This window comes from Kytococcus schroeteri (genome assembly GCF_042433515.1).
Lineage (GTDB): Bacteria > Actinomycetota > Actinomycetes > Actinomycetales > Dermatophilaceae > Kytococcus > Kytococcus schroeteri.
Map to the genome: position 1 here is coordinate 76,657 of NZ_JBHLVH010000027.1, position 57,077 is coordinate 133,733.

The 57,077-nt window shown below is 73.5% G+C and carries 47 protein-coding genes (2 of these 47 only partly in view); 26 read left to right on the plus strand and 21 right to left on the minus strand.

Features of this window, described 5'->3' with window-relative positions:
* Nucleotides 1–225, plus strand: partial view of a methylenetetrahydrofolate reductase gene (locus ACFFHC_RS10620; protein ID WP_379805278.1) — the end only. Its footprint begins 555 nt before the window's first position; the window shows 225 of its 780 coding nt (coding positions 556–780); the start codon falls outside the window, past its left edge; the stop codon is at nt 223–225.
* A 53-nt stretch (nt 226–278) separates the two neighbouring features.
* On the opposite strand, the gene pepN is transcribed toward ACFFHC_RS10620, so the two are convergent.
* Both pepN and htpX read right to left on the minus strand, forming a co-directional pair.
* Nucleotides 279–2,822 carry an aminopeptidase N gene (gene pepN, locus ACFFHC_RS10625; protein WP_379805280.1) on the minus strand — a complete coding sequence of 848 codons (2,544 nt, stop codon included), beginning with the start codon at nt 2,820–2,822 and terminating at the stop codon, nt 279–281.
* A gap of 57 nt (nt 2,823–2,879) precedes the next feature.
* Entirely contained in the window at nt 2,880–3,740 is an 861-nt protein-coding gene (htpX, locus tag ACFFHC_RS10630; protein ID WP_379805283.1) for a zinc metalloprotease HtpX, read from the minus strand.
* A gap of 54 nt (nt 3,741–3,794) precedes the next feature.
* Here htpX and ACFFHC_RS10635 point away from each other — a divergent pair, with 54 nt between their 5' ends.
* From ACFFHC_RS10635 to ACFFHC_RS10645, 3 genes are all read left to right on the plus strand, one after another.
* A complete protein-coding gene (locus ACFFHC_RS10635) occupies nt 3,795–5,216 on the plus strand; it encodes an MFS transporter (protein ID WP_379805285.1) in 1,422 nt (473 codons plus the stop codon).
* A complete protein-coding gene (rarD, locus tag ACFFHC_RS10640; RefSeq protein WP_379805287.1) occupies nt 5,213–6,241 on the plus strand; it encodes an EamA family transporter RarD in 1,029 nt (342 codons plus the stop codon). Before ACFFHC_RS10635 ends, rarD begins: the two co-directional genes overlap by 4 nt.
* Before the next feature lie 172 nt (nt 6,242–6,413).
* Nucleotides 6,414–8,498 (plus strand): PhoX family protein, encoded by a 2,085-nt coding sequence (locus ACFFHC_RS10645; RefSeq protein ID WP_070705328.1) that lies wholly within the window; start codon nt 6,414–6,416, stop codon nt 8,496–8,498.
* A 91-nt stretch (nt 8,499–8,589) separates the two neighbouring features.
* Here ACFFHC_RS10645 and ACFFHC_RS10650 read toward each other — a convergent pair whose 3' ends face one another.
* Both ACFFHC_RS10650 and ACFFHC_RS10655 read right to left on the minus strand, forming a co-directional pair.
* Nucleotides 8,590–9,561 carry a polyprenyl synthetase family protein gene (locus tag ACFFHC_RS10650; protein WP_070705329.1) on the minus strand — a complete coding sequence of 324 codons (972 nt, stop codon included), beginning with the start codon at nt 9,559–9,561 and terminating at the stop codon, nt 8,590–8,592.
* 116 nt (nt 9,562–9,677) lie between these two features.
* Nucleotides 9,678–10,394 carry a demethylmenaquinone methyltransferase gene (locus ACFFHC_RS10655; protein WP_101849217.1) on the minus strand — a complete coding sequence of 239 codons (717 nt, stop codon included), beginning with the start codon at nt 10,392–10,394 and terminating at the stop codon, nt 9,678–9,680.
* An 87-nt stretch (nt 10,395–10,481) separates the two neighbouring features.
* On the opposite strand from ACFFHC_RS10655, the gene ACFFHC_RS10660 reads away from it, so the two are divergent.
* Nucleotides 10,482–11,969: an isochorismate synthase gene (locus ACFFHC_RS10660; RefSeq protein WP_379805291.1), complete on the plus strand. Its 1,488-nt coding sequence runs from the start codon at nt 10,482–10,484 to the stop codon at nt 11,967–11,969.
* Nucleotides 11,970–12,039: 70 nt separating this feature from the next.
* Here the strand turns inward: ACFFHC_RS10660 and menD are convergent, their stop codons facing one another.
* From menD to ACFFHC_RS10675, 3 genes are all read right to left on the minus strand, one after another.
* Nucleotides 12,040–13,848 (minus strand): 2-succinyl-5-enolpyruvyl-6-hydroxy-3-cyclohexene-1-carboxylic-acid synthase, encoded by a 1,809-nt coding sequence (gene menD / locus ACFFHC_RS10665; protein ID WP_379805293.1) that lies wholly within the window; start codon nt 13,846–13,848, stop codon nt 12,040–12,042.
* On the minus strand, nt 13,845–15,326 hold the full coding sequence (locus tag ACFFHC_RS10670) for an HNH endonuclease signature motif containing protein (protein WP_070705924.1): 1,482 nt from the start codon (nt 15,324–15,326) through the stop codon (nt 13,845–13,847). Before ACFFHC_RS10670 ends, menD begins: the two co-directional genes overlap by 4 nt.
* Before the next feature lie 204 nt (nt 15,327–15,530).
* Complete coding sequence (locus ACFFHC_RS10675; RefSeq protein ID WP_379805295.1) at nt 15,531–17,174, minus strand: AMP-binding protein; 1,644 nt, start codon at nt 17,172–17,174, stop codon at nt 15,531–15,533.
* 400 nt (nt 17,175–17,574) lie between these two features.
* On the opposite strand from ACFFHC_RS10675, the gene ACFFHC_RS10680 reads away from it, so the two are divergent.
* The 5 genes from ACFFHC_RS10680 to ACFFHC_RS10700 are packed head-to-tail and all read left to right on the plus strand — an operon-like array spanning nt 17,575 to nt 22,893.
* Nucleotides 17,575–18,627 (plus strand): DUF1611 domain-containing protein, encoded by a 1,053-nt coding sequence (locus ACFFHC_RS10680; protein WP_379805297.1) that lies wholly within the window; start codon nt 17,575–17,577, stop codon nt 18,625–18,627.
* On the plus strand, nt 18,627–20,324 hold the full coding sequence (locus tag ACFFHC_RS10685; protein ID WP_101849212.1) for an ABC transporter transmembrane domain-containing protein: 1,698 nt from the start codon (nt 18,627–18,629) through the stop codon (nt 20,322–20,324). Before ACFFHC_RS10680 ends, ACFFHC_RS10685 begins: the two co-directional genes overlap by 1 nt.
* On the plus strand, nt 20,321–20,773 hold the full coding sequence (locus ACFFHC_RS10690) for a hypothetical protein (protein WP_379805300.1): 453 nt from the start codon (nt 20,321–20,323) through the stop codon (nt 20,771–20,773). Before ACFFHC_RS10685 ends, ACFFHC_RS10690 begins: the two co-directional genes overlap by 4 nt.
* Entirely contained in the window at nt 20,754–22,223 is a 1,470-nt protein-coding gene (locus ACFFHC_RS10695; protein WP_181443199.1) for a sensor histidine kinase, read from the plus strand. The genes ACFFHC_RS10690 and ACFFHC_RS10695 overlap by 20 nt, the downstream gene beginning before the upstream one ends.
* 1 nt (nt 22,224) lies before the next feature.
* On the plus strand, nt 22,225–22,893 hold the full coding sequence (locus ACFFHC_RS10700; RefSeq protein WP_070705934.1) for a response regulator transcription factor: 669 nt from the start codon (nt 22,225–22,227) through the stop codon (nt 22,891–22,893).
* Between the two features lie 48 nt (nt 22,894–22,941).
* On the opposite strand, the gene ACFFHC_RS10705 is transcribed toward ACFFHC_RS10700, so the two are convergent.
* On the minus strand, nt 22,942–23,094 hold the full coding sequence (locus ACFFHC_RS10705; RefSeq protein WP_238329953.1) for a hypothetical protein: 153 nt from the start codon (nt 23,092–23,094) through the stop codon (nt 22,942–22,944).
* A 227-nt stretch (nt 23,095–23,321) separates the two neighbouring features.
* On the opposite strand from ACFFHC_RS10705, the gene ACFFHC_RS10710 reads away from it, so the two are divergent.
* From ACFFHC_RS10710 to rpmF, 3 genes are all read left to right on the plus strand, one after another.
* Nucleotides 23,322–24,245, plus strand: coding sequence for an isoaspartyl peptidase/L-asparaginase family protein (locus ACFFHC_RS10710; protein WP_141495012.1), 924 nt, complete (start codon nt 23,322–23,324; stop codon nt 24,243–24,245).
* 265 nt (nt 24,246–24,510) lie between these two features.
* The gene (locus tag ACFFHC_RS10715; protein WP_379805304.1) at nt 24,511–26,799 is read left to right on the plus strand and encodes a helicase-associated domain-containing protein; all 2,289 of its coding nucleotides are present in this window, start codon (nt 24,511–24,513) and stop codon (nt 26,797–26,799) included.
* A 33-nt stretch (nt 26,800–26,832) separates the two neighbouring features.
* Nucleotides 26,833–26,997, plus strand: coding sequence for a 50S ribosomal protein L32 (rpmF, locus tag ACFFHC_RS10720; RefSeq protein ID WP_070705630.1), 165 nt, complete (start codon nt 26,833–26,835; stop codon nt 26,995–26,997).
* Nucleotides 26,998–27,159: 162 nt separating this feature from the next.
* On the opposite strand, the gene ACFFHC_RS10725 is transcribed toward rpmF, so the two are convergent.
* Both ACFFHC_RS10725 and ACFFHC_RS10730 read right to left on the minus strand, forming a co-directional pair.
* A complete protein-coding gene (locus ACFFHC_RS10725; RefSeq protein ID WP_379805307.1) occupies nt 27,160–29,145 on the minus strand; it encodes a M13 family metallopeptidase in 1,986 nt (661 codons plus the stop codon).
* Nucleotides 29,146–29,263: 118 nt separating this feature from the next.
* Entirely contained in the window at nt 29,264–30,664 is a 1,401-nt protein-coding gene (locus ACFFHC_RS10730) for a D-alanyl-D-alanine carboxypeptidase family protein (protein WP_070705632.1), read from the minus strand.
* A 262-nt stretch (nt 30,665–30,926) separates the two neighbouring features.
* On the opposite strand from ACFFHC_RS10730, the gene ACFFHC_RS10735 reads away from it, so the two are divergent.
* Nucleotides 30,927–32,423, plus strand: a complete 1,497-nt coding sequence (locus ACFFHC_RS10735; protein WP_070705633.1) for an APC family permease — start codon at nt 30,927–30,929, stop codon at nt 32,421–32,423.
* A gap of 122 nt (nt 32,424–32,545) precedes the next feature.
* Here ACFFHC_RS10735 and ACFFHC_RS10740 read toward each other — a convergent pair whose 3' ends face one another.
* Nucleotides 32,546–33,442, minus strand: coding sequence for a hydroxymethylglutaryl-CoA lyase (locus tag ACFFHC_RS10740; protein ID WP_070705639.1), 897 nt, complete (start codon nt 33,440–33,442; stop codon nt 32,546–32,548).
* A gap of 311 nt (nt 33,443–33,753) precedes the next feature.
* Nucleotides 33,754–35,565, minus strand: coding sequence for a DUF262 domain-containing protein (locus ACFFHC_RS10745; RefSeq protein ID WP_379805312.1), 1,812 nt, complete (start codon nt 35,563–35,565; stop codon nt 33,754–33,756).
* A gap of 317 nt (nt 35,566–35,882) precedes the next feature.
* On the opposite strand from ACFFHC_RS10745, the gene ACFFHC_RS10750 reads away from it, so the two are divergent.
* A complete protein-coding gene (locus ACFFHC_RS10750; RefSeq protein ID WP_070705634.1) occupies nt 35,883–37,538 on the plus strand; it encodes a DNA repair helicase XPB in 1,656 nt (551 codons plus the stop codon).
* Here ACFFHC_RS10750 and ACFFHC_RS10755 read toward each other — a convergent pair.
* Nucleotides 37,481–38,818, minus strand: a complete 1,338-nt coding sequence (locus tag ACFFHC_RS10755) for a glycosyltransferase 87 family protein (protein ID WP_181443179.1) — start codon at nt 38,816–38,818, stop codon at nt 37,481–37,483. The genes ACFFHC_RS10750 and ACFFHC_RS10755 overlap by 58 nt on opposite strands.
* Nucleotides 38,815–40,071 (minus strand): glycosyltransferase 87 family protein, encoded by a 1,257-nt coding sequence (locus ACFFHC_RS10760; RefSeq protein WP_181443180.1) that lies wholly within the window; start codon nt 40,069–40,071, stop codon nt 38,815–38,817. Before ACFFHC_RS10760 ends, ACFFHC_RS10755 begins: the two co-directional genes overlap by 4 nt.
* 88 nt (nt 40,072–40,159) lie before the next feature.
* Here ACFFHC_RS10760 and ACFFHC_RS10765 point away from each other — a divergent pair, with 88 nt between their 5' ends.
* From ACFFHC_RS10765 to ACFFHC_RS10785, 5 genes are all read left to right on the plus strand, one after another.
* Nucleotides 40,160–40,876: a response regulator transcription factor gene (locus tag ACFFHC_RS10765; RefSeq protein WP_070705638.1), complete on the plus strand. Its 717-nt coding sequence runs from the start codon at nt 40,160–40,162 to the stop codon at nt 40,874–40,876.
* Nucleotides 40,873–42,372 carry a sensor histidine kinase gene (locus ACFFHC_RS10770; protein WP_237769811.1) on the plus strand — a complete coding sequence of 500 codons (1,500 nt, stop codon included), beginning with the start codon at nt 40,873–40,875 and terminating at the stop codon, nt 42,370–42,372. Before ACFFHC_RS10765 ends, ACFFHC_RS10770 begins: the two co-directional genes overlap by 4 nt.
* A 111-nt stretch (nt 42,373–42,483) precedes the next feature.
* Nucleotides 42,484–43,692, plus strand: a complete 1,209-nt coding sequence (locus tag ACFFHC_RS10775) for a S1C family serine protease (RefSeq protein ID WP_181443181.1) — start codon at nt 42,484–42,486, stop codon at nt 43,690–43,692.
* Between the two features lie 579 nt (nt 43,693–44,271).
* On the plus strand, nt 44,272–44,709 hold the full coding sequence (locus ACFFHC_RS10780) for a DUF6318 family protein (RefSeq protein WP_238138134.1): 438 nt from the start codon (nt 44,272–44,274) through the stop codon (nt 44,707–44,709).
* Entirely contained in the window at nt 44,706–45,590 is an 885-nt protein-coding gene (locus tag ACFFHC_RS10785) for a hypothetical protein (protein WP_379805320.1), read from the plus strand. The genes ACFFHC_RS10780 and ACFFHC_RS10785 overlap by 4 nt, the downstream gene beginning before the upstream one ends.
* A gap of 208 nt (nt 45,591–45,798) precedes the next feature.
* Here the strand turns inward: ACFFHC_RS10785 and ACFFHC_RS10790 are convergent, their stop codons facing one another.
* From ACFFHC_RS10790 to rpmG, 4 genes are all read right to left on the minus strand, one after another.
* The gene (locus tag ACFFHC_RS10790) at nt 45,799–46,854 is read right to left on the minus strand and encodes a GTP-binding protein (protein WP_070703178.1); all 1,056 of its coding nucleotides are present in this window, start codon (nt 46,852–46,854) and stop codon (nt 45,799–45,801) included.
* Nucleotides 46,851–47,099: a type B 50S ribosomal protein L31 gene (locus ACFFHC_RS10795; protein ID WP_070703177.1), complete on the minus strand. Its 249-nt coding sequence runs from the start codon at nt 47,097–47,099 to the stop codon at nt 46,851–46,853. The genes ACFFHC_RS10790 and ACFFHC_RS10795 overlap by 4 nt, the downstream gene beginning before the upstream one ends.
* A gap of 70 nt (nt 47,100–47,169) precedes the next feature.
* Entirely contained in the window at nt 47,170–47,475 is a 306-nt protein-coding gene (rpsN, locus tag ACFFHC_RS10800) for a 30S ribosomal protein S14 (RefSeq protein ID WP_070703176.1), read from the minus strand.
* Entirely contained in the window at nt 47,475–47,636 is a 162-nt protein-coding gene (gene rpmG / locus ACFFHC_RS10805) for a 50S ribosomal protein L33 (RefSeq protein ID WP_070703175.1), read from the minus strand. Before rpmG ends, rpsN begins: the two co-directional genes overlap by 1 nt.
* A gap of 175 nt (nt 47,637–47,811) precedes the next feature.
* On the opposite strand from rpmG, the gene ACFFHC_RS10810 reads away from it, so the two are divergent.
* The 4 genes from ACFFHC_RS10810 (at nt 47,812) to ACFFHC_RS10825 (ending at nt 52,734) form a co-directional block, all read left to right on the plus strand.
* On the plus strand, nt 47,812–49,905 hold the full coding sequence (locus ACFFHC_RS10810) for a HelD family protein (RefSeq protein ID WP_070703174.1): 2,094 nt from the start codon (nt 47,812–47,814) through the stop codon (nt 49,903–49,905).
* A gap of 180 nt (nt 49,906–50,085) precedes the next feature.
* Nucleotides 50,086–51,129, plus strand: coding sequence for a chymotrypsin family serine protease (locus ACFFHC_RS10815; RefSeq protein WP_101850123.1), 1,044 nt, complete (start codon nt 50,086–50,088; stop codon nt 51,127–51,129).
* Nucleotides 51,130–51,321: 192 nt separating this feature from the next.
* Nucleotides 51,322–51,732, plus strand: a complete 411-nt coding sequence (locus ACFFHC_RS10820) for a hypothetical protein (RefSeq protein ID WP_101850124.1) — start codon at nt 51,322–51,324, stop codon at nt 51,730–51,732.
* Nucleotides 51,733–52,050: 318 nt separating this feature from the next.
* On the plus strand, nt 52,051–52,734 hold the full coding sequence (locus ACFFHC_RS10825) for an HD domain-containing protein (RefSeq protein ID WP_141494470.1): 684 nt from the start codon (nt 52,051–52,053) through the stop codon (nt 52,732–52,734).
* A gap of 68 nt (nt 52,735–52,802) precedes the next feature.
* On the opposite strand, the gene ACFFHC_RS10830 is transcribed toward ACFFHC_RS10825, so the two are convergent.
* Nucleotides 52,803–53,615, minus strand: a complete 813-nt coding sequence (locus tag ACFFHC_RS10830) for a DUF4031 domain-containing protein (protein ID WP_379805330.1) — start codon at nt 53,613–53,615, stop codon at nt 52,803–52,805.
* A gap of 37 nt (nt 53,616–53,652) precedes the next feature.
* On the opposite strand from ACFFHC_RS10830, the gene yczE reads away from it, so the two are divergent.
* Nucleotides 53,653–54,312, plus strand: a complete 660-nt coding sequence (yczE, locus tag ACFFHC_RS10835) for a membrane protein YczE (RefSeq protein WP_379805333.1) — start codon at nt 53,653–53,655, stop codon at nt 54,310–54,312.
* 106 nt (nt 54,313–54,418) lie between these two features.
* Here the strand turns inward: yczE and ACFFHC_RS10840 are convergent, their stop codons facing one another.
* Entirely contained in the window at nt 54,419–55,096 is a 678-nt protein-coding gene (locus ACFFHC_RS10840; protein WP_070706099.1) for a hypothetical protein, read from the minus strand.
* Between the two features lie 196 nt (nt 55,097–55,292).
* Here ACFFHC_RS10840 and ACFFHC_RS10845 point away from each other — a divergent pair, with 196 nt between their 5' ends.
* On the plus strand, nt 55,293–56,654 hold the full coding sequence (locus ACFFHC_RS10845) for an HNH endonuclease (protein WP_379805337.1): 1,362 nt from the start codon (nt 55,293–55,295) through the stop codon (nt 56,652–56,654).
* Here the strand turns inward: ACFFHC_RS10845 and ACFFHC_RS10850 are convergent.
* Nucleotides 56,629–57,077 carry the end of a tetratricopeptide repeat protein gene (locus ACFFHC_RS10850; RefSeq protein ID WP_379805340.1) on the minus strand. Its footprint extends 619 nt past the window's final position, so the window shows 449 of its 1,068 coding nt (coding positions 620–1,068); its start codon lies beyond the right edge, outside the window; its stop codon occupies nt 56,629–56,631. The two genes, ACFFHC_RS10845 and ACFFHC_RS10850, sit on opposite strands and share 26 nt — an antisense overlap.

The window sequence follows — 57,077 nt, forward strand, 5'->3', positions numbered from 1 at the left end:
TGGGGTGCCACGACGGTGACCACGCTGGCCGCGCTGGGCTACTGGCGGCGCCGCAACCTCGTGGCCTTCCCCCGCGACTTCCGGATGGAGCTCCAGGCCCAGCGGGAGTTCGCCCAGCGGACCATCGACCTGGCCACCGAGTGGGGCGACAACGCCTACCTGATGCCGGTGCGCACCGCCCCGGCGGAGTACCTCGCCGGGCTGCGGGTGCCCGCCGCCGCCTGACCACGGGCACCCGGGGCCGGGGGGATCGGTCCCCGGCCCCGGCGGCCCCTGCCTCAGCCGCCGAAGCGCTCCCGGCTGGCCAGCACCTCGCCGAGCACGGAGCGCTGGTCGACCATGCTGCGACGCACCGCGGCCGAGAGCAGCCCGCTGGCCACCGCGCGGTCCACCGCGTCGGCGGTGCGCTGCGTGGCCACCGGCAGCGGGAAGGCCAGCTGCGCCACCCGGGCCAGCGCGTCCTCGCCGAGGACGCCGGACAGCGCCGGCACGTCCGTGAGGTAGCGCTCCACGTAGGGCTCGAGCAGGGCGTCGTCGCCGGAGGACCAGAAGCCCTGCGCCAGGTGGTTGCGCTCGTAGTTGCTGCGGCCGGAGTCCCGACCGGCCAGCTGCTCCCAGGCCCACTGCTTGGCCTCGGGCGTCGGCTCGGCGGCGCGGGCGGTGAGCGCCGAGAGACGCCCCGTCAGCGAACCGTCGTGGCCCTCCATGAGCTCCACCTCACCGTCCAGCGCCCCCAGCTGGGCCAGGCGCTTGACGGCGAACCAGCGGAACTCGTGGTCGGCCTCCAGGCCCTCGGGCAGGGCCTGGCCCCGGGCCCAGCGGCGCACCTCCTCGGCGTCGGTGGAGCAGACCGCCACCACGCGCGCGCCGAGCCAGGCGGCGGAGGTGGCCGGCTCGGCGGTGCGCAGGCGCTCGCGGCCGGCGGCGGCCATGCGCTCCAGCAGCCCCTCGCGTTCCGCTGCCGGCACCATGGTGCGCACGGCCCGCTGGGTGTACCCGCCGGAGATGGCCAGCACCGACGCGTCGGTCTCGGCCGGGAAGGCGTGGACGAAGACCTCCACCAGGTGGAGCGGGTCCACGGTGGCCTCGGCGACGCCGTCGAACAGGGCCGCCCACAGCATCGCGCGGGTGACGGGCTCGGTGACCTGCGGCAGCTGGGTGGGCAGCGCCGCCCACGAGTCCTCGTCGAGCACCGCGGTGGCCCAGGTGGTGTCCGCGGCGTTGGGCACCACCAGGCGCGGCACGGGGCGGCCGGACAGCTCGGGCACCTCCACCCGGTCGCCGTCGAGCTCCACGTCCACCTGCCAGGCGCGGTCGCCGTCGGTCCACCCGGCCACCGTCAGGGCGTGCGGGCGCCCGGCCGGCTCCCCCGAGGAACGGGTGAACGCCTCACCGGTGGGCTGCTGGCGCACCACCGTGGCGGTGTCGATGACGGGCAGCCCGTCGGCGTCCTGCCGCGTGGTGAGCTCCACCGCGATGCGGTCGAGGCCGGCGGTCTCCAGCCAGGCCGCCGCCCAGGCCTGCACGTCGCGGCCGGACGCGCGCCCCATCGAGCCGAGGAAGTCCGCCAGCGTGGCGTTGCCGTAGGCGTGGCCCTCCAGGTGGTCGCGGACGCCCGCCACGAAGGCCTCGTCCCCCATCCACGCGATGAGCTGGCGCAGCGCCGAGGCGCCCTTGGCGTAGCTGATGCCGTCGAAGTTCTGCAGCGCGGTGTCGCCGTCCGGCGCCGGCGCCCCGGCCACCGGGTGGGTGGAGGGCGAGCGCTCGGCGGCGTAGCCCCACGGCTTGCGGCCGATGCCGAAGTCCACCCACGCCTCGGTGAACTCCGTCGCCCCCACCAGCGCACGGTGGGCCATGTACTCGGCGAAGGACTCGTTGAGCCACAGGTCGTCCCACCACCCCGGGGTCACGAGGTCGCCGAACCACATGTGCGCCATCTCGTGGGCGATGGTGTTGGAGCGCAGCAGCAGGTCCTGCCGGGTGATGGCGCCGGTGAACACGTACTGGTCGCGGAAGGTCACGCAGCCGGGGTTCTCCATGGCACCGGCGTTGAACTCCGGCACGAACACCTGGTGGTACTCCCCGAACGGGTAGTCGATGCCGAAGAGCTCGTGGAAAAAGCTCATGCACTGGCGGGTGACCTCGAACACCTGCGGGGCCTGGGCCTCGAGCTGCTCGGCCAGGGAGGCGCGGGTGTGCACCACCAGCGGCACCTCCTGGCCGTCCGGTCCGCGCCAGGTGTCGCGCTGCTGCACGTAGGGGCCGGCGCAGACGGTGACGAAGTAGGTGGACAGCGGCTTGGTGGTGGCCAGGCGCCACACACCCCCGCCCTCGTGGGTGGGGTCGCCGTTGCCGGTGACGACCCACTCGTCCGGCGCCTTGACCACCACGGCGTAGGGGGCCTTGAGGTCGGGCTGGTCGAAGCAGGCGAACACCTTGGGCGCGGCGTCCAGGAACAGGTGGCCGTAGACGTACTCGCGCTGGTCGGCCGGGTCCACCGAGCGGTGCAGGCCCTGCCCGTCGTTGGAGAAGGGCATGGTGGCGCGCACCACGAGCGTGTTCTCGCCCTGCGCCGGGGTGAGGGGCAGGCGCCCGTCGACCACCGTGGCCGGCTCCACCGCGACGCCGTTGAGCTCCACCTCGTGCACGTCCACGGCCTTGAGGTCCACGAAGGTGGGCTCGGCCGCGGCGGCGGTGAAGACGATGGTGGTCTCGGACTCGAAGGTGCGCGAGCTGGTGGTCAGGTCCAGCTCCACGTCCATCGAGACCACCTCGATGAGCGCGGCACGGGTCTGGGCTTCGTCACGGGTCAGCGAGGGCATGGGGGCCATCCTGCCCCGAGACCCGGCCGCAGGTCACGGGGATGTGGACGGGGGTCCTCAGTCCAGGCGCTGCCCCGCCATCGCCTCCAGCCGCGCGATGCGCTGGTCCATGGGCGGGTGGGTGGAGAACAGTCGCGCCACCCCCGCCCCGCGGAAGGGGTTGGCGATCATCATGTGGCTGACGGTCTCCACCCGCGGCTCGGGGCGCAGCGGGCGGGCCGACGCCCCGGACTCGATGCGGCGCAGCGCACTGGCCAGGGCCAGCGGGTCACCGGTGAGCCGCGCGCCGTCCTCGTCGGCGTCGAACTCGCGGGTGCGGCTGATGGCCAGCTGGATGACGGTGGCCCCCAGCGGGGCGAGCAGCGCCATCGCGATCATCACCAGCGGGTTGGGCCGGTTCTCCCCCTGCCCGCCGCCGAACCACATCATCATCTGCGCCACCGAGGTGATGGTGCCGGCGATGGCCGAGGCCACCGCGGAGGTGAGGATGTCGCGGTTGTACACGTGCATGAGCTCGTGGCCCAGCACCCCGCGGAGCTCACGCTCGTCGAGCAGCTCGAGGATGCCGGCGGTGCAGCACACCGCCGCGTGCGAGGGGCTGCGGCCGGTGGCGAACGCGTTGGGCGCCATGGTGGGCGAGACGTACAGGCGCGGCATCGGCTGGCCGGCGGCCGTGGACAGCTCGGTGACGATGCGGTGCATCGCCGGCGCCTCGTGCGGCCCCACCTCCCGGGCCCGCATGGCACGGATGGCCAGCGTGTCGGAGTTCCAGTAGGTGTACGCCGTGGAGAGCAGGCCGAACACGGCGAACAGCCAGATGAACCGGCCCCCGCCCACGACGGCCCCCAGGCCCAGGAAGAGGGCCCAGATGAGGCCGAACAGCATCACGGTCTTGAGCCCGTTGTGGTGTCGGTGCATGGGGCGATCCTCCCACCCCGGGGCACCGCGCGGCCCCGCTCCTACACTGCCCGGGTGACGACCTCCCCCTCCGCCCCGACCGAGCGCGCGGAGGGGTGGTGCCTCCTGGTGGTGCTGCTCGTGCCCACCTTCATGGCCCTGGTGGCCGTCTCGGTGGTGAACGTGGCCCTGGCCCCCATCGGGGACTCGCTCGGGGCCAGCAGCTCCCAGCTGCAGTGGGTGGTCTCCGGCTACGCCCTGGCCTTCGGGCTGCTGCTGGTGCCCGCCGGGCGGCTGGGCGACCAGATCGGGCGACGACGGCTGCTGGGCTGGGGCGTGGCGCTGTTCACCGCCGGGTCGCTGGTGGCCGCGCTGGCCCCCTCGCCCGGGGTGCTCAACGCCGCGCGGGTGGTGCAGGGGCTCGGCTCGGGCCTGGTGAACCCGCAGACCATCGGCCTGATCCAGCAGCACTTCCGCGGCGAGCAGCGCGCCCGCGCGTTCGCGGCCATGGCCACCACCGTGGCGCTGGCCACCGCCGTCGGTCCCGTGCTCGGCGGGTTCCTCATCCAGGCCCTCGGCCCCGAGGCGGGGTGGCGGTGGATGTTCGCCCTCAACCTGCCGCTGGGGCTGGCCGTGCTCGTCCTCGCCCCGCGGTGGGCCCCGGACGACCGCGCCTCGGTGGGGACGCGCCCGGACCTGGACCCCGTGGGCACCCTGCTGCTGGGAGCCACGGTGCTGTGCCTGATGGTGCCCTTCGTGGAGCGGGGCGGCCCCGCGGCCTGGGCGCCCCTGCCGGTCGGGATGCTGCTGGCCGCGCTCTTCGTGGTCTGGGAGCGCCGCTACCGGGACCGCGGCGGCTCCCCGGTGGTGGACCCACGCATGTTCTCCGTGGAGCCCTTCCGCAACGGCATCGCCGTGGTGTCGGTGCACTTCGTGGGGGCCACGAGCATCTTCCTGGTCATCCCGCTGTGGATGCAGATGCACCTGGGCCACAGTGCGTTCGCCGCGGCGCTGGTGCTGCTGCCCTCGTCGGTGGGCGCCGGCCTCTCCGCCCAGTTCGCAGGGCGCCACGTGCTGCGCTGGGGGCGGCGGCTCGTCATCGGCGGCTTCCTCGTGGTGATCTGCGCCCTGCTGCTGCTCGTGGCGCTCACCCCGCTGGTGGAGTCCGGGCGGGTGCCGTGGTGGGCCTGCGCCGCGGCCGCCGCGCTGGTGGGCGCGGGCCAGGGGTGCGTGGTGAGCCCCAACACCACGCTGACCCTGCAGGCGGTGGATCCCCGGCAGGGCGGGGTGGCCGGTGGGCTCATGTCCCTGGGGCAGCGCATCGGCACCGCTGTGGGCACCGCCCTGGTGCCGGGCGTACTGTTCGCCGTCCTGGATGCGGGGCAGTCGTGGTCGGTGGCGTTCCGCACCGCGCTGCTCACCATCGTCGCCCTGGCCACCGTGGCCCTGGCCGTCAGTGTGGTCGACCTGCGCCGTGAGAGGAGGACCCCCCGATGAGCACCCACCCCACCCCCGCCCCGGCGGCGCCGACGGGAGGTGACCCCGCAGCGGCCACCCCCGCCGGCACGCCCTCGCCGGCTGCCGGCCGCGGCGTGCTGTACGGCTTCGGCGCCTACCTGCTCTGGGGCGCCTTCCCGCTGTACTTCGCCGCCCTCGCCCCGGCCGGGCCGTGGGAGATCCTCGCCCACCGCGTGGTCTGGTCGCTGCTCTTCTGCCTGGTGCTGCTGGCCGCCACCCGCCAGCTCGGCGCGCTGCGCGGCGTCCTGGGCACCCGCCGTCGGGCCCTGGCCATGACCGCCGCCGGCCTCACCATCGGCGTCAACTGGACCATCTACGTGACCGCGGTGACCACCGGCCACGTCACCGAGGCCGCCCTGGGCTACTTCCTCAACCCGCTGGCCACGGTCGTCATCGGCGTGGTGGTGCTCCGCGAGAGCCTGCGCCGCTGGCAGTGGGTGGCGGTCGGCATCGCCGCAGCGGCCGCGGTGTACCTCACCGTCGACTACGGCCAACCGCCGTGGATCTCGCTGGCCCTGGCGCTGAGCTTCGCCACCTACGGGCTGCTCAAGAAGCAGGTGGGGGCCTCGGTGCCGGCGCTGCACTCGCTCACCGCCGAGACCGTCGCGCTGCTGCCGGTGGCCACCGGCATCCTCGTGTGGCTCGGCACCTCCCCGACGGGGTCCACCACCACGCACCAGACCTTCACCGGCCACGGGGTGGGCCACATGCTGTGGCTGGCCTCGGCCGGTGTGGCCACGGCCATCCCACTGCTGCTCTTCGCGGCCGCCGCCTCCCGGGTGACCCTGGTGACCATCGGCCTGCTGCAGTTCCTCACCCCGGTGCTGCAGCTGCTGGTGGGCGTGCTGGTGATGGGCGAGCACCTCTCGGTGAGCCGCTGGATCGGGTTCGCGATGGTGTGGTGCGCCCTGGTGGTGCTCATGACCGACACCGTGGTGGCCGCCGGGCGCCGGCGCCGCCACGACCGGCTGGCGCGGGCCGCCGGGGGCCTGAGCGGCAGCTGAGGCGCGGCGCGGGGACCGGCTGCGGGCGACCACGGCGACGTTCCCCCATCGGCCACGCAGCCGTCACCGGGAGTTCACCGGGCGAACACCGCTCCTCCATGCGCGCTTCCTAGGGTCGCGCGAGGGCTACCTGCCCCCAACCACCCTCTCTGATCCCCTGCGGAGGCTCGAAATGCGCAACGACGGACGTCGCCTGCTGCCCATCCTGAACTCGCCGATCACCGGTGGCCGCCAGGCGGTCACCTGCCACTACCGCTGCAACAACGCGTGTGCGCGCCCGGTGCCCAACACCTCGGACAACCAGACCTTCGCCGAGGTCGTGGCCGAGGGCGCTTCCCGCCGCCAGGTGCTCATCACCGGTGGCCTGGGCCTGGCCACCGCCGCTGCCTTCGCCGCCGCGGACACCCGCACCCCGGCCGTGGCCGCCGACATCGCCGAGGCCTCCGAGGGCCCGCTGGGCTTCAAGGGCATCGCCCCCACCCCGGCCGAGGTGGACGAGTTCAAGGTGCCCGAGGGCTTCGCCTGGAACCCGCTGTGCAACTGGGGCGACCCGCTGACCCCCGACGCCCCGGCGTTCGACATCAAGAACCAGTCCGAGGCCGCGCAGAAGCAGCAGGCCGGCTACAACGCGGACTTCGTCTCGGTGATCCCCACCGGCGACAACACCGCCGTGCTCTCGTTCAACAACGAGTACGTCAACCCCGAGCTCATGTTCGACGGCCTGGCCGACGCGCGCCCGACCGCCGACCAGCAGGCCGTCCTGCTGGCCGCCCACGGCCTGACCATCACGGCCCTGCAGCGCGCCTCCGCCGAGGACTTCTACGAGCGCGACCTGAACTCCCCGGTGAACCGCCGCATCCACCTGGACACCGAGTTCGCCTTCACCGGCCCCGCCGCCGGCTCCGACCTGCTCAAGACGAAGGCCACCCCGAAGGGCAAGAACGCCTTCGGCACCATGAACAACTGCGCCGGTGGCGTGACCCCCTGGGGCACCATCCTGTCCGGCGAGGAGAACTGGAACGGCTACTTCCTCGGCGACGCCGACAACGCCGCCGCCCAGGAGGAGTACGAGCGCTACGGCGTGGTCACCAGCGCCGACGAGCTGTCCAACTACTTCCTGGACGCCGCCCCGCGCTTCGACCTGCGCAACGAGAACAACGCGCTGCACCACTTCGGCTACATCATCGAGATCGACCCGATGGACCCGACCGCCACCCCGCGCAAGCACACCGCGCTGGGCCGCTTCAAGCACGAGGGCGCCAACGTCACCATCGCCGCCAACGGCCACGCCGTGGCCTACATGGGCGACGACGAGCGCTTCGACTACATGTACAAGTTCGTCTCGCGCAAGAAGTACGTCGAGGGCAACAAGCAGCACAACATGACGCTGCTCGAGGACGGCGACCTCTACGTGGCCAAGTTCTCCGGCGACGGCTTCGAGGACGGCGTCTCCGACGGCTCCGGCATCTGGATCCCGCTGACCCAGAACGGCAAGTCCGTGGTGCCGGGCATGTCCACCGAGGAGGTGCTGGTGCTCACGCGCTTGGCCGCCGACAAGGTGGGCCCGACCAAGATGGACCGCCCCGAGGACGTGGAGCCCAACCCGGTCAACGGCCGCATCTACGGCGCCCTGACCAACAACTCCAAGCGTGCCCCCGGCGAGATCGACGAGGCCAACCCGCGCGCCGAGAACAAGCACGGCCAGGTCATCGAGATCACCGAGGCCGGCGGCGACCACACCGGCACGAAGTTCACCTGGAAGCTGGTGCTCATCTGCGGTGACCCCACCGACCCGACCACCTACTTCAACGGCTACGACAAGTCGATGGTGGCCCCCATCTCCTGCCCGGACAACGTCGCCTTCGACAAGGCCGGCAACCTGTGGATCTCCACCGACGGCATGCCCGGCACCCTGGGCCACTGCGACGGCCTCTACGCGATGCCGGTGGCCGGCGAGAACATGGGCCTGCTGACCCAGTTCCTCTCGGTGCCCACCGGTGCCGAGTGCTCCGGCCCGCTGGTGTCCACCGACAACACCTCGGTGTTCGTCGCCGTGCAGCACCCGGGCGAGATCGACGGCGCGAGCACCACCAACGTGTTCTCGCAGTTCCCGTACAAGGGTGACGGCTTCCCGCGCCCGGGCGTGGTCGAGGTGAAGCGCACCAAGGACGCCCCCGGCCCGATCGTCGACACCGGTGTGGCCTCGGGCTCGGCCTTCGGCTCCGCCCAGTCGCGCGTGGGCTCGCTCTTCGGCTGATCCCCCCTCGCACGGCAACGGCCCGCTCCCCGATGGGGGCGGGCCGTTGCACGTCGTGGTGGCGGCGTCGCGGTGTGGGTGCCGGCGGGGCTCAGGCCACGCGGTCGGCCACGGCGCGCACGAGGCGGCGCAGCTCGTCGGTGACCTCGTTGCTGCCCAACGGGTCCAGCACGGCCGCGGTGTCCTCGGCGTAGCGCAGCGTGTACGCGCGGGCCTCGGCCAGGGCCGGGTGGGCGCGGAGCAGCTCCACCGCCTCGGGAAGGTCGGCCTCGACCACCGGGCCGGCCAGCAGCTCCCGCAGTCGGGCGCCCTCGTCGTCGGTGCTGCGACGGGCGAAGAGCACCGGGAGGGTGGCCTTGCCCTCGCGCAGGTCCGTGCCGGGCGTCTTGCCGGACTCCTCGGCGTCGGAGGCCACGTCGAGCAGGTCGTCGGCCAGCTGGAAGACCAGGCCCAGCCGCTCCCCGAACTCGGCCATGAGCCGCACCGTCGCCTCGTCGCAGCCACCCAGACGGGCGCCGTACTCGGCCGCGGCGGCGATGAGGGCGCCGGTCTTGTCCGCGAGGACGCCCAGCAGGTGCTCCACCGGGTCCACGCCCTCGGGCACGGGGCGCTCGTCGCGGATCTGGCCGGCGCACAGGCGGATGAAGGTGTCGGCCTGCAGGCGCACCGCATCGGGGCCCAGCTCGGAGACCAGGGCGGAGGACCGCCCGAAGAGCAGGTCGCCCACCACCACGGCGGTGGCGTTGCCGTAGCGGGCGTTGGCGCTGGACACCCCACGGCGCAGCTCGGCCTCGTCCATGACGTCGTCGTGGTAGAGCGAGGCCAGGTGCACCAGCTCCACGGCGGCCGCGGCCTTGACCACCTCGTCGGTGACGCCCTGCCCCAGGTGGGAGACGAGCAGCGTCAGCTGGGGGCGGAAGCGCTTGCCCCCGGCCTCGAGCAGGTAGGCCGACGCCTCGGCGATGAACGGGTCGTCGTGGCGGACGACCTCGTGGAGCAGGGTGTCGACCCGCTCCAGTCCGGCGGCGACGCCGTCGACGGCGTGCTGGCGGGCGTTCTCCACAGTCAGTCCTCGGGTGTGCGTGTCGGGGTGCGGCGGGCCGGGCAGGTCACCCTGCCGGCCGGGTCTGCAGGCCGCCGGCGGGGCGGGTCCCTGCAGGGGGATGGTCGTGCAGGGGGTCAGTATCGCGCGAGGGCGGGGACGTCGGCGCGCTGGGCGGTGTGCAGGGCCACCACGCCACCGGAGAGGTTGCGCCAGCGCACGTCGGTCCAGCCGGAGCCGACCACCAGGTCACGGACGCCGGCCTGGGCGGGCCACGCCTCGATGGACTCGGCCAGGTACTCGTAGCTCTCCGGGTTGGACGAGACCCGGCCGGCGATGGCGGGCAGCGCCTTCATGAGGTAGCGCTCGTAGACGGCCCGGAAGGGCGCGAGCGTGGGGGTGGAGAACTCGCACAGCACGAGGCGGCCGCCGGGGCGGGTGACGCGGGCCATCTCGCGCAGGGCGACGGCCGGGTCGGCCACGTTGCGCAGGGCGAAGCTGATGGTCACGACGTCGAAGGAGGCGTCCTCGAAGGGCAGGTCCATGGCGTCGGCCCGGGTGAAGGGCAGGTCCGGGCGGCGACGACGGCCCTCGGCGAGCATGCCCTCGGAGAAGTCGGCGGGCACCACGTCGGCGCCGGCGTCGGCCAGCGGCTCGCTGGAGGTGCCGGTGCCGGCGCCCAGGTCGAGGACGCGCAGGCCCGGTCGGGGTGCCACGGCCCGGGTGACGGCGCGACGCCAGAGACGGGCCTGCCCCATCGAGAGGATGTCGTTGGTGCAGTCGTAGCGAGGGGCGACCTCGTCGAACATCTCGGAGACGTGGGACGGGTCCTTCGCGAGGCTGGCGCGGCTCATGGGGCCAGTCTCCCACCCCGGGGCGGGGCAGGCGGTGGTGGCCACCTCCGGTGGCGACGGGCGGACCGGTGGCTACGCTCACCGGCGATGAACACCCCCCTCAGCACTCCGTCCCCGTCCCTGCCGCCGGTGCCGCGGCTCGTGGTCCGCACCGAGGTGCACCCGGCCGACGGCGTCGGGCTCGGCCGCGTGGTGCCCGAGGTGGCCGCCGGCGACGTGGTGGCCTGGGTGCGGCGCCGTGAGGGGATGGTCGGCTGGGGACGGGCGGCCACCGCGACCGTGACCGACGCCGGCCCCGATCGCTGGCAGCTGCTCAGCCGGTGGTGGCAGGCGGTCGTCGAGGCCGCCGTGGACGAGGGCACGACCTGGGTGGGGGACGCGGCCCCGGCGGGCGATGCGACTCCGGTGGACGACGCGGCCCGGGCGGGCGATGCCCCCGACGGCTCCTCCGGGGAGCCGGCCCTGCCGCGCGGTGCGGGGCTGGTGACCTGGGCGTCGGCAGCCTTCCGCGACGACTCCCCGGCCGGGTCGGCGCTCGTGGTGCCCGAGGTGGTCGTGGGCCGCAAGGGCGACGTGGCGTGGGTGACCCGGATCCGCCGGGCCACAGAGGGTGTCGTCGACGACGGTGCCGCAGGTAGTGCCACCGCTGGTGCCGGTGCGGACGGTGCTCCCGTGGACGGTGCTGCCGTGGACTCGTCCACCGCGGTGACCGGGCTGCCGCCGGAGTCCCCCGCCCCGCGGCGCCCGACCGGCATCGTGGACGAGCCCGGCGACACCCCCGACGCCGGCTGGCGGGACGTGGTGCAGCGGTGCGTGGACGCCATCCGGCAGGGGCGGGCACAGAAGGTGGTGCTGGCCCGCGACGTCGTGGCCACCGCCGCCGAGCCGATCGACCTGCGCTGGCTGCTCAGCCGGCTGGCGGGCGACTACCCCGACACCTGGGCGTTCGCCGTGGACGGGTTGGTGGGTGCCACCCCGGAGATGCTCGTGCGCCTGGACGCCGGGCACGTGTTCTCCCGGGTGCTGGCGGGCACGGCGGCCCGGGCGGCCGACGTGGAGGACGACCAGCGCGCGGCCGACGCCCTGCTGGCCAGCCGGAAGGACCTGTCGGAGCACGCGTTCGCCGTGGACTCGGTGGTGGAGCGCCTCTCGCCGCTGTGCAGCGCCGTCGTGGCGCCGCGGTCGCCGGCACTGCTCACGCTGCCCAACCTGTTCCACCTGGTGAGCGATCTGGACGGACGGGCCGAACCGGGCACCACGGTGCTCGAGCTGGCCGGGGCGCTGCACCCGAGCGCGGCCGTGGGCGGCACGCCCCGGGAGGCGGCGCAGGAACTCATCGCCGAGTTCGAGGGACGCGACCGTGGCCGGTACGCCAGCCCGGTGGGCTGGATGGACGCCCGCGGCGACGGCGACATGGGCCTGGCCCTGCGCTGTGGCCGGGTGCTGCCCGAGGACCCGCGGCAGCTGCGGATGTGGGCCGGTGGCGGCATCGTGGCCGAGTCCGACCCGGACGCCGAGCTGGCCGAGACCCACACCAAGCTGGCCCCGATGCGCTCGGCCCTCGCCGGCGACTGAGGCTCTCCACCAGCGCCCGACCCAGCAGGGGCCCCGGGCACCGCCCGCCACCTCACACCTCCCGCACCACTCAGCCCTGCAGCACGGCCTCCACCACCCGGAGGCCGCGCGGCCGGTCGGACACGGCGGCCCGCAGCCCGTCCACGCTCGTGGCCCGCTGCACGGGCACCCCGTAGGCCGCTGCGAGCGCCGACACGTCGACCCCGGTGGGCGTGGTGAACACCCGCCGGAAGGTGTCCTCGCCGTGCGCCTCACGCCACGGCGCGCGGCCGTACTCGAGGTCAGAGAAGATCGCACCCCCGTCGTCGGAGAGCACCACCACCGTGAGGTCCGGGCGGGGCTCCCCCGGCCCGACCGCCAGGGCGTTGGCGTCGTGCAGGAAGGTCAGGTCCCCGACCAGCGCCGTGGTCGGCCCCTGCGTCAGGGCCCACCCGGCTGCCGTCGACAGGCACCCGTCGATGCCCGCCAGCCCACGGTTGCCCACCACGCCGGTGACGCCCGGCCCCGGCCCCGGGGTCCACAGGTCCATCGACCGCGGGGCCCGCGAGCTCCCGAGGAAGAGCAGACCCTGCGTGGCCTCGGCGACGACGGCAGCCGCGCTCGCCGTGGTCAGCCCCGACGCCGCGCCGGCACCTCCCACCGCGTCATCGGACCGGACCGGTCCCCCGGCCGCGAGCGCGCCGGCAGCCTCACCGGCGGCCCACCAGGTGGTCGCCCAGGCGCCGTCCGAGCCCTCTGCCGCGGTGCCGGACAGCCCAACCCTCGAGGCGCCGTCGCCAGGTTCCCCCAGCACCAGGGGGTGCACCCGCTGCACGCGGTGGCCGGGGTCCGGCCACGTGGTGCCGGCGGTCACCGACTCGACCACGACACCGTCGCGCCGCACCAGGCGTCCCACCGACCGGTGGAGCGTCAGCCGCCCCACCACGAGCACCCGCTCCGGCGCGTGGTCGGCCAGGAAGCCCTCGTCGTCGAGCACGCGGATCCCGAACGGCACGGCACCGTCAACACCGAACCGGCCGAACGGCTCGGCCACCACTGGCCACCCCCGCGCCCGGGCACCGGCCTGCACCGCCCGGGCCAGCTCCGGTCGCCCCAGGTCGCCGAGCAGGACGAGCGTCCGCTCCGGGCCGTCCGGCAGCAGCGCGACGTGTGTCCCCTCCTGGACCTGCTCCGGCGAGACGTCCCCCGCCCCGTCCACCGCCGTCCAGGGCGCTCCGTCCGGCCGACCGGCCATCACGTCAGCCGCCGGCGCGTCGGTGACCTGGTGCGTGGCGACCTCCACCGGCGGCATGAGCGGGTCGCGGAAGGGCACGTTGAGGTGCACGGGCCCGGCGGCGCCGCCGAGGGCGCCGGTGGCGGCTGACACGCACCGGTCCACGGCGGTGCGCCACGACGCGACCTGGGCAGGGTCGACGGCACCGTCCACTCCCGCCACTCCTGCGGTGCCCGCCGTCGCGCCGGGCGTGCCGAGGTCGACCGCGAGCCGCACGTCCCGCAACAGACCCGGCTGGTGGGTGGTCTGGTTGGCCCCGGTGCCCCGCAGCTCCGGCGGCCGGTCCGCGGTGAGCGCCAGCAGCGGCACCCCCTGGTGGTGGGCCTCCAGCACCGCCGGGTGGAGGTTGGCCACCGCGGTGCCCGAGGTGGTCACGACGGGAACCACCCGACCCGAGGCCACAGCGAGGCCCAGGGCGAGGAAGCCTGCCGTGCGCTCGTCGGTGCGGACGTGCAGGCGCAGCGGCACCGCGGGGTCGGCGTCGGTCGCGGCCAGCGCGTACGCCAGCGGGGCCGACCGCGACCCCGGACACAGCACCGCCTCGGTCACGCCACAACGCACGAGCTCGTCGACCAGGACGCGGGCAGCAGCGGTGGAGGGGTTCACGCGGCCCATTCTGGACTCCTGCCCCCGTCGCCCCGACGCCCTGGTGGCGGGCCCGGTGGTCTTCTCCGCAGGCGGACCGTGGCCCGCCCCTCGGCGTCCCGGGTGACCACGTGCTCCACCAGTGGGTCCTCGACCATCCGGTTGTGCCGACCGCACAGCGGGATCGCGTTGGCCAGGTCGGTCCGGCCTCGGCCCGCTCCCGTGCGCCCCGTCCCAGCAGGACCGTCACCCCTCCGCCCGGACCAGCCATCCACGTGGTGCATCTCCGTCCAGGCGAACGGCCGATCGCAGTCCTCGGCCGCACAGCGCGCGTAGAGGTGGGCCAGCGCCATCCGCTGCGACTCGGTGAAGAACCGGCGCTGCGTGCCCAGGTCGAGCGGCAGCGACTCCCCGCCCATGACGGTGGGGACGATCCCCGCCTGGGCGGCGATGCGCCGGACCTGCCCCGCCGAGACCTTCTCCCCGACGTCGGTGAGGCCCGCCCGGTCGGTCTCACCCCGGAGCGTCGCCAGGTCGGTGGACACGATGACCGTGTACGCCGTCCGCCCACCGAAGTGGTCCGTGGGCAGGTGGTCGATGAGCTCGGCGAGCGCCTGACCCCGCTCGGCGGCCCGGTCGCGAGCGTTCTCAGGGGCCCGGTCGCGAGGCGGGTCAGCCACCGGCGCACCGTCGACTCCCTGCCCGGGAGCACCCTGCCGACCACGCCCCTCGGCACCCGCACCGGGCCGTACCCGCCGCCGCGGGCCGCTCAGCGAGGCCAGCACCTTCTCCAGCAGGCGCCCCTGCAGCGTGGGCACGGAGAACCTGCCGTGCGAGACGCCGTCCGGGCCGTGGTGGATGGTGAACGACGCCGCCTCGTGCGCGGCCCGCTCCTGGCCGCTGAGCAGCTCGTCCTCGTGGGCGTCGACTATCTCCGGCGGCACCGGCAGGGCAGCGAGGCACCGGCGTCCCTCCTCCCGGACGGACCGAGGGGACAGCCGCGTGGCCTTCTCCACGAGATGCCGCTCGACGCGGCGACGGTCCTCCGCGGTCACCCACTCCGGCAGGTCCCGCAACGCCTGCGCGACGGATCGCGCGTGCTCCGGCGTGATGGTCCCCGCGTCCAGCGCCTCCGCCGTGCACTCCTGGCCCGGCTCACCCGGTGCCAGCACTCCGCTGCCGAGCTCCTCCGCCAATCGTCCGGCCCGCGCCGCCGTGGGTCCGTCCAGCCGCCCGCCCCGTCCGAGGAACTGCCCCTCGTCCAGGTGGTGGGACCGGCCGGCCTCGCGCTCCCGGCGGGCCAGCCCAGCGATCCGCAAGCGCACCGCCTCGAGCCGGTTGCGGGCCCGGAAGACCTCATCGTCGAGCGCTCGCAGCTCCTCGACGGCCACGCCCGGGCCGTCACCGAGCGCCGCAAGCTCCGCCAGCACCCCGTCGAGCTCCCGGTGCACCGCAGCCACCCGTTCCCGGGCACCGCGCAACGCCGGCACAGCCCCCATCGGACCGCCACCGCCCTCCGTGATGCGTGGTGCCACCGTGCCTCCCCAGGTCCCACCCGCCAGACCCCCGTCCGACGCGATGCACCAAGAGTAGTACATGTGAGCCAATATCCGCAGACCCTCACCCGAACATGTGGACGAGCACCCGCCTGCACCCGGCCAACCGCCCGGCCCTGTGGACACCCGCCCACAGGGCCACCCGGCTCAGCGCTTCTCCAACCCCAGGATCGCCAGCGCCTTCTCCCGCATCTCCACCTTGCGCACCTTGCCCGTCACCGTCATCGGGAAGGACTCCACGACGTGCACGTACCGCGGGATCTTGTAGTGCGCCAGCTGCCCGGTGCAGAACTCCCGCACCGCATCGGCATCGACCGTCTCCGCACCCTCGCGCAGCACCACCCAGGCCATGAGCTCCTCGCCGTACTTCTCGTCCGGCACGCCGATCACCTGCACGTCCTGCACCGCGGGGTGCTGGTACAGGAACTCCTCGATCTCCCGCGGGTAGATGTTCTCCCCGCCACGGATCACCATGTCCTTCATGCGCCCGGTGATGGCCACGTACCCGTCCTCGGCCATGACGGCCAGGTCCCCGGTGTGCATCCACCGCGCGGCGTCGATGCTCTCGGCGGTCTTCTCCGGCTGCTCCCAGTAGCCCAGCATCACCGAGTACCCGCGCGTGCACAGCTCACCGGTCTCACCGCGGGGTACCGGCCGCCCGGTCACCGGGTCCACCACCTTGACCTCCACGTGCGGCATGACGCGTCCCACGGTCTCGGTGCGGTGCGCCACGTCGTCGTCGGACATGGTCATGAGCGACACCGGCGAGGTCTCGGTCATGCCGTAGCAGATGGCCACCTCGGCCATGTTCATCTCGTTCATGACGCGGCGCATGATCTCCGCCGGGCAGGGCGAGCCGGCCATGATGCCGGTGCGCAGGGCCGAGAGGTCGAACTCCTCCTCACCCTTGTCGAGCAGCCCCAGCTCGGCGATGAACATGGTGGGCACGCCGTAGAGGCTGGTGCACCTCTCCTCGGAGACCGCGCGCAGCGTGGCCACGGGGTCGAAGGCCGGGGCGGGGATCACCATGCACGCCCCGTGGCTGGTGGCCGCGAGGTTGCCCATCACCATGCCGAAGCAGTGGTAGAAGGGCACCGGCAGGCAGATGCGGTCGGCCTCCGTGTAGTGCACGCGCTCACCCACGAAGTACCCGTTGTTGAGGATGTTGTGGTGGCTGAGGGTGGCGCCCTTGGGGAATCCCGTGGTGCCGGAGGTGTACTGGATGTTGATGGGGTCGTCCGCGCCCAGCTCGCCCTGGCGCGTGGCCAGCGCCGCGTCGTCGATGCCGTCGCCCGCCGCCACGAGCGCGTCCCAGGACTCCTCCCCGATGAAGACGACCTCCTCGAGCTCGGGGATCTTGGCCCCCACACGCTCCACCATCGCCTTGTAGTGGGACGTCTTGTGCTCCACGGCGCTCACCAGCCAGCGCATGCCCGACTGCCGCACCACGAAGTCCAGCTCGTGCTCGCGGTAGGCCGGGTTGACGTTCACCAGCACCGCTCCCACCTTGGCGGTGGCGTACTGCAGCAGCGTCCACTCCGCGCAGTTGGGCGACCAGATGCCGATGCGCTCGCCGACGCCCAGCCCCCGGGCGAGCAGCCCCTTGGCCAGGCGGTCCACGTCGGCCACGAACTCGGCGTAGGTCCAGCGGCGCCCGGTGGCGCACTCGACGAGGGCGTCCCGGTCGCCGAAGCGGGCGGCCGTGGCGTCGAGGTTGTCACCGATGGTCTGGCCGAGCAGCGGCAGCTCCGAGGTGCCGGAGACGTAGGAGAGCGCGGCGGGAGCGGGCATGGGTCCTCCTGAGGACGTGAGGGGCATCACAGTGGGGACCACTGTGCCACGGCCACCGGGACCGCACACCGCCCCGTTGCCGGGCCGTGACCGACTCCCCAGCGGGCGCGCCCCTGCATGAGGGGATCCTCATCCGCGGCTCATGGCGCCCTCACGGCCGGCTCCTAGCGTGCAGGGCACCGCCTCCCGCAGGCACCCCTCCCGGCACCGCGCGTGCCGGCCGACCGAAGGAGCACCCCCGTGACCGCCACCCTCGAGACCGCCCCCACCCTCGCCACCCCGCCGACCACCGGCCACCCGGAGCGCACCACCCCGTCCGTCGACCTGGTGGCCGGCATCGCCCCGGTGGCCGGCGACCCCTCGGCGGCCACCCGCCCCACCAGCTCCACGACCACACCCCGTGGACGCCGCCCGCCTGCGCGCCGCCAAGGTGGCCTACACCACCCGTCACCTGGCTGCCCGACTGGCCGAGGACGCCGAGGACCTGCACCTGCTGGCCGGCGCCGACGTCGCGCCCCGCGCCGGCGACGTGGTGCTCGCCCGCGTCGTCTCGATGGGCCACCACAAGAAGGTGCCGGGCGCCGGCGGCCGCCGCCAGACCCTCTACCCCGGCGACGAGGTGCTGGTGGCCTACGGCGACCGCTACGCCCCCGACCAGTTCGAGGCCGTCGTGCCCGGCTCGCTGGCCCACACCCACCTGGCCGCCGCCGGTGGGCTGGCCGCCGACGTGGTGGAGCGCCACGGCAGGACCGAGGCACCCACCGTCCTCGAGCCGCTGGGGCTGCTGGCCCAGGCCGACGGCCGCCGCATCACCCTCCGCGACGTGTCCCCCTGCGCGGTCTCCACCGAGCCGACCCCCACGCGCCGCGACACCGCCACCCGCACCGTCGTGGTGCTGGGCAGCTCCATGAACGCCGGCAAGACCACCGTGGTGGCCAACATCGTGCGCGGCCTGAGCCGGGCCGGGCTCACCGTTGCCGCGGGCAAGGCCACCGGCACCGGCGCGTGGGGCGACCCGGGGCTGTTCACCGACTCCGGTGCCGCCAAGGTGCTGGACTTCACCGACTTCGGCTACGGCAGCACCTTCCGCCTGGACCTCGAGGAGACCGGCCACCTGGTGCGCTCGGTGCGCGACGAGCTGGCCGCCGACGCCCCCGACGTGGTGGTCGTGGAGATCGCCGACGGCCTGTTCCAGCGCGAGACCCACCACCTGCTCCACGACGGCTCGCTGGCCGACGCCGACGGCATCGTGCTGGCCGTGGGCGAGGCCCTGGGGGCGGTGGCCGGCGTGCGCACGCTGCGCGAGGCGGGCCTGCCGGTGGTGGGCGTCTCCGGCGCGGTGACCGCCTCCCCGCTGGCCTCCCGCGAGGCCGCCGCGGTGCTCGACCTGCCGCTGGTGGACACCTTCACCCTCTCCGAGCCGGAGACGGTGCGCGCCCTGCTGGGCCTCTGATGCGGGTCCTCCCCAGCACCCGTCTCCCCGGGGAGGAGCAGAGCGCCCGCGACGCGGCCGCCGAGCTCCCCCCGGTGTGGCACGGCGTCCGCCGCACCCACCTGGTGGGTCTGGTCCTGTGCGGCCTGCTGCAGTCGGCGGCCGCGGCCGGCATCGCCTGGTTCACGCCACAGCTGCTGGGCGCCCCGGACGCCGCTGCGCGCACCGCCCTGGCCGTGGGGCTGATCGCGGCCGCCCTGGCCGTGGGCGCGATGCGGTGGGCCGAGTGGGTGCTGGCCGAGATGCTGGGCCAGCACTACGTGATGGAGGTGCGCCGGCTGCTGGTGGGCACTGCCCTGCGCCCGGGACGCCACGCCCACCTCGGGGTGCTGGTGGCCCGCACCACCAACGACCTCTCGGCCGTCCGGTCGTGGATCGCGATGGGGATCGCCCCGTTGGTCTCGGGCGTGCCGCTGCTGGTCGGCGTCGTGGTGGCGCTGTCGCTCATGGCCTGGGAGCTGGGCGTGGCGGTGGGCGCTGCGCTGCTGGCGATGGGGGTGCTGCTGCTCGCCCTCGCCGGTCCCGTGCTGCGGCGCAGCCGGGAGCTGCGCCGACGCCGCGGGCGCATGGCCTCCCACATCGCCGACACGGTGCAGGCCGCCAGCGTCATCCGCGCCGCGGGAGGCGAGGAACGGGAGGTCCGCCGGGTCGAGGAGCACAGCGAGAGGGTGCGCCACCTCGCCGTGCGCCGGGCCCGGGCAGCCGGCGTGATGCGGGGCGGGGCCGCCGCGGTGGCGGTGGTGGCCATGGTGCTCGCCGGCCTCACCGCCCCGTGGACCGACCTGACCCCCGAGCGCTTCGCCACGGCCCTGCTGCTGGTGGGCCTGGTGTCCACCCCGGTGCAGGACCTGGGCCGGGTGGGCGAGTACCGCCAGGGGCACCTGGCTGCGAGCCTCGTGCTGGCCAGGGCCCTGCGCCGTGATGAGCCGGCCCCCGTCACGGAGGCGGAGCGCCCTCGCCGACGGGGCAGCGCCCGCGGTCTGCTGCACCTGGGCGGCCTGCAGGACGGGCTGGGCACCCCGCTCCCGGAGCTGCTGGCCGCCCCGGGGAGCCGTGTGCACGTGCACAGCACCGACCCGGAGCGCACCGCCCACGTGGTGGACCTGCTGGTGGGTGACGAGGCCCCGGCCGACGGGTGGGCGCAGCTGGACGGCTGGGACCTCACGGCGGTCGCCCCGCGCCGGCGCCGCCGCCTGCTGGGCTATGTGGCCGCCGACGCGCCGCTGGAGCAGGGACGCCTGTCGCGCGCCGTGCGCTACCGCCGTCCGGACTCCGACGACCCCATCGACCCGGTGCTGGCGGCCGTGGGCCTGGACGAGGTGGTGGCGGCGCTGCCGAGGGGTGAACGCACCACCCTGCGCCGGGGCGGTGAGCCGCTGGACCGCGAGCAGCGTGTGCTGCTGCAGCTGGCCCGCGGCCTGTACGGCGCACCGCGCCTCCTGGTGCTGGACGGGGTGGCCGACCGCCTCTCCGGACCGGCCCTGCAGCAGGTGCACCGTGCCCTGGAGAACTACCCCGGCGTGGTGCTCTCAGTCGGGGGCGACCGCCCACCGGGCTGGCCCACCTGGGACCTGGACAGCCCCACCCCCCTGTCGCTCGTGTCGGCCGCGCACGGCACCATCCCCGAGAACGCCCTCCTGCCCGGAAGGACCCCGTGAGCAAGTACCTGCCCGCCCTGTTGACCCTGGTGCTGCTGGCCGTGGCCCTGCCCCTCCTGGCGATGGGGCTGCGCACGCCCGGCGCCCCGGACACCACCGACCTGGGGGAGGTGCCGGCCCCGGCCGCCACCGCCCCGTCGGACTCCGCTCCCACCCCGTCGGACTCCACCTCTCCCTCCCAGCCGGGCGGCACACCCCCGAGTGCTCCCTCGCAGGACGCCCCGTCGACCCCGGCACCGAGCGCCTCCCCCTCGACCAGGCAGGGCGCCCCGGACGCCGCGCCCCGCCCCACGTCCACCGAGCCGCGCACGGTCCCCCCGACGGTCACGCGGACGGTGCAGCCGCCGTCCGACCCCTCACCGACGCCGCCCGCCCCCACCGGCGACGACGCGGACGACCAGGACGACACCGCCGACGACCAGGACGACGATGACGACCTCGACGACTGACCGCCACCCGCGCCGGCTGGGGCTCCGCGGCCGCATCGTCATCTCGATGGTGGGCATCGTCGCCCTCGCGCTGGCCTCCCTCATCGCCCTCACCTACGGCCTGGTGCGCGCCGACAACGCCACCCGCGCCAACGAGGACGTGGTGCAGGAGCTGCGGGAGTTCCGCCAGTTCACCCAGAACGGCGTGGACCCGGAGACCGGCGAGCCCTTCGCCGACCCCGAGGGCCTGCTGGAGACCTTCCTCTCCCGCCAGCAGCCCAGCTCCGCCGAGCTCATCGTCGGGCGCACCCAGGAGGGCCAGGTGCTGCAGGTCTCCGGCGCCTCGGTGGGCGACACCCGCCAGCTGCTGGCCGACACCGCGCTGTGGCACGACATCCGCTCCGGGGACTCCGGTGTGGTGGAGACCCCGCTCGGCGAGGCGCGCTACGGCAACGCCACGGTCACCGTGGGCGGCTCCCGGGGCACCCTCACGGTGCTGGCCCTGCCCCACCGCAACGACGAGGTGCTCACCGCGGTGGTGCGCCGGGCGGCCCCGGTCGCGCTGGTGGCCCTACTGCTCACCGGGGTGGCCGCCTGGTTCCTGGCCGGGCGGGTGCTCACGCCGCTGCGCCGGTTCCAGGGCACCGCCCAGGAGATCTCCGAGCGGGACCTCACCCGCCGCCTCGAGGTCTCCGGCAACGACGAGGTGGCCGACCTCGGCCGCACCTTCAACGGGGTGCTCGACCGCCTCGAGGAGGCGTTCGCCTCCCAGCGCCAGTTCGTCGACGACGCCGGGCACGAGCTGCGCACGCCCATCACCATCATCCGCGGCCACCTGGAGCTGATGGGGGACGACCCCGTCGAGCGCGAGGAGACCCTGGCCCTGGTGACCAGCGAGCTCGACCGGATGAGCCGGATGGTGGCCGACCTGCTCACCCTGGCCAAGGCCGACCGCCCCGACCACGTGCGCCGCAGCCCGCAGGACGTGGCCGCCCTGACGCTGGAGCTGGACTCCAACGTGCAGCGCCTGGGCCCGCGTGACTGGGTGCTCGACGAGGTGGCCGAGGGCACCGCGGCCGTGGACGGCCAGCGGCTCGCCCAGGCCGTGCTGCAGCTGGCCCGCAACGCCGTCCAGCACACCGCCGAGGGCGACCGGATCCACCTGGCCTCCCGCTGGGTGGAGCGCGAGCCCGGTCGCTGGTTCCTGGAGCTCGCGGTGACCGACCACGGGCCGGGCGTGCCAGCAGGCCAGGAGCAACGGGTCTTCGAGCGCTTCCACCGGTCCGAGGGGGCCAGCCACCACCACCCGGGTGCGGGCCTGGGACTGCCCATCGTCCGCGCCATCGCCGAGGGGCACGGCGGCACCGTGGAGGTCAGCGAGACCCCCGGTGGCGGTGCCACGTTCACCCTCTCGGTGCCCACTCCCGGCCACGTGCCGACCACCCACGACAGCCCGGACGAGGACGCCTGACATGCCGCACATCCTGATCGTCGAGGACAACGACCGCATCGCCTCCTTCCTGGAGAAGGGCCTGCGCTCCGCCGGCTACCAGACCGAGGTGGTGGCCGACGGCCGCTCGGGCCTCACCCTGGCCCTGCACGGCGGGTTCGACCTGGTGGTGCTCGACCTGGGTCTGCCGGGCCTGGACGGGGCCGAGCTGCTGGAGGCCCTGCGGGGCCAGGGCGGCACGGTGCCGGTGGTGGTGCTCACCGCCCGCGACAGCGTGGAGGACACCGTCTCCGCCCTGGAGGGTGGCGCCAACGACTACATGACCAAGCCCTTCCAGTTCGCCGAGCTGCTGGCCCGGGTGCGCGTGCGGCTGGCCGACCGCACCGAGTCCGCCTCCACCGGCGACGGGATGACGGTGGAGGCCGGCGGGCTGGTGCTCGACCACCGCACCCGCGAGGTGCGCGGCGACGGTGTGGACCGGGCGTTGACCACCCGCGAGTTCGGGCTGCTGGCGGAGTTCATGCGCCACCCCGGGCAGGTGCTCAGCCGCCAGCAGCTGCTGGCCGAGGTGTGGGGCGTGGACCACGACCCGAGCTCCAACGTGGTGGACGTGTGCGTGCGCCAGCTGCGCTCCAAGGTGGGCGCCGAGCACATCGAGACGGTGCGCGGGGTGGGCTACCGCTTCCGCTGAGCCGTGGACACCCCCGTCCGAGCGGGGCAGCGGGCCCTGCGCTGATCCTCAGCCCGCCAGCACCTCGGCGATGCCGTCGCGGCACCCGCGCGCGAACTCGGCACAGTCGGTGCCCGTCGCCTCCGAGGGCTCCTCCCCCTCGATCCAGCGGTGCACGGCCCAGGCGAAGGGGTACCCCTCGTCGGGCTCCCCGGCGACCACCGGTTCGGGCACCTCCACCGGCCGGGCGCAGCGGCAGGCCGGCCCATCGCGGCGCCTGACGGTCCAGCAGGCGGCGGACGTCGGCCTCGGTCACGGGGTACTCGTCGGCGTGCAGGGTCATGGCTCCCAGCGAACCCGGCCCCGCCCCGGCGCGGCGCGGCAAGCGACTTTCCCACCCCTCTGGTCCCCGGCACCCCGTGGCCCGGCCTCCGACGCACAATGGCCCCATGGCTCTCCCCACCGTCCAGCTCACCCACCTGCCCGCCGGCGACGGCCCGGCCCTGGCCCTGCACGGCGGCGCCGGCGTCGACCCGGCATCGCTCACCGACGAGCAGGCCCGCACGGCCACCGCGGCCCTCGAGGCGGCCGCCCGCGCCGGCCGGGAGGTGCTGGACGCCGGCGGTCCCGCCCTCGACGCGGTGTGTGCCGCGGTGCGCGTGCTGGAGGACAGCGAGTCGTTCAACGCCGGCCGTGGCGCGGCCCTGACCACCGAGGGCGTGGCCGAGCTGGACGCGGCCGTCATGTCCGGCGACTCGCGCACCGGCGCGGTCACCTGCGCCACCGGCCCGCGCAACCCGGTCATGGCGGCCCGCGCCGTGATGGAGCGCACCGACCACGTGCTCATGGCCGCGCCGGCCCGCGAGCTGCTGGAGCACTGGGGGATCGACCTGGTGGGGCCCGAGTACTACGTCACCGAGGCCCGCCTGCAGATGCTCCGCGAGACCGGCTCGTTCACCGAGTACCGCCACGGCACGGTGGGCGCCGTGGCCCGCGACGCCTCGGGGCACGTGGCCGCGGCCACCTCCACCGGCGGCATCACCGCGCAGCTGCCGGGCCGCGTGGGCGACACCCCGCTGGCCGGCTGCGGCACCTGGGCCGACGACGCCACGGTGGCCGTCTCCTGCACCGGCACCGGCGAGCTGTTCGTCCGTGGCGCGGTGGCCCACGAGGTGCACTCCCGCCTGCGCTGGGCCGGCCAGGCCCTGCCCGATGCGGTGCGCGAGGCCCTCGACGAGCTCGTGGGTGCCCGCGGCGGCGACGGCGGCCTCGTGGCGGTCACCCCCGCCGGCGAGGTGGTGCTGGCGTTCAACTCCCCGGGCATGTACCGCGCCCACGACACCGGCGAGGGGCCCGTCACCGGCATCGCGTGAGGTCCGGTGGCAGGCTGGCCGACCCGTGGCTCCGGCTGACGGTGGACGACCTCCTCGAGGCGATGCCGCCGCGCCTGCTCTCGGGCGAGGGCCGGGACATCGCCGCCGACGGGAGCATCGGCGTGGCCGCGTGCTCGTGGAGGACGCCCTGCTCAGCGGTCCGCCCGCCAGGCCGATGCGGTGCACCGCGGCATCCGGTACGACCTCGAGGTGGACACGGGCGCCGCGCCCACCGCCACCCCGCCCGGGCACTACCGTGGGCCGAATGACCCCCTCCGACGGCTCCGGCGGCTTCCGCTCCCTGGCGGCCGACCTGCGCGGCCGCTCCGAGGCCGAGCTCACCGACCTGCTCCTGACCCGCCCCGACCTGGCGCGCCACACCATCGGCGACCTCGCGTCCCTGGCCGCGGCCGCCACCACCACCGCCTCGCTCACCCGCGCCCTGGACGCCCTCACCCGCCCGGAGCTGCAGGTCCTCGAGTCGGCCATGGTGCTGGCCCCCGCCACCGCCGATGCGGTGGCCGCCGCCACGGGCGCCGACGTCGCCACCGTGTCCGCCCACCTGGACGCCCTGTGGACCGCCGCCCTGCTCTGGCGCAGCCCGGAGGGCCTCCGCCCGGTGCGCGTGCTGGCCGAGCTGCTGCCCACCCCGGCCGGCCTGGCCCCCGCGGCCACCCCGGCCCCCACCGTGCCCACCGACCGCCTGGCCGCCCTCACCGGCCCGGAGCGCGCCCTCGTGGACGCCCTGCTCTGGGGACCGCCCGTGGGCGAGGTGACCGCCCGCGCCCCGCAGGCCACCCGCGAGGCCCGCACCGCCCTGGTGGCCGACGGCGTGCTCACCGACCTCTCGCCCACCCGCGTGCAGCTGCCCCGCGAGGTGGCCCTGGCCCTCCGCGAGGCCCGCACCCACCGCCACCTCGAGACCGAGCCGCCCACCCCCACCGACCCGCCGGCCACGGACGGCCGCGGCGACGACCCGCAGCGCGTGGACGCCGCCGCGGCAGAGGTCTCTGGCCTGCTGGCTCTCACGGACGAGCTGCTGCTCACCCTGGAGCGCGACCCCGCCCCCGTGCTGGCCAACGGCGGCGTGGGCGTCCGCGACGTGACTGCCCTGAGCCGGCGTCTGGGCCTGGAGACCGATGCCACCCACCTGCTGCTCACCGTGGCCCACGCCGCCGACCTGGTGGACGTCGGCGCCCTGCCCGGCGCCGCGGAGCACCGGTGGGGACCCACCCCGGAGGCCGACCGCTGGCAGGCCCTCGACGACGCCGAGCGCGCCGCCCGCCTGCTGGCCGCGTGGTGGACCACCCCCCTCGATGCCGGAGCCGCCGAGGGCGGCCGCCGCACCAACGCCCTGGCCCCGGCCGCCGCCTCGCCCACCGCCCGACGCCGCCGCCAGGACCTGCTCACCGAGCTGGCCGACCTGGGCGGCACCACCGCCGGCGCCGAGGACCTGCTGGCCCGCTGGGCCTGGCGTCACCCGCTGCGCCGCCCACCGGCCGCCGCCGAGGTGGCCCGCCTGCTGGAGCAGGCCCGGCTGCTGGGGCTGGCCTCCAGCCCGCTGCGCCACGCCGACCGCTGGGCCCCGAGCCCCTGGCTGGTCGCCCTGGCCGGAGGAAGCACGCCCGAGGACCCGCTCGGCCCCGTGACGGCCGCCCTGGCCGACGCCCTGCCGGAGGCCACCTCCTCGATGCTGGTGCAGGCCGACCTGACGGCCGTCGTCCCCGGCCGGCCCACCCCCGCGCTCACCCGGTTGCTCCACGCGGCCACGGACGTGGAGTCCCGCGGTGGCGCGTCCACGCACCGTTTCAGCGAACGCAGCCTGCGCCGCGCCCTGGACGCCGGCCACCAGGCGGCAGACCTGCGCGAGGCGATCAGCGCCGCATCGGCCACGGGCCTGCCGCAACCGGTGGACTACCTGCTGCGCGAGGTCTCCGCGGGCCACGGGCGGGTGCACGTCAGCGACGCCCGCGCCGTGCTCGCGGTGGACGACCCCGCCCTGGCCAGCCGGATGCTCCACGACCCGGAACTGGCCCCGGTGGGCCTGACACAGGTGGCGCCCACGGTGCTCACCAGCCACCTCTCCTCGGCCCAGGCCCGCTCCTTCCTGCGCGACCACGGCTACGGCCCGTCGGTGGGCGAGGACGCCACCACCGGCCCGGCCCGGGTCACGCCCCGCGGCGCCCCGCCGGTGCGCTCGCGCCCGCTCACCCGCGAGCTGGCCGCCGACCGCGCCCGCGCCCTGCGGGCGGCCACCGCCGCCACCCCCGATGCCGGGGAGCCGACCCGCGCGGCCGGGCCCACCCCGCCGCCACGCACCACGAGCGACCCGGTGGTGGTGCAGGCCGCGCTGCGCGATGCCGCCGCCGACGGCGCCCCGGTGTGGATCTGGCACACCGACGACCTGGGCGCGGTGCGCAGCACCCTGGTGACCCCCACGAGCGTGGACGGCGGCCGGTTGTTCGGCGTGAAGGACGCCGAGCGCCTGCCGCGGGCGTGGAGCATCCACCGCATCAGTGGGGTGGCGCCGGCCTCGCCGGCGCAGCCGTGGTAAGCAGGAGGGTCGGACTCGCGTAGACTGCCCCTCATGGCAGTTCCGAAGCGCAAGATGTCCCGAAGCAACACCCGCCACCGCCGCTCGCAGTGGAAGGCCGAGACGCCGACCCTGCAGACGCGCACCATCGACGGCCAGGAGGTCACCATCCCCCGCCGTCTGGTCAACGCCGTCAAGCGCGGTCTGATCAAGTTCTGAGCAGGTGAGGCGGGTCTGCCCGCCCACCGTGCGAGGCTCCCGGCCCTCCGGGTCGAGAGCCTCCTTGTCGTGTGATGACGGTCGTCACCACGACTGCCTTCTCAGGACAAGGAGAACCCCCGCCACCCTCGGGTGACGGGGGTTCTCGCGTGCCGGGGTGCCTCAGAAGATGCGCACCCGGTCGGCCGGGTCGAGCCACATGCCGTCGCCCGGCTGCGTGCCGAACGCCTCGTGGAAGGCGTCCAGGTTGCGGGCCACGTTGGCGCGGGCGTCCAGCGGCGCGTGCGGGTCGATGGCGAGCAGCCGCCGGGCCTCGGCCTCGCGCACGGTGCCGTTCCAGATCTGGCCCCAGGCCAGGAAGAAGCGCTGGTCACCGGTGAGGCCCTCCAGCTCGGGGGCGGGCTCTCCACCCAGGGAGATGCGGTAGGCCGCCAGCCCGATGGCCAGACCGCCCAGGTCGCCGATGTTCTCGCCCACCGTCAGGCCACCGTTCACGTGCGTGCCCGGGGCGTCCACCGGCTCGAGGGCGTCGAACTGGGCGATGAGCTGCTGGGCCAGCGCGTCGAAACGCGCCCGGTCCTCCTCGGTCCACCAGTCCTCCAACGCCCCGGAGGCCGCGTAGCGGGAGCCCTGGTCGTCGAACCCGTGGCCGATCTCGTGCCCGATGACGCCACCGATGCCGCCGTAGTTGGCCGCGTCGTCGGCGGTGGCGTCGAAAAAAGGCGGCTGCAGGATGGCCGCGGGGAAGACGATCTCGTTGAGGCCGGGGTTGTAGTAGGCGTTCACGGTCTGCGGCGGCATGAACCACTCGTCGCGGTCCACCGGCTGACCGATCTTGCGCAGCTCGCGCCGGGTCTCGGACTGCGCGGCCCGACGCACGTTGCCCATGAGGTCACCGGCGTCGGCGTGCAGGTCCGAGTAGTCCTTCCACCTCTCCGGGTAGCCGATCTTGGGGCGGAAGGCCTCGAGCTTCTCCAGCGCGCGCTCCCGGGTGGCGTCGCCCATCCACTCCACCTCGGCGAAGCGGCGGCGGTAGGCCTCCACGAGGTGGGCCACGAGCTGCTCCATGGCCTGCTTGTGCTCCGGCGGGAAGTGCTCGGCCACGTACAGCTTGCCCACGAGCTCGCCGGCGGCACCCTCCACGAAGGCCACGCCGCGCTTCCAGCGGTCGCGCATCTGCGGGGCACCGGTGAGGGTGCGGCCGAAGAAGTCGAAGTTCTCCTCCACCACCGCGGCCGGCCCGTAGGGCGCGCGCGAGCTCACCACGCGCCACGCCAGCCAGTCGCGCCAGGTCGCGGCGTCGGCCGCCTCGGGACCCTCCACGAGCGCCGGCAGCCCGGACAGGAAGGTGTGCTGGCGGGCGATGACGCGCTCCAGCCCCGCCTCGGGCAGGCCCAGCGCCTCGGCCCACGCGTCCAGGTGCAGGCCGTCCGTGGCGGCGAGCAGCTCCTCGCGGGTCCACGGCGTGAACGACTTCACGGCGTCGCGCGTGGCCACGGCGTCCCAGTGCAGGGCGGCGATGCGCCGCTCCAGGTCCACCACGCGCTGCGCGAACCCGGCGGCGTCCTCCTCGTCGGCCACGAGCCCGCTGGCCAGCGACTGGCGCCCCACGTGCTCGCGGTAGGCGGCCAGCACCTGCGCGTGCTGCTCCTCGCGGTAGTACGCCTCGTCCGGCAGGCCGATGCCGTGCTGCTCCAGGTAGACCGAGTAGCGGTCGGGGAACTCGTTGTCGTTGTCCACGAAGGGCACCACCAGGCCGGCCACGCCCACGGCCTGCAGGCGGCCCAGGGCCACGGCCAGGCTGCGGGCGTCGGTCACCTCGCGCACCACGGCCAGGTCCGGCCCCAGCGCGGCCACCCCGGCGGCCTCCACGGCGTCGGTGTCCATGAACGAGGCGTAGAGCGCCCCCACGGTGGCCGCGTCGGCGTCCTGCGCGTCCTGCCCGGCCCGCTCCGCGGCGGCCTCGATGAGGGCCCGCACGTCCGCCTCGGACTTCTCCCGCAGCATGTGGAAGGTGCCGTAGCTGGAGCGGTCGTCGGGGATCTGCGTGGTGGCACGCCAGGTGCCGTTGGCGTGCAGGAAGAGGTCGTCCTGGGGGCGCACCGACGGGTCGCGGTGGTCCAGGGAGAGTCCGAGGTTGGCAGTCATGGGCACACTGTGCCACCGGTCACGTCCGCGGCGGACCCTCGGGCCCCGAAGACGGCGGAGCCCCGCACCGCGGTGACCAGGTCAGCGGTGCGGGGCTCCGTCATCGAGCAGGGGCTGCTCAGTACTTGGTGAGGGCGGCGAACTCCCAGTGCCAGTACTCCGGCTTGTACGCGCCCTCGCGGGCCCAGGAGGGGTTCACCCAGCCGAAGCGCGGCGCGTTGGCGTCGAGCCACTTGTACTTGGGGGTGCCGAAGCCGATCTGCGCCTCGCCCTCGGCGATGTCGCAGGCCGCGGCCCAGCCGTGCTGCGAGGTGCCGGGGATGGCCGCCCAGAAGCCGCGGCGGATCTTGTACAGCACCTGGGTCTCGTAGGTGCGGTAGCACTCACCGATGCCGATGTCGTGGCCGAAGGTGTTCTTGTACTCCTTGTTGAGCTCGGCCAGAGGCTGCACGGCGCCGCACTGGATGAGCATGTGCTCCTTGCCCGGGAGGGGGTTGGCGCACAGCGTGCTCGGGTCCAGGCGACCGTTGGTGCCGGTGTAGGAGTAGTGGACGTCGGTGAGCTCGGAGGCCGGGACGAAGCTCGTGGGGCCGGCCTGGAACCACTGGCCGTCAGGGGTGTAGGAGCCGCGGAGGATGCCGCCCTCCGGCACGCTGCCCGCGTACCCGCTGCCGGGCGCGGTGTACACCCGGGTGAACTGGGCACCGCCCGCGGGGTCGATGTACTTGACGACCTGCTCGCCCGGGTCCACCGGGTCCACCGGGGGGTCCACGGGCGGGTCGACCGGCGGGTCCACCGGGGTGTCGGTGACCAGGGTGGCGAAGGGGCCCCAGAAGTAGCCGCGGTCGGTCTTGATCCAGGCACCCACGCGCTCGCCGGCGGTCACGGTGCCGGCCGGGACCTTGCCCACGACCCCGAAGCGCAGGCCGGGGCCCGAGCGGAGGTTGGCCGAGCGGTCGAGGCGGTAGGTCTGCTGGGTGGCGGGGTCCGCCGGCTGCGTGGCCCGCAGGTAGGCGCCGTGCACGAAGCCGTCGGCGGTCTGCACCCAGCCGTTGCCCAGCGGGGTACCGGTGACCTGCTGGCCGGGGGCGTAGACCTTGCGGATGCCGGAGGCCACGGTGGGCTGCTCGCGCACGTTGAGCCAGGTGGTCACCTCGAAGGCCTGCTCGCCCTCGGCGGGGGCGGCGGAACCCGCGGCGGGGGGCTGGGTCGGGTCCGTGGCGGCGGCGCCCTCGTCGACCACGAGCGAGGCGGCGCGGACGTACCCGCCCTCGACCTGCACCCAGCCGTTGTCGAGCGGGGTGCCCTGCACGGCCTGGCCCGAGAGGAGGGTGTCGACCGTGGCGGAACCGGGCTCCGGGGCGACGTGGACGGAGACGGCGTCGCCGGCGGCGAGGTAGGAGGTGGTGGGGGCGGCGTGCGCGGTGGAGGCCGACGCGGCCACGGCTGCGGCGCCGAGGCCGAGTGCAGTGGCGGAGACGGCGCCCGCGGCACGCGGGGAACGGGTGGTCGTGAGCATGCGATGTCCTTGAGGGAGGTGAGGGAGCATGGGGAACCTGGAGGCACGGGGACGCGTGCCACGGGCACAGTGACGGTAACTAACATGACCTGTCAAGTGCGTCCATCCCACTGCCGGTGACCGGCACCACCCACCGCCGGGCCTCCGGGCGGCGCGCGGGGCTCGGCATCGCACCCCGGCGCCCTCCCCACGGCATGATGGACCGTCGTCACAGCTGTGGAATTCCGCGTGACGAGTCCCCTCACATCTCATCGGAGAACTCATGGACAACCGCGACAGCGGGGCCACGCACGCCGAGGTGCTGGCCGACCGCGACAGCCTGGAATCGACCCTCAAACCCCACTGGGTGTGGGCCATCGCACTCGGTTCGGCCATCGGGTGGGGCGCCTTCGTGCTCCCCACCGACTGGCTGGCCACCTCCGGCCCGCTGGGCGCCGCCATCGGCTTGGCCGTCGGTGCGGCGCTCATGTGCCTCATCGCCGTGAGCTACGGCATCCTCATCCGCACCTTCCCGGTGTCCGGCGGTGAGTTCGCCTACGCCTTCCAGGCCTTCGGGCGCAACCACGCCTTCGTGTGCGGCTGGTTCCTCACCCTCGGCTACGCAGCCATCGTGGCGCTCAACGCCTCGGCCGTGGCCCTGCTCTTCCGCCGCCTCGTGCCGTGGCTGGTGGAGTGGGTGCCGCTGTGGGAGGTGGCCGGGTGGCAGGTCTACCTCGGCGAGGTGGTCGTCGCCTCGCTGGCGCTTGCGGCCTTCGCCTGGCTCAACACCCGCGGCACCGCCCTGTCGGGACGCGCGCAGTTCCTCATGGTGATGGCGATGCTCGTGGGCGTGGCCCTCATTCTCGCCGGCGTGCTGCTGCACCCGGACGGCACCTGGTCCAACGTCTCCCCCGGCGTCCCCTCGGGTGTGGGGCCGCTGCCGGCGATCCTGGCGATCGTCGCCATCGCGCCGTGGGCCTTCGTCGGCTTCGACAACGTGCCCCAGGCCGCCGAGGAGTTCGACTTCCCGCCGGCCAAGGCCTTCGGCCTCATCGTCTTCGCCATCGTGGCCGCGGCGGCCATCTACATCGCGATGGTGGTGGCCACCGCGGCCACTCAGCCGTGGGAGCAACTCGTGGCGGAGGAGCCCATCTGGGGCACGGCCGACGGCATCAGCGCCCTGTTCGGCACCGTGGGCCTGCTCGTGCTCGGCGTCTCCGTGGCCATGGGGGTGGCCACCGGCCTCAACGGCTTCTACGTGGCCTCGAGCCGTCTGCTGTTCGCCATGGGCCGCTCGCGGATCATCCCGGAGCGCTTCGCCGGGCTCAACGCCCACCACACCCCGGCGTTCGCCGTGTACTTCGTCATGGGCATCTGCCTGCTCTCCCCGTGGTTCGGCCGCCAGGCCCTCACGTGGATCGTGGACATGAGCTCCATCGGCGTCACCATCGCCTACACGTACACCTGCGCGGCGGCGTACAAGATGCTCCGTTGGTCCGGCAGCCCGGCGGTGCCCGGCGAGCCGGAGGGCAGCCGCTCCACCCGCAACAAGGTGATGGCGCTGCTGGGCGCCGTGGCGGGCGTGGTCTTCCTCGGCCTGCTGCTCGTGCCGGGCTCGCCGGCCGCGCTCAAGATGCCCTCCCTCATCGCGCTGGTGGTGTGGGTGGCCCTGGGCCTGGCCTTCTGGGTGAGCCGCCGCACGGCCGTGGCGCAGGTCTCCGAGACCGAGATGCGCGCGCTGGTGCTGGGCGAGCACGACGACCGGAAGGTCACCGCCTGACGGTCGCCCCCGCATCGACGCACGCCTGAACCACGGATCCCCGCCTGCGGTCCGGAGGTGCGCCCCTGAGGGCGGATCTCTGGACCGCAGGCGGGGATCTGCGTCTGCGGGGTGGGGCCCGGTCAGCCGGCGAGCGCCTTGACCACCCGGCTGGCCGAGGGCTTGCCCAGCTGCTCGGCCATCCACGTGCTGGTGGCCACGAGCTTCTCCAGGTCCACGCCGTGCTCGATGCCCATGCCCTCCAGGGCCCACACGAGGTCCTCGGTGGCGAGGTTGCCGGTGGCCGACTTGGCGTACGGGCAGCCGCCCAGGCCACCGGCGGAGGCGTCCACCACGCGCACCCCGCGGGAGAGGGCCGCCATCGTGTTCGAGAGGGCCTGACCGTAGGTGTCGTGGAAGTGCACGCCGATGCGGTCGGTGCCCAGGCCCACGGCCTCCAGACCGTCCAGCAGGTGGTGCACGTGCGCGTACGTACCCACGCCGATGGTGTCGCCCAGGCTCAGCTGGTCGCAGCCCAGGTCCATGAGGCGCTGGCAGGTGTCCACCACCTGCTCCACCGGCACCGAACCCTCCCACGGGTCGCCGAAGCACATGGAGACGTACGCGCGCACCCACATGCCCTCGGCGCGCGCCTGCTCCACCACCGGGGCGAACATCTCGAACTGCTCCTCGCGCCCCCGGTTGAGGTTCTTCTGCGCGAAGGCCTCGGTGGCCGAGCCGAACACCGCGATGCTGGAGAGCCCCAGGGCCTGCGCGCGCTCCAAGCCCTTCATGTTGGGCACGAGGACCGGCCGCTTCGGCCCCTTCGCCAGGTCACCGAGCTGTCCGATGAGCTCCTCGGCGTCACCCAGCTGAGGCACCCACTTCTGCGGGACGAAGCTCGTCGTCTCCACGGTGTCCAGACCGGCGTCCACCAGGCGGCGCACGAACTCGGCCTTGGTCTCGGTGGGGATCACGCCCTTCTCGTTCTGCAGCCCGTCGCGCGGGCCGACCTCGTAGATGGTGACCGACTCAGGCATGCCGCCGACGGCTCCTAGGTCCGGGGTGAGGTCGCGGGCGGTCTCGATCTGGGCGGTGCGCACGGGGGCTCCTCGGGGACGGTGACGTGGGTCACCCCATCCTCGCACCGCGTGCGGTGTGCCACCGGGCGGGCCGGGCGGGAGAGGGCGTGCCCCGGGCCGGGCCGCGGCTCCACGGCTCCGCGCGCGCAACCCCACACGGCACGGGAAGGGTGGTGCCCGCACGCGAAACGTCCCGTGCCGTCAGTACCTTTCCCGTGCCGGGTGAGCCTTCCCGTGCGCCCGGGCCCTCCGGACCCACCGGCAGCGCCTCAGAGCTCCTCGTCGAGCAACTCCTCCTCAGACTCTTCCGCAGCCGCTACCTCGTGGAATCGCGCCGCGGCCTCATGGAGCTCCGCCGATGTCATCGGTCCCGGGCTGAAGGCCCGGCACGCCAAGTCCGCGAGCTTGATGGACCGCTCGTCGATGCGACTGCCCGTCCAGACGTGGTTCGAGGCCACATCAGTGTTCACCTTGAGCCAGTCATCTGACAGTTTCTCCCGCTTGAGACCGAAGGGAAGGTTGCTCAGCTCGGAGTTGATGGGCGTGATGGTCAGGTTTCCCAAGACATGCAAGTGCGACTCATGGAGCTCCAACGGGCTCTGGACGCCCCACGACGTGAGTTCCGTGCGCCACTCATCCGTCAGCGTCTGAGGCATCACGTGCTCGACGCTGTGGGTGCCCCGGCCGATCTCCGGGACGTGCTTGGAGAAGTCGAACATCGCACGGTTGATCCGATCGAGGATGACCAGCGCCCAGTGACTACGCGTACGTGAGTACACCGGCACGGTGAGCGAGGCCGCGCGAACCACCTCGTCACGCGGCCACACCCGCACCTCCTCGCCTTGCGACAGCACGAAGCGGAGGTAGTGCGGGACGTCCTTGCCGGACAGGTCACTACGCGCTGCCAACCGCTTCGTGGCAGAAACGAAGATGGACTTGTGGAGATTCGGCTGAGCGCCGGCAAGCTGCCGACGACCAAGGAAGGACATCACCACATCGAGAGCAGTCCGCAGGTCTGCCTCCGACATCACCCCCGCCCTCCACCGCCGCAGGAGCCAGAGAACAAGCCCCTCCGCCGGCACGGCACGCCACGTGGCAAGGTCCCGAAGACGAGTCCTCGTCTCGGCCTGAAGGTCCGCATCATTCGGATGACGCAACCACCGGTACATCCTGGCGGCATCGGTCAGTTGGAGCCCGTAGTCCAAGACCGTCTCGATCTCGTGCTCAGAACCACGTAGATCCTCCTGGAAGTACTTGAAGAGCGAGTCCTTCGACCCCGTGTAGCCCTGGCTGATCGACCAAGCGACCATATAGTCCTCCAGGGCCGAGTCGTCGAGGCCCGCCTCGAGGGCCCGCCAGCGTGAGCGGTAGAACTCGTCACCCTTGGCACCCAGCAGCAGGAAGAAGTAGTTGCGGACCAAGTCCGACTGCCGCAGCTTCTTGCCACCCGCATTGAGGGTCTGGAAGACACGGTGAGCGTTGTCCCCCTCCTGCAACGTCACCCACACGGCAAGGAAGCGCGTGAGGATGACCTTCATCAGAGCCTCGATCTCCGCCTTGTCGAGATCGGCCACCTTCTCCGAGAAGAAGACGTAGGCACCGTCGACGGAGCCCTGCGAGACGCCGTCGAACTCATTGTTGATAAGGGCCATCAGCCGGACCTGATCGCGCTCCTGAAGTACGAGACGCGGAGCCTGCTCACCGTTGAGGCTCGAGTTCTTGAGCAGCTGTCGGGTGTAACTGTCCCGCTCCCTCTCGGCATCCTCATCTGAACCAGCCAGCGCCGCAAGGCGATCTCGCATCGCACAGATGACGATGGTCAACGTCGTCACGCGCTGCTGCCCGTCCACGACCCAATATCCGCGGGCCTCGCTGGGGAGCCCTGACCACGGCAGCTGCTCCAGCACCACGCTTCCCAAGAAGTGGGAGTCCAGCCCCTTTTCCCGGACACGCACGAGGTCGCTCCAGAGCTCCTGCCAGTGCGGCTTCTCCCAGCTGTAGTGCCGCTGCCAGAGCGGAATGCGAAGCTGCTGGTTGTCCGCGTGGAACAACTTGGCGAACTGGACCTCTTCTGCCTTCACCTCTGCAAACCTTCCGTCATCGGGTCGTTGGCGGCAGCTTACGAGCTGGCCACCACTGCGACTCCCTCCTCGCGCGGTGGCTCAGTGGCAGCGCTGAGCTACCCCTCGCTCCGGCCCCTCACCTTGGGTCGTCGGTTGTAGGGGTCGATGGGGCCTCGGGACCCCGACACGCGACGTCTCGACGTCGGTGGTCGGGGATTCGCCAGTCCGTGGAGCACCGGCCGGGGCCGCGCGCCGGGGCCCACCCCCGACGCCCCACACCCCACGCAGACCCGCTGCCACGGAACAGCGCGACCGGCCGCCGCGTTGTCGCCCCCATGACCGGTCCCCTCATCGTCCAGAGCGACAAGTCCGTGCTCCTCGAGGTAGACCACGACGGCTACGAGGCCGCCCGCCGCGCCATCGCGCCGTTCGCCGAGCTGGAGCGCGCGCCGGAGCACGTGCACACCTACCGCATCACCCCGCTGGCCCTGTGGAACGCGCGCGCCGCGGGACTGGACGCCGAGACGGTCGTGCACGCCCTGGTGAGCCACAGCCGCTTCCCGGTGCCGCAGCCGCTGCTGGTGGACATCGCCGAGACGATGGACCGCTACGGCCGCCTCACCCTGGAGCAGCACCCCACCGCCGGGTTGGTGCTGCACTCCACCGACCGCGCGGTGCTCACCGAGGTCTCCCGCCAGAAGAAGATCGCCCCGATGCTGGGTGCCCGCGTGGACGACGACACGATCGCCGTGCACCCCTCCGAGCGCGGCGCGCTCAAGAGCGAGCTCATCAAGGCCGGCTGGCCCGCCGACGACCAGGCCGGCTACGTCGACGGCGAGGCCCACCCCATCGCGCTGGAGGGCGACTGGGAGCTGCGCCCCTACCAGCAGCACGCCGTGGACGGGTTCGCCGACGGCGGCTCCGGCGTGGTGGTGCTGCCCTGCGGCGCCGGCAAGACCCTGGTGGGCGCCGGGGCGATGGCCCGCCAGCAGACCACCACGCTGATCCTCGTGACCAACACCCAGTCGGCCCGGCAGTGGAAGGCCGAGCTGCTGCGCCGCACCACCCTCACCGAGGACGAGATCGGCGAGTACTCCGGCGCGGTCAAGGAGGTGCGGCCGGTCACCATCGCCACCTACCAGGTGCTCACCACCCGCCGGAAGGGCGTGTACACGCACCTGGACCTGCTCGACGCCCGCGACTGGGGCCTGGTGGTCTACGACGAGGTGCACCTGCTGCCGGCCCCGATCTTCCGGATGACGGCCGACCTGCAGGCCCGCCGCCGGCTGGGTCTCACGGCCACCCTGGTCCGCGAGGACGGCCGCGAGGACGAGGTGTTCAGCCTCATCGGCCCGCAGCGGTACAACGCGCCGTGGAAGGACATCGAGGCCCAGGGCTGGATCGCCCCGGCGGACTGCGTGGAGGTGCGCGTCACCCTGCCCGAGTCCGACCGCATGGCCTACGCCACCGCCGAGCCGGACACCCGCTACCGCCTGGCCGCCTGCGCCGCGGCCAAGCTGCCGGTGCTCGAGCGCATCGTGGAGCACCACGCCGGGGACCAGCTGCTCGTCATCGGCCAGTACCTGGAGCAGCTCGAGGAGATCGCCAACCGGCTGGACTGCGACATCATCACCGGCGAGACCCCGCAGAAGGAGCGTGGCCGGCTGTTCGAGGCCTTCCGCGCCGGGGAGATCACCCGTCTGGTGGTGAGCAAGGTGGCCAACTTCTCCATCGACCTGCCCGAGGCGTCGGTGGCCGTGCAGGTCTCCGGCACCTTCGGGTCACGCCAGGAGGAGGCCCAGCGGCTGGGTCGCGTGCTGCGCCCCAAGAGCGACGGGCGCACCGCGCACTTCTACACGGTGGTCACGCGCGACACGGTGGACGCCGAGTTCGCCGCGCACCGCCAGCGCTTCCTCGCCGAGCAGGGGTACGCCTACCGCATCCTCGATGCCGAGGAGGTGCCCGCCGAGCTCGCCTCGCCGGAGGCCTGAGCGCGGGAGTCGCGGCTGGCAGCACCCTCGCGCCAGGGCGCCAGCGCCCCACCGCGCACCACGCCGGCCCCCAGCACGAGCAGCAGCACGAGGAAGGCCAGCAGGTAGTCGTTGCCCACGACCATCTGCAGCGGGTTCCAGTGGAGCTCCTTCATCTCGCGGCCCGGCGCCCACCAGTGGGCGTCGGCCACCAGCACCAGGGCCACCAGCCCGGCGAGCGCGCGCAGGTGCCCGGGCGCCAGGCGCATCATCGGGGCCACGCGGGGCGCGGACTCCCACAGCGCGACGGCCAGCGGCACCGCCCACACCCAGTGGTGCGTCCACGCCACCGGGGAGGCCACCACCACGGCCAGCGCGGCGGTGAAGAAACCGAGCACCCGCTCGCCGCGCAGCACCAGCCAGGCGCCCACGGCCACGATGGCCACGGACACCACACCGCCCACGAGCAGCCAGGCCAGGCTGGCGGCATCCGTGCCGGGACCGTAGAGGCGGCTGAAGAAGCCCATGGCGGACTGGTTGCCCAGGTACTCCTTGGGCATGGAGTGGTTGATGGCGTCGGTCATGTGGTTGGGCGACCCGCCGGCCGATGCGGGGAGGGTGTCGAACCAGAACGCCCTGGCCGTGCCGGGGACCACCGCGAAGGACAGGCCGATGGTGGCCAGGAAGGTCGCGAAGGCCACGCCGGCGGCCCGCCACTGGCGGGTGAGCAGCAGCCAGGCCACGAAGGTGAGCGGCGAGAGCTTGATGCCGGCGGCGACGCCCAGCCCGATGCCGCGCCACCACCGGTCGCGCCCGCCGAGGAGGTCAGCGGTCACCAGGGCGGCCAGCACGAGGTTGACCTGTCCGAAGTGCATGGTGAGCCAGACCGGCTCGGCGGCCATGGCGGCCAGGAAGAGCACGGTGGCCACCACCGCGCCCACCCGGGTGCGCCCCAGGGCGGTGTGGAGCAGGTAGCCGACGGCGGCCACGGAGGCCACGAGGGTGAGCGCCGACCCCATCCAGTCCCCCACCCAGGCCATGGGCAGGAAGGCCAGCAGCGCGAACGGCGGGTAGGTGAAGGTCAGCATCGAGCCGGTGTAGGTGAGGTCGTACACCGGCTGGCCGTCGAGCAGGGCCCGCACGCCGCTGGAGTAGACGCGCAGGTCCAGCGGCGGGACGTCGCGCATGCGCAGCATGTACAGCACGGCGGCGGTGACCAGCACGAAGCCGGGGAACCACACCCACGGGGAGGTGGCCGGGCGGTCCAGCGGCGCAGTGGGGCGGCCGTCGGCGCGGCTCACGCGGCGGACCCCACGCCCCCGCGTCCGGCCAGCAGCGCGCGCACCTGCGCCACCGCCAGCGGCACCAACGCCACCGTCATCAGCAGCGCGCACCAGACGTACGCGTTCCCCAGCAGCACCTGCCATGCGTTCCACTCCAGTTCGCGACCGTCTCGGGAAGGGACCCACCAGATCACCTGCAGCAGTGCCGATCCCAGCATCGCCGCGACGGCCCAGCGCGCGGGGCGCGGCACGTCCCGGCGGGCCTCGGAGCACAGTACAGCCAGCGCCAGCGGCGCCAGCCAGACCCAGTGGTGCGACCAGCTGACCGGCGAGGCCATGAGCATGCCGAGCGCCGCGACCCACAGCCCGGCCGCCCGGTCGCCCAGGGCCGCCAGCCGGGCGGCGGCGAGCACGAGCACGAGCCCCACCACGCTGGCGAGGGCGAACCAGGCCGGGTCCAGGGCGGGCGCCTCGTCGCCGAGGAAGCGGGCGAGCAGGCCCTTGACCGACTGGTTGGCCACGTAGCTGGGGGCGCCGATGCGGCCGGTCTCGGGCAGGACCTCGCTCCAGAAGGCGCGGGAGTCCGAGGGCAGCAGGAGGAAGCCCAGGCCCACCGTCGCCAGCATCGAGGCCAGGGCCACGCCGGCGGCCCGCCACTGGCGGGTGAGCACCAGCCAGGCCACGAGGAAGACCGGGGTGAGCTTGATGCCGGCAGCCACGCCCAGCCACACCCCGCGCCAGGGGCGGTCGCCGCGGCGCAGCAGGTCGGCGGCCAGCAGCCCGGCCAGCAGCAGGTTGACCTGACCGAAGGAGAAGGTCTGCCAGACCGGCTCGCAGACCACGGCCGCCACGCCCAGGGCCCCCAGCACCGGCCAGGTGGGCGCCAGTCGGCGTCCGAGGAGGGTCATGCTGCCCTCGCGCCGCCCCTCCAGGGCCCGCCGCAGCGCCACCACGAGGCCCAGCGCGGACGCGAGGGTCAGCACGGCGACCGCCACCGCCCGCGGCACGAGCGCCAGCGGCACGAACACGAGCGCCGCGAAGGGCGGGTAGGTGAAGGGCAGTCCGTCACGGGCCACGTAGAGCGGGTCCCCGTCGGCCACGAGCTGCCCGCCCCACCGGTAGACCTCCAGGTCGATGGGCCAGCCGCCCTTGACCAGCAGGGTGGCGGTGGCCACGAGGGCGACGAGCACCGCCGGGACCCACAGGGCCCGGGCGGGGAGGTCGGCGGACGGGGACGCGGGGGCGCCCGAGGGCGCGGTGGGAGTGCTCACGATGCGCACATGGTGCCACCTGCACCCCCTCGCCGACCGCCCAGCGAGCCTCCAGCCAACTCCCAGCCGACTCCGCGACGCTGGGAGCATGGACACCACCGCTGACGCCACCCTGCTCGTCGTCGAGGACGAGCCCAACATCCGCGAGCTGCTGGCCACGAGCCTGCGCTTCGCCGGGTTCGAGGTGCACACCGCCGCGCAGGGCAGCACGGCGCTGCAGCTGGCCGCCGAGGTGGAGCCCGACCTGCTCGTGCTCGACGTGATGCTCCCCGACGTGGACGGCTTCACCATCACGCGCCGCCTCCGGGAGCGCGACCAGCACATGCCGGTGCTCTTCCTCACCGCGCGCGACTCCGTGGACGACAAGGTCAAGGGCCTCACCGTCGGCGGCGACGACTACGTCACCAAGCCCTTCAGCCTCGAGGAGGTGGTGGCCCGCATCCGCGCCATCCTGCGCCGCAGCCGCGCCGAGGACGACCCCCAGGACGACCGCGTGCTCACCTTCGAGGACCTCTCCCTCAACGAGGACACCTACGAGGTGGTGCGCGCCGGCCGGGTCATCGAGGTCTCCCCCACCGAGTTCAACCTGCTGCGCTACCTGCTGCAGAACCCCAACCGGGTGCTCTCCAAGGCGCAGATCCTCGACCACGTGTGGGACTACGACTTCCGCGGCGAGATGGGCATCGTGGAGAGCTACATCTCCTACCTGCGCCGCAAGATCGACACCGAGGGCCTGCCGCCCCTCATCCACACCAAGCGCGGAGTGGGCTACGTGCTGCGGATGCCGCCCCAGTCGGTCGCGTGACCCCCGCCACCTCCGGCACCCGGGCCCGGCGCACCCGCCGCGGCCGCTGGTGGGCACCCGGCCACTGGCCGCTGCGGGTGCGCCTGCTCACCGTGGCGATGGTGCTCATCGCCGGGGCGCTCACGGCCACCGCCATCGCCCTGGCGGTGCTCATGCAGCAGTTCCTGGTGCGGCAGGTGGACGACCAGCTGCAGCGGGCCGCGGCCCCGGTGGCGCAGTCGGCCTTCGACAGCTTCACCACCGCGGGGTCCACCGGCTTCCGGCCGCCCAACAACTACTGGATCCAGTTCATGCCGGTGAACGGCCACCAGCCCATCAGCGTCACCGCACCGCAGAGCACGGGCTCGACCCCGCGGGTGGACTACCTCTCCCCCGAGGACGAGCGGGTGCGCAGCGGCCGGCCGTTCACGGTGACCGACGGCAACGGCGACCGCTGGCGCGTGGTGGCCGGCGTGGACGCCAACCACGTGGCCACCTACGCCGTGGCCCGGCCCCTACGTGAGATCGACGAGGCCGTACGGAACCTGCAGATCTTCACCCTCAGCGTGGGACTGCTCGCCCTGGTGGCCAGCGCCCTGGTGGGCTGGCCGCTCATGAACCGGGCGTTCCGGCCGCTCACGCAGATCGAGGACACCGCGGCCGGCATCGCCGAGGGCAACCTCTCGCGCCGCGTGCCGCACCCGGGCACCCGCGACGAGGTGGGCTCGCTGGCCACCAGCCTCAACCTGATGCTGGCTCACGTGGAGCGGTCCTTCCAGCTCCGCGACGCCTCGGAGCAGAAGATGCGGCGCTTCGTGGCCGACGCGTCCCACGAGCTGCGCACGCCGATGGCGGCCATCCGCGGGTACGCCGAGCTGTACCGGTCGGGCGCCATCACCGGGCGCGAGGACACCACGGCGGCCATGCGCCGCATCGAGGACGAGGCCACCCGCATGGGAGTGCTCGTGGAGGACCTCATGACGCTGGCGCGCCTGGACGCCGACGAGCAGCACCGCCTCGCGGCCTCCCCCGGCACCGACGACGCCGAGACCACCGAGGTGGACCTCACCGTGCTGGCCGGCGACGCCGTGGCCGACACCCGCGCCTGGGCGCCGGAGCGCACCCTGCGCGTCCAGGGCCTGGCAGGCCAGCCACTGGGCGCCACCCCGGTGGCCGGCCGGGAGCCGGCCCTGCGCCAGGTGGTGACCAACCTCGTGGCCAACGCCGTGCGGCACACCACCGACGGCCCCATCGAGGTGCAGGTGGGCCGCGACCGCGACGAGGTGGTGCTGCGCGTGGTGGACCACGGCCCCGGCATCCCCGAGGAGGAGCGCGAGCGCGTGTTCGAGCGCTTCTACCGCTCCGACCCCTCCCGCCAGCGCGGTGCGGGCGGCGGGTCCGGGCTGGGGCTGGCCATCGTGGCCACCACGGTGGAGCAGCACGGCGGGTCGGTGCGGGCGCTGGGAACATCCGGTGGCGGCGCGACGTTCGAGGTGCGGCTGCCCGCCCTGGGCTGAGCCCGACCCCACCGCGGGGACCAGGCCCGGGACTCCCAGAGAAATCCCAGCGACGGTGCAGCGCGGCCCAAGCATCGGGTGGTGGACTGCAGGTCGTCGAGAGGAGCAGACATGGACGAGTACACGGCACGGACCCAGGAGGCCGTCCCCCCGCGTCGCGGGTGGTGGCAGGTCCCCACAGTTGCGGTGCTCTCCGCTGCCCTGGCGACGGCCGGCACCTGGACCCTCGCCGAGAACGGCGTGATCGGCGGCGGTGACGACACCACGACGAGCACCCAGCGCCAGGTGGCGCAGGGCGCCCCGGCCAGCAACCCGAGCCCGAAGGCCGACGAGGGAACGCAGCAGGAGGCCACGGCGGGGGACGCCGCCGCGGCCGGGAAGACCCCTGCGGCGACGGCCGACGGCGTGGACTGGTCGGGGGTGGCCGAGAAGGTCTCGCCCAGCGTGGTGGCCATCTCCGTGCAGAGCGCCACCTCGGGCGGGTCCGGGTCCGGCGTGATCCTGGACGAGCAGGGCCACGTGGTGACCAACCACCACGTGGTCGACGGCGCCCAGAACATCACCGTCACGCTCGGCGACAACCGTGCCTACCCCGCCGAGGTGGTGGGCACGGACGCCGAGACCGACCTCGCGGTGCTCAAGCTGAAGGACGCCCCCAAGGACCTGAAGCCGATCACCGTGGGCGACGACACCGGCCTGCGCGTCGGCGACCCGGTGATGGCCGTGGGCAACCCGCTGGGCCTGTCCGGCACGGTGACCACCGGCATCGTCAGCGCCCTGGACCGGCCGGTGCGCGCCGGCGACACCGAGACCCAGGTGGTGACCAACGCGGTCCAGACCTCCGCGGCCATCAACCCGGGCAACTCCGGTGGGGCACTGGTAAACTCGTCGGGCGAGCTGGTGGGCATCAACTCCGCCATCGCCACGCTGGGGTCCAACCCCCAGGCGTCCGGCAACATCGGCATCGGCTTCGCGATCACCGCCACGCAGATGAAGAACGTCACCTCCGAGCTCATCGAGCACGGCAAGGCGACCCACGCCCAGCTGGGCGTGCGCGTGGGCGACACCACGGTGGAGGTGGACGACGCGCGCGTCAACGGCGCCGGCATCGCCTCGGTGGAGCCGGACGGGCCTGCCGCCAAGGCGGGGTTGAAGGCCAAGGACGTCGTCGTCGCCATCGACGGCGAGCCGGTGGACAGCATGTGGGCGCTCATTGCCCAGATGCACGAGCGGGCGGTGGGCGACACCGCGAAGCTCACCGTCGTGCGCGACGGGCAGAAGAAGGACCTGGACGTGACCGCCGGCGAGAAGGCGGACTGACCAGGCACAAGGACTCCCACGCAGGCGTTGTGCGACCGGCTGCGTGGGTGGGGACTCCGGTTCCCGTCGGGTCGAGGCCCTCCCCCCTTGGGGACTCCCCGACAAACAAGCCGCCCGGGCCGTGGGTGTGTGTGACCACGGCCCGGGCGCACTCATGTCTGGGGGGGCGTTCGGCAGGGGCGGGTGTTCTTGGGGGAATCGTTATCGGGATCCTGTGGAAAACCCTGCCGGCGGGGTGGCGCGCTGTGCCAAGGTGCCGGTGTTGCCCTTCGTCGCACCGGGAGACCCCTCATGCCCGCTCGCTCGCTGCCCGTGAAGACCGCCGTGCTCGCCGTGTGCGGGGCCCTGTTGGTGGGGGCGTGCTCCTCCGATGCGGAGGGGGGGGGTGGCTCGTCGTCGACCACGCCTGATGCGGTGGAGACCTCCGCGCCGATGTCGTCACCGAGCGACGCGACGGCGCCGGGCTCGCCCGAGCCGAGTGGGGGTGGCTCGAGTGATGCGTCGCCGTCCGGCGGGTCGGGTGCGCCGACGTCGCCGGCGCCCAACACGTCCGACGGTGAGACTCCGGCTCCGCCGGTGATGCCGGCCGCGGCGAAGGAGAACACCGCCGAGGGTGCCGAGGCCTTCGCCCGCTGGTACGTCGAGACGCTGAACCACCTCTACCAGCACCCCAAGGCGGGGGTACTCGACAAGTACGCCGGCGACGACTGCAAGACGTGCGCGAACCAGTCCGAAGCCTTGGTCGAGGCCTCTCGGACGAAGGAAGCATCTGATGGGCCTGTCTTCGACATTCTTGGCGCAAAGGTGACTGCGACGGGACCGAGCACCTATGACGCGGTCGTCGGCTTCCACCAGCTACCGGCGACGTTCACGACGCCCGATGGCGAGGTGACCGCTCGCCTCGAAGAGATCGACGAGATGGGGCTTCTCTTCCGCCTCCGACACGAGGGGGGTTGGGCCGTGGAGAAGCTCCATCCCAATGAGGACCCCGTCTTCACCAAGGATGGCTCCCGATGAGCCTCCTCACCGTCATGGCGCTCGCCTTGATGGGCAGTTCGGACTGCGGCCCGGTCGTCACTTGTGACGAGGACGGAGACGGTGTCGTCATCGGAATGCTCAAGAACGAGGTCGAGGAGTTGGCGGACAAGCGACCGCCGAAGTCGACCCCACCTGCGCCCGGGAAGCCGCCGACCTTGTACTACGAATACGTCGTCCAACACACCTGCCCGGGCATCCGCCCCGGACCCGACGAGCACGGCGCGGACTGCAACCTCTCACGCCACGGCTGCGACGGCTACCTCGGCGACGGACCCCTGGTCACCATCTCCGAACGCATCCTGCGCACCCAGGACGACGAGATCGTCCAAGGCTGGTCCTTCGTCGGCAAGACCTGCTACCCCGAGGCCGTCCCCGGCCGCTCCGGGGAAGTGGCTGACAAGCGCATCGCCAAGGCCTTCAAGGTCACGAAGTTCGCCCTACCCGCCCCCACCTGGGACCCGCCCCGCACCGACCCCCTGGTCAACAAACCCGTCTACTTCACCACCACCTTCACCGAGGCCGGCTACGAGCCGAACGAGACCCGCACCATCCCCCCATCACAGATGCTCGGCCACGACCTGAAAATCCTCCCCGAACTCAAGAACGTCACATACCACTTCGGCGACGGCGACCAGCACGGCCCCACCGTCGACACCGGCGGCGAGTACCCCGACGGCACAGTCACCCACACCTACACCAAGGCCGGCACCCTCCACCCCCGCATCACCGCCACCTACACCGGCCGCTACTCCCTGGACAACGGCCCCTGGCGCCCCCTCGGCATCGAGGTCACCGTGAAGGGCGAACCCACCACCCTCACCCCCACCACCCTGGTCACCCAACTCGTCCCCAACCCCTGACCCGCCCACCCCGGGCGACCCGGCCGACGGCCCACGGGCAGCCGCCGGCGGCCCAAGAGCGTTGAGTCGTCGCGCACCGGGGTCGACACACCCCACCCACCCCAACGAACGACGACCCAACGGGAACACGCGGCACCCACCGGTCACCGACGCACGCGGCGGCGGCCCCCCCCCAGGATGCCGCCGCCGCGTCGTATCGAGAAGCAGCTCAGGCGGCGCCGGCCCACTCCTCGAAGCCGTCGGGACGCCCCACCCAGCGCTCGGCGGCGCCGACCATCTCGGCATCGGTCATGAGGGCGTGCTCGAACGCGGCGCGCACCTCCTCCACGTCGTCGACGTGGGCGGTCACCACCAGGTGGGTGCGGCGCTTGCCGTCCCACCGCGCGCACTCGCCCAGCCGCAGCTGGCCACAGCACTCGTCCCAGGCCAGCACGGAGTCCGGGCGGCTGGGCAGCCAGAACGCGCCGCGCGTGCGCAGGGAGGCCAGCACCATCGGCTCCATGGCCTCCATGAGGCGGTGCGGGTGCAGCGGGCGCCAGGACTCGAGCACCACCGTGGTGATGCCGTCGGCGTCCTCGGCACCGGTGGGGCGGCGGTGCAGCGGGCTCGTGCACCGCGACGCGGTGTCCACGTCGTGCCGCATGGCCAGCAGCGCCGCACCGTCCACGGACAGCGTGGAGTCCACGTGCAGCGCGTCGGCGCGGGCGAGGTGGCGCAACAACGTGAGGTCCTGCGGCGCGGCCTCGTGGCCGGAGTGCACCACCACGTCGGCGTACTCCAGCTGGGCCACCACGGCGGCGGTCACCTCGGCCCCCTCGGGCCCGCCGGTGCCGGCCACCACGCGCTCCACGAGGCCCGCCGGGTCCACCACGGCGGTCACGGCACGCAGCTCCAGGTGCTCGGGCACGCGCTCGTCCAGCACGTCGGTGCCCAGCGCGGTCCCCACGGGCAGCAGCTCGGCACCCAGCGGCAGCACCACCAGGGCGGCCGGCCACCGATCGGCGCCGGCCAGCTCCAGCAGGGCGGGCACCAGCTCCTCGCGCAGCGCGCACGAGTGGCAGGCGTGCTCCATCAGGGAAGTGCGGTCGTCCACGGTCCCGGTGGCGTCGTGCACCACGCGGCGCACGGTGCCGGCCTCGGCGTCGAGCTCCAGGCGCAGGGTCACCGCATCGGGCAGGTCGAGCTGCGCGGCCAGGACGGCAGCCGAGAGGTCGGCCTCGTCCGTGCCGCCCAGCACCACCACGGGCAGGCGGTCGCTGGTCACCGGCGGGCCCCGTAGCGCTGGCGGAAGCGCTCCACGCGGCCGGCGGAGTCGAGCACCTTCTGGCGCCCGGTGTAGAAGGGGTGGCTGGCGGAGGAGACCTCCACGTCCACCACGGGGTAGGTGTTGCCGTCCTCCCACTCGATGGTGCGGTCGGTGACGGCGGTGGAGCGGGTCAGGAACGCGAAGCCGGCGTCGGCGTCGCGGAAGACCACGGGGCGGTAGTCGGGGTGGATGCCCTTCCTCACGGCATCTCCTCTCTGGTCGGGTCGTCGACGGGGATGCCCGCGACCGCGCGCCCGGCGCGGCCGCGGGGGCTCACCAGGAGCTCTTGGTGACGCCGGGCAGCTCGCCGCGGTGCGCCATCTCGCGCAGGCGGATGCGGCTCAGCCCGAACGTGCGGTACACCGCGCGGGGGCGGCCGTCCACGGCATCGCGGTTGCGCAGGCGGGTGGGGCTGGCGTCGCGGGGCAGCTTCTGCAGGGCGCTCACGGCCTCGGCGCGCTCGGCGGCGGTGGAGCCCGGCGCGGAGACGATGCGCTTGAGCTCGGCGCGGCGCTCGGCGTACCGGGCCACCACCTCGGCGCGCTGGCGATTGCGGGCGATCTTGGACTTCTTGGCCATCAGCGGGTCTCCCGGAACAGGGTGTGGCGGCGGAGGGTGGGGTCGTACCGGCGCAGCTCGAGCCGGTCGGGGTCGTTGCGGCGGTTCTTCTCGGTGATGTACGTGAAGGCCGACTCCGTGGACCGGAGCTTGACCTTGGTACGGATGTCCTGTCGTGCCATGGGGCGGGACCCTACGCTGATTGAGAACGGTTCGCAAGAATGATTCTCAATCGGCGCGTGGTACCTTGCTCGGCCCCCTCGGAGCGCCCCCGGCGCAGGGCGCGGCCACGCCGCCCCGAGCCTCGTCCGGCCCACCGGAGACAACCCCGCACCCCATCTCTCGCGGAGAGACGCCGTGGACACCCCCACCCCCGATGCCGGCACCCCGCCCACCGACTCCCCCGATGCCGAGCTGGCCGCCGAGCGCGAGCACCTCACCCGCGCACGGTCCGCCATGGCCCGCATGCGCGAGTCCTCCCTGGCCACCACGGCCGAGGGGGCCGACGCCCGCACCGTGGAGTTCCTGGCCCGCACGCTGTGGCAGCGAGCGGTCTCCCTCGAGGACGACCCGCACACCACGCTCTTCTTCGGCCGCATCGACCTGGCGCCCGGCCACGGCACCGACCCGCTCTCGGACGCCCCGGAGCGATGGCACCTGGGCCGCCGCCACGTCACCGACGACGCCGGCGACCCCCTCGTCATCGACTGGCGCGCCGAGGTGGCCACCGCCTACTACCGTGCCTCGGCCACCGACCCGATGGGGGTGGAGCGCCGCCGCCGCTTCGGCGTGGTCGACGGGCAGCTCACCGGCTTCGAGGACGAGCACCTGCTGTCCGGGCAGGCCCTGGACTCCGCCCTGCTGGCCCACGAGATCGAGCGCCCCCGCACCGGGCCGATGCGCGACATCGTGAGCACCATCCAGCCCGAGCAGGACGAGATCGTGCGCGCCGACGCCGCCACCACCGTCTGCGTGCAGGGCGCGCCCGGCACCGGGAAGACCGCCGTGGGCCTGCACCGCGTGGCGTGGCTGCTCTACGCGCACTCGGCCCGCCTGGCGCGCGGCGGGGCGCTCGTCATCGGCCCCAACGAAGCCTTCCTGGAACACGTGGGGCAGGTGCTGCCCTCGCTGGGCGAGGTGGAGGTCGCGCACAGCACCGTGGACGGCCTGCTGGGGCTGGAGGTACGCGGCACCGACGCCGCGGACGTGGCCACGCTCAAGGGCGACCCGCGCCTGGCCGAGGTGGTGGACCGCGCCGTGTGGGGGCGCATCACCGAGCCCGACGAGGCTCTCGTGGTGCCCCGCGGCGCCCGGCGCTGGCGGGTACCCGCGTACGAGGTGCGCGAGGTGTTCGCCGAGCTGCGCAGTCGGGGCGTGCGCTACTCCGCCGCCCGGGAGATGGCCGCCCGCCGCCTGGCGCACCGGGTGCTGGCCCAGATGGAGGCCGCCGGCGACTCGCCGGACGACCGCGTGGCCGATGCGGTGGCCCGCTCCACGCCCATGAAGGCCTACCTCAAGGCCCACTGGCCGGTGCTCGACCCGCAGCGGGTGGTGTTCGAGCTGCTCGGCGACGCCGACGTGCTGGCCCGCGCGGCCGAGGGGGTGCTGTCGCCCGAGGAACAGGCTCTGCTGCAGTGGGACAAGGCACCGCGCAGCCCCCGTTCGGCGCGCTGGTCGGCCGCCGACGTGGCCCTGCTCGACGAGGCCGGCGACGCCGTGGAGCGCACGCCCAGCCTCGCGCACGTGGTGCTCGACGAGGCGCAGGACCTCTCCCCCATGCAGCTGCGGGCCGTGGGGCGCCGGGCCAGCACCGGGGCGCTGACGGTGCTCGGCGACATCGCGCAGGGCACCACGCCGTGGGCCACCGCCTCGTGGGAGGAGACGCTGCACCACCTGGGCGCCGAGGGCTCGCACGTGGAGGAGCTGGTACGCGGGTTCCGTGTGCCGGCGGCCGTCATCGAGCTGGCCGCACGGCTGCTGCCGCACATGGCGCCCGGGCTCCGTGCCCCCGAGGCGGTGCGCTCCACCCGCGGTGACCTGGCGTTCACGGCAGTGGAGGGCAGCGGCGGCGAGGTGGACGGCACCCCGAGCGAGGCACTGCTGGGCGCCGCCCGCGCGGCCGCGGAGCGGGCGCTGGCACACGAGGGGACGGTCGGCGTCATCGTGCCCGGGACCTGGACCGATGCGGTGGCGGCCGCCCTCGATGGGGTGGAGGAGGCCTCGGCACCCGAGGAGGGTCCCGCGTCCGCGCGCTGCACGGTGCTGCCGGCCGGCACGGCCAAGGGCTTGGAGTTCGACCGCGTGGTGGTGGTGGAGCCGGCCCGCGTGGTGGCCGACGAACCCGACCACCGCACCGGACTGCGGCGGCTGTACGTGGTGCTCACCCGTGCGGTGAGCGGGCTCGAGGTGGTGCACGCCGCGCCCCTGCCCACCGAGCTGGGCGTGGGCTGAGGAGTGACGGACACGGGACGGAGACTCCGTTGAACCGACTACGCCGTCGTGCGAAGTCTCCCACGCACGGGCGCCAGGCCGTTACCAAGCGCTCACTCAGCACCCCTAGCGGGACGCCCCACCTGCGCCATACATCGAGCCACCGGAACCTGTCAGGTTCCCTCGAGAGATGAGACAGCAATGAACCGCACGAGCGTGCGCAGCGGTGCCGCCATCGGCCTCTTGGTCGCCGCCCTGTTCCTCCCTCCCGGCTCAGCCATGGCTGAGGACGCCGAGACACACCTCTCCCCCATGGCCGCGCCCGTCCAACCTGACGGTTCCCCCGACTCCTCTGACGAGGAGATCGCCGCTGCCACCGCTGCAGACGCTGCCACCATCGCCGCGCAGGAAGGCCGAAGCGTCGCTGAGGTGCAGGAGGATCTGAAGTGGCAGGACTCAGCGCAGGCTGAGATCGACAGGGTCGCCGCACTGGCCCCGGAGGCCTTCGCCGGGTCGTCCCTCTCCGTCGCGGACCGCACCGTCTGGGTCGGGTTCACCGGCACCGCCCCCTCAACCGACACACGATTCCCCGAGGGCACGACAGCAACCATCCAGGGAGATCTCCCCCTGAACCACGAAGGTCGTGTGCAGGCAGCCCGAGCGGCCGCCTCGGCAGTCGAGGCGGAGTTCGGCGCAGAGGCCGTCTCCCGTGTAGATGCCGTGACCGGCATGGCCGAGGTCTTCGTCGCCACGTCGCGCCCCTCCGGATCGGATGCACGTCTGGCCCGGGCCGAGAGGGAAGCAATCAGCGAGATCACGGTGTACTTCGACCCGAACAGCAGAGGGGGCGAGGAGACCGTGAACGGCGGTGGGCGACTGGAGCGGGTGGGCACCTCGAGCCTCCTGTGCACCTCGGCGTTCACCGTGGTCCGGAACGGAACGAGGGGAATGACCACAGCACAACATTGCCCCTTGCCATTCACCCATGAGAACTACGACAACGCGACCGAGCACCAGGTCACCCACAACGCCTCCCACTACGGCGCGGACGGCGACATGCGGATCTACACGACCAGCGACATTGAGGGCCCCCGATTCCGGGCCGATTATCGCGACGTGCGTACCCTGGCTCAGGCGCCGGGGTTCAGCGTCGGCACCTACATGTGCCACTTCGGACGCGGCAACGGGAAGCGGTGCGACACCGTGTACGACACCACCGTCTCCAAGGGCAGCCTGTCGGCCTGATCGCCATGGAGCACCACTACACGACGGGCGGCAACAGCGGGGGGCCCTGGTACAACGGCACCAAGGGTTACGGAATCCACCACGGGTACAAGACGATCTGGTTCAAGGACAGGTCGCTCTTCACCCCTCTCAACCGAGTCACGCGACACTGGGGTGCCTATGTCCTGGTGGGCTGAGGCCACGGGTGCAGCCATGGTTGCAGCACTGATCGTCTCCGGCTGCACTTCCGCCGACCAGAAGAGCGCCCAGGGTGACACGAGCCTCTGGGTGGCCAAGGACAGCAGTTCAACGGGCGAGGCCATGCTCGAGGGGACACTGCGGTACCTCCAGGACGAGGGGTGCTGGGTTGTGGAACCCTTGGCGGGAGATCTCGACGCCGACGTCAGCCCAGAGAGCGCCAGAACCGCCGTCATTTGGCCCCCGGGCTCGTTCTCCGTCGAGGGCTCCCGTCACACCGTCTCCGCGGAGGGCGGGCAGGTCATGGACGGGCAACATGTCCAAGCGTCCGCTGCGTTCATCCACGACCCCGGAGAATTCACCATTCCAGAGACCTGCCGAACCGCAGGGATTGCAGTGGTGAGCAACGTCCATCCCGCGGAGTGAGAAGGACGGATCCCGTGTGCGCGGGGAGGGCGGCGTCCCGGTGAAGCGCTTTGCCCTCCCCGCGCACACTCGTGGGATCGTCTGCAAGTGCGCGATGGTCTGCCGCGCAGACGCTGGCGTTGACGCGAGCACGGTGCAGGAGGTGAAGCAGCTCGTGCTGCTCACCGCGGGGCACCGCGCCCGAAGGCGGCGGCATCCTCGGGCGCGAGGCGTGGGCGTTGGACGACCGGTCGGCCCTGTGCGTGGTGGACGGTCAGGTGGAGCTTCTGCCGGGCGAGCACTGGCGGCACCTCCCCGGCTGAGGTGCACACTAGGCGCATGCCCGCCCTCATCGCCTGGTGGCGCCAGGACCTGAGCACGCTCGCCCCCGCCGCACCGGACCAGGCGGTGGTCGATGCCGGCGCCCGCCTGCTCGCGGCGTGGACCGCGCCGGGGCGCGCCTACCACTCCACCCGGCACCTGGTGGAGCTGTTCTGGGCGCTCGAGGAGCTCACCGAGGCCGGCGAGGTGAACGCCGGGGACGCGCCCCTCCTGCGCGTGGCCGGGTGGTTCCACGATGCGGTGTACGACCCCACCGCGGGGGCCGGCGCCAACGAGCGGGAGTCCGCGGCGCTGGCCCGGCGCGAACTGGAGGCGCTCGGGGCCGCGGAGGCCGTGGTGGCCGAGGTGGAGCGGCTGGTGCTGCTCACCGTCGACCACCGGGCGGAGGGCGGGGACGGCGGCATCAGCAGCGAGGGCGACGGCGGCGCCCTCCGGCGTGCCCGGGCGTTCTGCGACGCCGACCTGTGGGTCCTGGCGTCAGATGCCACGCGCTACACCGAGTACACCGCCCAGGTGCGGCAGGAGTACGCACACGTGCCCGACAAGGCCTTCCGCACCGGGCGCCGGGCCGTGCTGGAGCACCTCGGGGCCGGGTCCGTCTACGCGACCGACCACGCCCGGCGCGCCTGGGCGCCCGCCGCCGCGCGCAACATCGCCGGGGAGCTGGCCGGCCTGGCCTGAGGCCGCGCGGTCCGGGCGACGGCTCGGCCCCGTCGACCCGGGAGGACGTGTGCCCCCCCCGGACCGCATCACACGCCCCAGCCACGCTCCATCCCGCGGGCCACCAGCGGCCACCACGACGCACCGCCGACCAGGGCACGCCCCTCGGCCAGCCCCACCCAGCGCGCACCGTCGATGGGGGCAGGCGCCTCGGAACCGGTGGACCACGCAGCTCCGACGGCGGCCAGGCCGTCCGGACCCCCGACCACCTGGAGTCGGTAGGCACGGTGCTGACGGCGCAGCACCCCGCCCTCGCGCCGCACCTCCTCCTCGTACCCGATGAGGGCGCCCTTCCCCGACGTGGAGGACGGGCCGCCGACGTCGCGGCCCGGCACGCCCCCGGCCACACCCTGCGGCCCCACGCCCTGCAGGAGGCCCCACCCGTCCTCGCCCGGCACGAGGAGCACGCGCCCGGCCCCGTCGGCCACCACGAGGCCACCGTCCTCCATCGTGGCCGACCCCGCCGCACCCACGGGCCCGGCGGCCGAGCGCACGAGGTCCACCCGGTGCCCCTCGTCCACCACGGTGCGGGTCAGGCACTTCTCGGCCTTCCGCTTGCGCAGGCGCTGCCCGGTGGCGGTGAGCATCGCCGTGATCTCCCGCGCACTGCGCAGCTGCGCGCCCGCGGCCAACAGGTCATCGAAGGCAGAGACCGGCACGTCGGCGTGGTCACCATCGAGCCAGCCGGGGTGCAGGCCCGCCCCGGCCAACGCGTCGGTCAGCTCCGCGGACGCCCGCACCCACGAGGCGGCGCCCGTCGCCTCCAGGCCTCCGTCGCTCACGAGATGGCTGAACACGGTGTCGTGCGCCGGCCACGCGGGGCGGTCGATCCACAGGGCCATCGTCGAAGCGTAGGTCGACAGCACCCATACTGCGCCCATGGCCGCGCCCCACCGCGCCTCCCTGGCCGCCCTCGGACCGCTCGAGCAGCTCCGCGCCAGACGACTGCCCCTGCGCCTGGCGTGGCTGCTGATGGGCCTGTTCCTCTACGGGGCGTCCATGGCCATGGTGCTGCGTGGCATGTTGGGGCAGTTCCCGTGGGACGTGCTGCACGTGGGTCTGGGCCACCACCTGCCGCTCAGTTTCGGCGTCATCGTGGTGCTCGTGTCGTTCGTGGTGCTGCTGGCGTGGATCCCGCTGCGCCAGCCGCCGGGTCTGGGCACGCTGGGCAACGCGTTGCTCATCGGCCCCGCGGCCGACCTCGTGCTCGCCGCCCTCCCGGCTCCCGACACGTTGGCGCCCCGCATCGCCCTGATGGTGGGCGGCATCGTGCTCAACGCCGCGGCCACCGCCATGTACGTGGGCGCCCAGCTGGGCCCCGGCCCCCGCGACGGGCTCATGACCGGCCTGGCCCGCACCACCGGGATGTCCCTGCGCGTGGTGCGCACGGGGCTGGAGGTGGCCGTCATCGTCCTGGGCGTGCTGCTCGGCGGCACACTCGGCGTGGCCACGGTGCTCTACGCCCTGGCCATCGGCCCCCTCACCCAGGCCTTCCTGCCCTACCTGACGCTGCGCCTCCCCGGCCACGCCCCGGGCTGAGGCAACCACCTGATGGTGGGCGCAGCCGGCGCCGGGGCCACGCACCCCGGTTGCCGACGCCCCACGGCCGGGGGCCACGGCGTGTGGCGTGGCCCCCGGCATCGCATCAGCGAGTGGACGTCGCCGAGGTGGCAACCCAGTAGGTGCTGCCCTCGGAGGTCACGGCCTTGTAGATGCGCTTGCTGCTCGAGGTGACCGTCAGGCGGGCCACACCGGTGCTGCCGCTCTTGGCCGTCCCCTTGCGCGACCAGGTGCCGTTGGCGTTCTTCACGTAGAACGTCACCGTCGCCCCACCGCGCTTGCGGAACTGGCTGTAGGTGGTGTTGTACGTGGACACCGTGCTCGACAGCGTCACCGTGCCGCCCTTGCGGCTGGAGGTCAGGGCGTTCTTGCTGCCCAGCTTGACCGTCATGGTGCGGGTGTTCTGCGTGAGCGAGTTGAACGTGCTGTCGCAGGCGTAGTCGGGACGAATCTTGTACGTGCCGACGGGCAACATCCAGTCGTACACGTCGAAGGTCTGGCGCGCCCCATTGGCGGAGGATCCCCCGCTGACGAGGAACCACTCCTGGGATCCCTTGCTCGGATGGATCGCCTGCCAGGACCCCACGCCTCCCTTGTTCACGCACGCCCCGGAGAGGCTCACCGGGTACTCCCGGAACTCGCGGTTGATGGTGATCTTGCTGGGGGTGGTGATGGTGCACGAACCGGCGGCCACGGAGGGGGCAGCGGTGGGGAGGGTGCTGGCGCCCACGAGGGCGGCCACGGCGAGTGCGGCTCGGCGCATGTGTGTCTCCTTGTGATGCGGAGGAGCTCCTGTCCCCCGTCGCCGCAGAAGGTACGAGGCACCACCGACAACCTCCTCCACCGCCCCGGCGACGACGCTACCCCCAGAGGATTAGCACACATGTTCTGCTACATGCTATACTTGTCCTAGAACATCGCGGGGTGTTCCACCTGCGGGAAACCAAGGGGGTGACGTCATGACGGGTCCGACGGTCGACAGGACGGCCGAGCACCGGGCGGGCGTGCAGGCCATCGAGTGCTGGCTCGACCGCGGGGGCGGCGGCACGGCGGCCGAGCTCGTGGACCTCATCGGCCACCTGGAGGACCTGGCGAACGTCGTCACCGCCGCACAGCTCACGGCGGTGCGGCGCCTGGCCGAGCAGCAGACGATCGAGGACCTCGCCGCGGGCGTGCCGGAGCGCGACGCCGGGTCCACGGTGGGTGCGCAGGTGGGCCTCGCCCGGCGCCAGCCGCCCCGTCGTGGAGTGCGCGACGTGCACCTGGCCGGCGTCCTCGCCGACGAGCTCCCCCACACCCGCCGGGCGATGCTGGAGGGCACCGCCAGCGGCTACCAGGCGGAGCTCGTGGTCACCCACACTGCCTGCCTCTCGCGCGCTGACCGGGCCCGTGTCGACGAGCTCGTGGCCCCGGAGCTGGGGTCCCTCTCACCGCGGCAGGTCGTCCACCGCGTGAAGCACCACGCCTACCGGCTCGACCCCGAGGCCGCGACGCGCCAGGCGGCCATGGCGCACCGGGAGCGCCACGTGTCGGTCCGCCCCGTGCCCGACACGATGGCGCGGGTAGCCGCCCACCTGCCCGCCGCCCAGGCCGTGGCCGTGTGGGCAGCACTCGACCGGGAGGCCAAGGCCCTGCGGGCGGCAGGGGACGAGCGGACGCTGGGTCAGCTCCGCGCCGACGTGCTGGTCGGCCGCGTCACGGGCCAGCTGGAAGCCCCGGCCGTCCCGGTGGAGGTGCAGCTCGTGGTGCCGGCCGGCACCCTGTTCGGCAGCACGGCGGTGCTCCGGGCGCTCACCAGCGGTGACGAGCCGGCCGTCCTCAGCGGCTACGGCCCCCTGCCGGCTCCCGTGGCCCGGCAGATGGTCCGCGACACCGCCGCGTGCAGCCTGCGGCGCCTCCTGCTCGACCCTGAGTCGGGCACCCTCGTGGGACGCGACCCGCGCCGACGCCTCTTCTCGGCCGGGGAGCGTGACCTGCTGGTGGCCCGAGACCAGACCTGCCGCACCCCCTACTGCGACGCCCCCGTGCGCGAGGCCGACCACGTGGTCCCCTTCTCCGAGGGCGGCCCCACCACCCTGGCCAACGCGCAGGGCCTGTGCACCCAGTGCAACCAGACACGCAACCACCCACGGTGGAGCGCCAGACCCCTCGGGCCGCCGACGACCACGACACCCCGGACCGAGCCGACCGCCCGGGCACGACTGCTCGCGCTGGCCCGCCAGGCCTGCGTGGAGACCACCACCCCCACCGGCCACCGGTACACGAGCCGGACGCCTCAGTTCGCCGCAGGGCCCCTCAGGCCCGGCGCGCCTCCCGGGTGATGCGCCGCGCCTGCACGACGGCCCGGAGCCAGGAGACGACGACCCCGGCCACGATGCACGGGATGGCGGGCCCGTACAGCGCCGCGCCGTCCTGGCCCATGACCGCCCCGGTCACTCCCCCGGCCGCCTGGGCCAGGGTGACCAGCCCCAGCAGGGCTGCCCACAGGACGCCCAGCGGGTCGCGGCGCGTGTATCCCCGCAGCCATGCCCGCACTCCGAGGCGGTTGGTCCGCACGATCGGCCGGAAACGTGACCACGCGAACCAGAGGGCCAGCCCCAGCACCACCAGTCCCAGCACCCCACCGCCCGGCCTCGGCAGGAGGAGCACGGACACCAGTCCCGCCACGAGGCTCACGACCAGCGCCCAGTGCGTGCGCTGCAGGGCGCTCGCCGCCATCTCGTCCAGGGCCCGCAACGGCATGG

Coding starts and splice junctions, on each gene's coding strand:
- rarD (WP_379805287.1), top strand. CDS start 5,213: ATGAGCACCCACCCCACCCCCGCCCCGGCGGCGCCGACGGGAGGTGAC.
- ACFFHC_RS10815 (WP_101850123.1), top strand. CDS start 50,086: ATGAACCGCACGAGCGTGCGCAGCGGTGCCGCCATCGGCCTCTTGGTC.
- ACFFHC_RS10685 (WP_101849212.1), top strand. CDS start 18,627: ATGCGGGTCCTCCCCAGCACCCGTCTCCCCGGGGAGGAGCAGAGCGCC.
- ACFFHC_RS10830 (WP_379805330.1), bottom strand. CDS start 53,615: ATGGCCCTGTGGATCGACCGCCCCGCGTGGCCGGCGCACGACACCGTG.
- ACFFHC_RS10645 (WP_070705328.1), top strand. CDS start 6,414: ATGCGCAACGACGGACGTCGCCTGCTGCCCATCCTGAACTCGCCGATC.
- ACFFHC_RS10730 (WP_070705632.1), bottom strand. CDS start 30,664: ATGCTCACGACCACCCGTTCCCCGCGTGCCGCGGGCGCCGTCTCCGCC.
- ACFFHC_RS10780 (WP_238138134.1), top strand. CDS start 44,272: ATGCCGGCCGCGGCGAAGGAGAACACCGCCGAGGGTGCCGAGGCCTTC.
- ACFFHC_RS10700 (WP_070705934.1), top strand. CDS start 22,225: ATGCCGCACATCCTGATCGTCGAGGACAACGACCGCATCGCCTCCTTC.
- ACFFHC_RS10740 (WP_070705639.1), bottom strand. CDS start 33,442: ATGCCTGAGTCGGTCACCATCTACGAGGTCGGCCCGCGCGACGGGCTG.
- ACFFHC_RS10735 (WP_070705633.1), top strand. CDS start 30,927: ATGGACAACCGCGACAGCGGGGCCACGCACGCCGAGGTGCTGGCCGAC.
- ACFFHC_RS10655 (WP_101849217.1), bottom strand. CDS start 10,394: ATGAGCCGCGCCAGCCTCGCGAAGGACCCGTCCCACGTCTCCGAGATG.
- pepN (WP_379805280.1), bottom strand. CDS start 2,822: ATGCCCTCGCTGACCCGTGACGAAGCCCAGACCCGTGCCGCGCTCATC.
- ACFFHC_RS10695 (WP_181443199.1), top strand. CDS start 20,754: ATGACGACCTCGACGACTGACCGCCACCCGCGCCGGCTGGGGCTCCGC.
- ACFFHC_RS10845 (WP_379805337.1), top strand. CDS start 55,293: ATGACGGGTCCGACGGTCGACAGGACGGCCGAGCACCGGGCGGGCGTG.
- ACFFHC_RS10750 (WP_070705634.1), top strand. CDS start 35,883: ATGACCGGTCCCCTCATCGTCCAGAGCGACAAGTCCGTGCTCCTCGAG.
- ACFFHC_RS10775 (WP_181443181.1), top strand. CDS start 42,484: ATGGACGAGTACACGGCACGGACCCAGGAGGCCGTCCCCCCGCGTCGC.
- ACFFHC_RS10675 (WP_379805295.1), bottom strand. CDS start 17,174: ATGCCCGCTCCCGCCGCGCTCTCCTACGTCTCCGGCACCTCGGAGCTG.
- ACFFHC_RS10840 (WP_070706099.1), bottom strand. CDS start 55,096: ATGCGCCGAGCCGCACTCGCCGTGGCCGCCCTCGTGGGCGCCAGCACC.
- rpmG (WP_070703175.1), bottom strand. CDS start 47,636: ATGGCACGACAGGACATCCGTACCAAGGTCAAGCTCCGGTCCACGGAG.
- ACFFHC_RS10715 (WP_379805304.1), top strand. CDS start 24,511: ATGACCCCCTCCGACGGCTCCGGCGGCTTCCGCTCCCTGGCGGCCGAC.
- ACFFHC_RS10725 (WP_379805307.1), bottom strand. CDS start 29,145: ATGACTGCCAACCTCGGACTCTCCCTGGACCACCGCGACCCGTCGGTG.
- ACFFHC_RS10785 (WP_379805320.1), top strand. CDS start 44,706: ATGAGCCTCCTCACCGTCATGGCGCTCGCCTTGATGGGCAGTTCGGAC.
- rpmF (WP_070705630.1), top strand. CDS start 26,833: ATGGCAGTTCCGAAGCGCAAGATGTCCCGAAGCAACACCCGCCACCGC.
- ACFFHC_RS10660 (WP_379805291.1), top strand. CDS start 10,482: ATGAACACCCCCCTCAGCACTCCGTCCCCGTCCCTGCCGCCGGTGCCG.
- yczE (WP_379805333.1), top strand. CDS start 53,653: ATGGCCGCGCCCCACCGCGCCTCCCTGGCCGCCCTCGGACCGCTCGAG.
- ACFFHC_RS10710 (WP_141495012.1), top strand. CDS start 23,322: ATGGCTCTCCCCACCGTCCAGCTCACCCACCTGCCCGCCGGCGACGGC.
- ACFFHC_RS10765 (WP_070705638.1), top strand. CDS start 40,160: ATGGACACCACCGCTGACGCCACCCTGCTCGTCGTCGAGGACGAGCCC.
- ACFFHC_RS10825 (WP_141494470.1), top strand. CDS start 52,051: ATGCCCGCCCTCATCGCCTGGTGGCGCCAGGACCTGAGCACGCTCGCC.
- ACFFHC_RS10670 (WP_070705924.1), bottom strand. CDS start 15,326: ATGGGGGCTGTGCCGGCGTTGCGCGGTGCCCGGGAACGGGTGGCTGCG.
- rpsN (WP_070703176.1), bottom strand. CDS start 47,475: ATGGCCAAGAAGTCCAAGATCGCCCGCAATCGCCAGCGCGCCGAGGTG.
- ACFFHC_RS10820 (WP_101850124.1), top strand. CDS start 51,322: ATGGTTGCAGCACTGATCGTCTCCGGCTGCACTTCCGCCGACCAGAAG.
- htpX (WP_379805283.1), bottom strand. CDS start 3,740: ATGCACCGACACCACAACGGGCTCAAGACCGTGATGCTGTTCGGCCTC.